Annotated in this window: 57 protein-coding genes, 1 pseudogene and 1 riboswitch (2 of these 59 only partly in view); of the genes and pseudogenes, 30 read left to right on the plus strand and 28 right to left on the minus strand. The window is 63.7% G+C overall.

The annotated features are described in order from the left end of the window. The 3 genes from NKI18_RS19255 to NKI18_RS19265 all read right to left on the minus strand — a co-directional run. A protein-coding gene (locus tag NKI18_RS19255; protein ID WP_023677882.1) for an acetyl-CoA carboxylase carboxyltransferase subunit alpha crosses the window boundary here: on the minus strand, nucleotides 1–295 show its 5' end (the start). 656 nt of this gene lie to the left of the window's left edge; only the first 295 of its 951 coding nucleotides appear in the window; the start codon lies at nucleotides 293–295; its stop codon lies off the left edge, out of view. Nucleotides 296–394: 99 nt separating this feature from the next. Next, nucleotides 395–1,312, minus strand: coding sequence for a site-specific tyrosine recombinase XerD (locus NKI18_RS19260; protein WP_352618858.1), 918 nt, complete (start codon nucleotides 1,310–1,312; stop codon nucleotides 395–397). After that, nucleotides 1,309–1,458: a hypothetical protein gene (locus NKI18_RS19265; protein WP_023677884.1), complete on the minus strand. Its 150-nt coding sequence runs from the start codon at nucleotides 1,456–1,458 to the stop codon at nucleotides 1,309–1,311. The genes NKI18_RS19260 and NKI18_RS19265 overlap by 4 nt, the downstream gene beginning before the upstream one ends. A 162-nt stretch (nucleotides 1,459–1,620) precedes the next feature. Here NKI18_RS19265 and NKI18_RS19270 point away from each other — a divergent pair, with 162 nt between their 5' ends. From NKI18_RS19270 to NKI18_RS19285, 4 genes are all read left to right on the plus strand, one after another. Next, a complete protein-coding gene (locus tag NKI18_RS19270) occupies nucleotides 1,621–2,223 on the plus strand; it encodes a shikimate kinase (protein ID WP_352618860.1) in 603 nt (200 codons plus the stop codon). Continuing rightward, nucleotides 2,220–3,362 (plus strand): 3-dehydroquinate synthase, encoded by a 1,143-nt coding sequence (aroB, locus tag NKI18_RS19275; RefSeq protein ID WP_352618862.1) that lies wholly within the window; start codon nucleotides 2,220–2,222, stop codon nucleotides 3,360–3,362. Before NKI18_RS19270 ends, aroB begins: the two co-directional genes overlap by 4 nt. Then, nucleotides 3,359–4,255 carry an HlyC/CorC family transporter gene (locus NKI18_RS19280; RefSeq protein ID WP_352618864.1) on the plus strand — a complete coding sequence of 299 codons (897 nt, stop codon included), beginning with the start codon at nucleotides 3,359–3,361 and terminating at the stop codon, nucleotides 4,253–4,255. The genes aroB and NKI18_RS19280 overlap by 4 nt, the downstream gene beginning before the upstream one ends. Nucleotides 4,256–4,331: 76 nt before the next feature. Further along, nucleotides 4,332–5,102 (plus strand): alpha/beta hydrolase, encoded by a 771-nt coding sequence (locus NKI18_RS19285; protein WP_352618956.1) that lies wholly within the window; start codon nucleotides 4,332–4,334, stop codon nucleotides 5,100–5,102. A gap of 3 nt (nucleotides 5,103–5,105) precedes the next feature. Here NKI18_RS19285 and NKI18_RS19290 read toward each other — a convergent pair whose 3' ends face one another. Beyond that, nucleotides 5,106–5,408, minus strand: a complete 303-nt coding sequence (locus tag NKI18_RS19290) for a BolA family protein (RefSeq protein ID WP_352618866.1) — start codon at nucleotides 5,406–5,408, stop codon at nucleotides 5,106–5,108. A gap of 133 nt (nucleotides 5,409–5,541) precedes the next feature. On the opposite strand from NKI18_RS19290, the gene NKI18_RS19295 reads away from it, so the two are divergent. The 6 genes from NKI18_RS19295 to NKI18_RS19320 all read left to right on the plus strand — a co-directional run bounded on the left by NKI18_RS19295 (nucleotide 5,542) and on the right by NKI18_RS19320 (nucleotide 11,252). Beyond that, a complete protein-coding gene (locus NKI18_RS19295; RefSeq protein ID WP_254816626.1) occupies nucleotides 5,542–6,171 on the plus strand; it encodes a J domain-containing protein in 630 nt (209 codons plus the stop codon). Nucleotides 6,172–6,294: 123 nt separating this feature from the next. Then, nucleotides 6,295–7,281, plus strand: a complete 987-nt coding sequence (gene cobS, locus NKI18_RS19300) for a cobaltochelatase subunit CobS (RefSeq protein WP_352451201.1) — start codon at nucleotides 6,295–6,297, stop codon at nucleotides 7,279–7,281. A gap of 11 nt (nucleotides 7,282–7,292) precedes the next feature. Then, nucleotides 7,293–9,191: a cobaltochelatase subunit CobT gene (cobT, locus tag NKI18_RS19305; RefSeq protein ID WP_352451202.1), complete on the plus strand. Its 1,899-nt coding sequence runs from the start codon at nucleotides 7,293–7,295 to the stop codon at nucleotides 9,189–9,191. Then, complete coding sequence (locus tag NKI18_RS19310; protein ID WP_352618869.1) at nucleotides 9,188–10,213, plus strand: esterase-like activity of phytase family protein; 1,026 nt, start codon at nucleotides 9,188–9,190, stop codon at nucleotides 10,211–10,213. Before cobT ends, NKI18_RS19310 begins: the two co-directional genes overlap by 4 nt. A 188-nt stretch (nucleotides 10,214–10,401) precedes the next feature. Further along, nucleotides 10,402–10,770, plus strand: a complete 369-nt coding sequence (locus NKI18_RS19315; protein ID WP_352618958.1) for an ArsR/SmtB family transcription factor — start codon at nucleotides 10,402–10,404, stop codon at nucleotides 10,768–10,770. After that, nucleotides 10,767–11,252, plus strand: coding sequence for an SRPBCC family protein (locus NKI18_RS19320; protein WP_352618871.1), 486 nt, complete (start codon nucleotides 10,767–10,769; stop codon nucleotides 11,250–11,252). The genes NKI18_RS19315 and NKI18_RS19320 overlap by 4 nt, the downstream gene beginning before the upstream one ends. 38 nt (nucleotides 11,253–11,290) lie before the next feature. Here the strand turns inward: NKI18_RS19320 and NKI18_RS19325 are convergent, their stop codons facing one another. The 3 genes from NKI18_RS19325 to rpmB form a co-directional block, all read right to left on the minus strand. Then, on the minus strand, nucleotides 11,291–11,965 hold the full coding sequence (locus tag NKI18_RS19325) for a spermidine synthase family protein (protein ID WP_353020268.1): 675 nt from the start codon (nucleotides 11,963–11,965) through the stop codon (nucleotides 11,291–11,293). Nucleotides 11,966–12,020: 55 nt separating this feature from the next. Further along, nucleotides 12,021–12,701, minus strand: a complete 681-nt coding sequence (locus NKI18_RS19330) for a queuosine precursor transporter (RefSeq protein ID WP_352618875.1) — start codon at nucleotides 12,699–12,701, stop codon at nucleotides 12,021–12,023. Nucleotides 12,702–12,782: 81 nt separating this feature from the next. Next, nucleotides 12,783–13,079: a 50S ribosomal protein L28 gene (gene rpmB, locus NKI18_RS19335; protein ID WP_006328411.1), complete on the minus strand. Its 297-nt coding sequence runs from the start codon at nucleotides 13,077–13,079 to the stop codon at nucleotides 12,783–12,785. Nucleotides 13,080–13,682: 603 nt separating this feature from the next. Here rpmB and NKI18_RS19340 point away from each other — a divergent pair. Genes NKI18_RS19340 through NKI18_RS19350 form a run of 3 tightly spaced genes read left to right on the plus strand, consistent with a single transcriptional unit; the run spans nucleotide 13,683 to nucleotide 16,068 of the window. Beyond that, on the plus strand, nucleotides 13,683–14,474 hold the full coding sequence (locus NKI18_RS19340) for a DUF3108 domain-containing protein (protein ID WP_352618877.1): 792 nt from the start codon (nucleotides 13,683–13,685) through the stop codon (nucleotides 14,472–14,474). Nucleotides 14,475–14,512: 38 nt separating this feature from the next. Next, nucleotides 14,513–15,400 carry an aromatic amino acid exporter YddG gene (yddG, locus tag NKI18_RS19345; protein WP_352618879.1) on the plus strand — a complete coding sequence of 296 codons (888 nt, stop codon included), beginning with the start codon at nucleotides 14,513–14,515 and terminating at the stop codon, nucleotides 15,398–15,400. After that, a complete protein-coding gene (locus NKI18_RS19350) occupies nucleotides 15,397–16,068 on the plus strand; it encodes a lysoplasmalogenase family protein (protein ID WP_352618881.1) in 672 nt (223 codons plus the stop codon). Before yddG ends, NKI18_RS19350 begins: the two co-directional genes overlap by 4 nt. Nucleotides 16,069–16,164: 96 nt before the next feature. Here NKI18_RS19350 and NKI18_RS19355 read toward each other — a convergent pair. After that, nucleotides 16,165–17,687 (minus strand): annotated as a pseudogene (locus NKI18_RS19355) (FAD-dependent oxidoreductase). 53 nt (nucleotides 17,688–17,740) lie between these two features. Between NKI18_RS19355 and NKI18_RS19360 the strand changes: the two are divergent. After that, complete coding sequence (locus NKI18_RS19360) at nucleotides 17,741–18,229, plus strand: MarR family winged helix-turn-helix transcriptional regulator (protein ID WP_352618882.1); 489 nt, start codon at nucleotides 17,741–17,743, stop codon at nucleotides 18,227–18,229. A 215-nt stretch (nucleotides 18,230–18,444) separates the two neighbouring features. Here the strand turns inward: NKI18_RS19360 and NKI18_RS19365 are convergent, their stop codons facing one another. After that, nucleotides 18,445–18,873, minus strand: coding sequence for a cupin domain-containing protein (locus tag NKI18_RS19365; RefSeq protein WP_352618883.1), 429 nt, complete (start codon nucleotides 18,871–18,873; stop codon nucleotides 18,445–18,447). A gap of 11 nt (nucleotides 18,874–18,884) precedes the next feature. Beyond that, nucleotides 18,885–19,652 (minus strand): hydroxyacylglutathione hydrolase, encoded by a 768-nt coding sequence (gene gloB / locus NKI18_RS19370; RefSeq protein WP_353020272.1) that lies wholly within the window; start codon nucleotides 19,650–19,652, stop codon nucleotides 18,885–18,887. A 98-nt stretch (nucleotides 19,653–19,750) separates the two neighbouring features. Here gloB and NKI18_RS19375 point away from each other — a divergent pair, with 98 nt between their 5' ends. From NKI18_RS19375 to NKI18_RS19385, 3 genes are all read left to right on the plus strand, one after another. Further along, nucleotides 19,751–20,521, plus strand: coding sequence for a class I SAM-dependent methyltransferase (locus tag NKI18_RS19375; protein WP_352451212.1), 771 nt, complete (start codon nucleotides 19,751–19,753; stop codon nucleotides 20,519–20,521). 128 nt (nucleotides 20,522–20,649) lie between these two features. Beyond that, nucleotides 20,650–22,482: an ABC transporter ATP-binding protein/permease gene (locus NKI18_RS19380; protein ID WP_352618887.1), complete on the plus strand. Its 1,833-nt coding sequence runs from the start codon at nucleotides 20,650–20,652 to the stop codon at nucleotides 22,480–22,482. 76 nt (nucleotides 22,483–22,558) lie between these two features. Then, nucleotides 22,559–23,365, plus strand: coding sequence for a DUF1194 domain-containing protein (locus tag NKI18_RS19385; RefSeq protein WP_023677905.1), 807 nt, complete (start codon nucleotides 22,559–22,561; stop codon nucleotides 23,363–23,365). A gap of 18 nt (nucleotides 23,366–23,383) precedes the next feature. On the opposite strand, the gene NKI18_RS19390 is transcribed toward NKI18_RS19385, so the two are convergent. Together NKI18_RS19390 and NKI18_RS19395 are read right to left on the minus strand one after the other, a co-directional pair. After that, complete coding sequence (locus tag NKI18_RS19390; protein WP_352618889.1) at nucleotides 23,384–24,409, minus strand: RNA polymerase subunit sigma-70; 1,026 nt, start codon at nucleotides 24,407–24,409, stop codon at nucleotides 23,384–23,386. Between the two features lie 42 nt (nucleotides 24,410–24,451). Continuing rightward, nucleotides 24,452–25,198, minus strand: coding sequence for an SDR family NAD(P)-dependent oxidoreductase (locus tag NKI18_RS19395; RefSeq protein ID WP_352618891.1), 747 nt, complete (start codon nucleotides 25,196–25,198; stop codon nucleotides 24,452–24,454). Nucleotides 25,199–25,433: 235 nt separating this feature from the next. Here NKI18_RS19395 and NKI18_RS19400 point away from each other — a divergent pair, with 235 nt between their 5' ends. Continuing rightward, nucleotides 25,434–25,754: a DUF1330 domain-containing protein gene (locus NKI18_RS19400; protein WP_353020274.1), complete on the plus strand. Its 321-nt coding sequence runs from the start codon at nucleotides 25,434–25,436 to the stop codon at nucleotides 25,752–25,754. A gap of 25 nt (nucleotides 25,755–25,779) precedes the next feature. On the opposite strand, the gene metW is transcribed toward NKI18_RS19400, so the two are convergent. Continuing rightward, complete coding sequence (gene metW, locus NKI18_RS19405; RefSeq protein ID WP_023677909.1) at nucleotides 25,780–26,394, minus strand: methionine biosynthesis protein MetW; 615 nt, start codon at nucleotides 26,392–26,394, stop codon at nucleotides 25,780–25,782. A 115-nt stretch (nucleotides 26,395–26,509) separates the two neighbouring features. After that, nucleotides 26,510–27,679, minus strand: a complete 1,170-nt coding sequence (gene metX, locus NKI18_RS19410; RefSeq protein ID WP_352618893.1) for a homoserine O-acetyltransferase MetX — start codon at nucleotides 27,677–27,679, stop codon at nucleotides 26,510–26,512. 92 nt (nucleotides 27,680–27,771) lie between these two features. Then, nucleotides 27,772–27,849, minus strand: a riboswitch (SAM riboswitch). A 138-nt stretch (nucleotides 27,850–27,987) separates the two neighbouring features. On the opposite strand from metX, the gene hisC reads away from it, so the two are divergent. Both hisC and NKI18_RS19420 read left to right on the plus strand, forming a co-directional pair. Then, a complete protein-coding gene (gene hisC, locus NKI18_RS19415; protein WP_352618895.1) occupies nucleotides 27,988–29,097 on the plus strand; it encodes a histidinol-phosphate transaminase in 1,110 nt (369 codons plus the stop codon). Between the two features lie 6 nt (nucleotides 29,098–29,103). Next, nucleotides 29,104–30,039, plus strand: coding sequence for a prephenate/arogenate dehydrogenase family protein (locus NKI18_RS19420; protein ID WP_352618897.1), 936 nt, complete (start codon nucleotides 29,104–29,106; stop codon nucleotides 30,037–30,039). Between the two features lie 128 nt (nucleotides 30,040–30,167). On the opposite strand, the gene NKI18_RS19425 is transcribed toward NKI18_RS19420, so the two are convergent. Then, on the minus strand, nucleotides 30,168–31,169 hold the full coding sequence (locus NKI18_RS19425) for a DUF2125 domain-containing protein (RefSeq protein WP_352618899.1): 1,002 nt from the start codon (nucleotides 31,167–31,169) through the stop codon (nucleotides 30,168–30,170). Between the two features lie 114 nt (nucleotides 31,170–31,283). Here NKI18_RS19425 and NKI18_RS19430 point away from each other — a divergent pair, with 114 nt between their 5' ends. Next, a complete protein-coding gene (locus tag NKI18_RS19430) occupies nucleotides 31,284–31,817 on the plus strand; it encodes a gamma-glutamylcyclotransferase (protein ID WP_352618901.1) in 534 nt (177 codons plus the stop codon). Between the two features lie 44 nt (nucleotides 31,818–31,861). Here the strand turns inward: NKI18_RS19430 and NKI18_RS19435 are convergent, their stop codons facing one another. Beyond that, entirely contained in the window at nucleotides 31,862–32,842 is a 981-nt protein-coding gene (locus NKI18_RS19435) for a quinone oxidoreductase family protein (RefSeq protein WP_352618903.1), read from the minus strand. A gap of 344 nt (nucleotides 32,843–33,186) precedes the next feature. Between NKI18_RS19435 and NKI18_RS19440 the strand changes: the two genes are divergently transcribed. After that, nucleotides 33,187–34,134, plus strand: coding sequence for an aldo/keto reductase (locus NKI18_RS19440; RefSeq protein ID WP_352618905.1), 948 nt, complete (start codon nucleotides 33,187–33,189; stop codon nucleotides 34,132–34,134). Nucleotides 34,135–34,212: 78 nt separating this feature from the next. Beyond that, nucleotides 34,213–34,833: a LysE family transporter gene (locus tag NKI18_RS19445; protein WP_352618907.1), complete on the plus strand. Its 621-nt coding sequence runs from the start codon at nucleotides 34,213–34,215 to the stop codon at nucleotides 34,831–34,833. Nucleotides 34,834–34,860: 27 nt separating this feature from the next. Here the strand turns inward: NKI18_RS19445 and NKI18_RS19450 are convergent, their stop codons facing one another. Continuing rightward, a complete protein-coding gene (locus NKI18_RS19450; protein WP_352618909.1) occupies nucleotides 34,861–35,661 on the minus strand; it encodes a lysophospholipid acyltransferase family protein in 801 nt (266 codons plus the stop codon). Nucleotides 35,662–35,769: 108 nt separating this feature from the next. Then, the gene (locus NKI18_RS19455) at nucleotides 35,770–36,678 is read right to left on the minus strand and encodes a LysR family transcriptional regulator (RefSeq protein ID WP_352618911.1); all 909 of its coding nucleotides are present in this window, start codon (nucleotides 36,676–36,678) and stop codon (nucleotides 35,770–35,772) included. A gap of 132 nt (nucleotides 36,679–36,810) precedes the next feature. Between NKI18_RS19455 and NKI18_RS19460 the strand changes: the two genes are divergently transcribed. Next, a complete protein-coding gene (locus NKI18_RS19460) occupies nucleotides 36,811–37,431 on the plus strand; it encodes a pyridoxamine 5'-phosphate oxidase family protein (protein ID WP_352618913.1) in 621 nt (206 codons plus the stop codon). A gap of 29 nt (nucleotides 37,432–37,460) precedes the next feature. Here NKI18_RS19460 and NKI18_RS19465 read toward each other — a convergent pair whose 3' ends face one another. From NKI18_RS19465 to ftsE, 3 genes are all read right to left on the minus strand, one after another. Next, the gene (locus NKI18_RS19465) at nucleotides 37,461–38,051 is read right to left on the minus strand and encodes a YdcF family protein (RefSeq protein WP_502900723.1); all 591 of its coding nucleotides are present in this window, start codon (nucleotides 38,049–38,051) and stop codon (nucleotides 37,461–37,463) included. A gap of 262 nt (nucleotides 38,052–38,313) precedes the next feature. Beyond that, nucleotides 38,314–39,303 carry a cell division protein FtsX gene (locus NKI18_RS19470; protein ID WP_353020279.1) on the minus strand — a complete coding sequence of 330 codons (990 nt, stop codon included), beginning with the start codon at nucleotides 39,301–39,303 and terminating at the stop codon, nucleotides 38,314–38,316. After that, complete coding sequence (ftsE, locus tag NKI18_RS19475) at nucleotides 39,296–39,955, minus strand: cell division ATP-binding protein FtsE (RefSeq protein ID WP_023677923.1); 660 nt, start codon at nucleotides 39,953–39,955, stop codon at nucleotides 39,296–39,298. Before ftsE ends, NKI18_RS19470 begins: the two co-directional genes overlap by 8 nt. 236 nt (nucleotides 39,956–40,191) lie before the next feature. Between ftsE and NKI18_RS19480 the strand changes: the two genes are divergently transcribed. From NKI18_RS19480 to NKI18_RS19490, 3 genes are all read left to right on the plus strand, one after another. Continuing rightward, a complete protein-coding gene (locus tag NKI18_RS19480) occupies nucleotides 40,192–40,482 on the plus strand; it encodes a hypothetical protein (protein WP_352618918.1) in 291 nt (96 codons plus the stop codon). A 186-nt stretch (nucleotides 40,483–40,668) separates the two neighbouring features. Then, nucleotides 40,669–41,211: a hypoxanthine phosphoribosyltransferase gene (gene hpt, locus NKI18_RS19485; protein ID WP_254816654.1), complete on the plus strand. Its 543-nt coding sequence runs from the start codon at nucleotides 40,669–40,671 to the stop codon at nucleotides 41,209–41,211. Between the two features lie 179 nt (nucleotides 41,212–41,390). Then, nucleotides 41,391–41,762 carry a response regulator gene (locus tag NKI18_RS19490; protein ID WP_352570563.1) on the plus strand — a complete coding sequence of 124 codons (372 nt, stop codon included), beginning with the start codon at nucleotides 41,391–41,393 and terminating at the stop codon, nucleotides 41,760–41,762. 18 nt (nucleotides 41,763–41,780) lie between these two features. On the opposite strand, the gene NKI18_RS19495 is transcribed toward NKI18_RS19490, so the two are convergent. Then, on the minus strand, nucleotides 41,781–42,731 hold the full coding sequence (locus tag NKI18_RS19495; protein ID WP_352618920.1) for a DMT family transporter: 951 nt from the start codon (nucleotides 42,729–42,731) through the stop codon (nucleotides 41,781–41,783). A gap of 223 nt (nucleotides 42,732–42,954) precedes the next feature. Between NKI18_RS19495 and NKI18_RS19500 the strand changes: the two genes are divergently transcribed. Further along, nucleotides 42,955–43,812 (plus strand): LysR family transcriptional regulator, encoded by an 858-nt coding sequence (locus NKI18_RS19500; protein WP_352618922.1) that lies wholly within the window; start codon nucleotides 42,955–42,957, stop codon nucleotides 43,810–43,812. Between the two features lie 73 nt (nucleotides 43,813–43,885). Here the strand turns inward: NKI18_RS19500 and NKI18_RS19505 are convergent, their stop codons facing one another. Both NKI18_RS19505 and NKI18_RS19510 read right to left on the minus strand, forming a co-directional pair. Continuing rightward, nucleotides 43,886–46,501 carry a TIGR02302 family protein gene (locus tag NKI18_RS19505; protein WP_352618924.1) on the minus strand — a complete coding sequence of 872 codons (2,616 nt, stop codon included), beginning with the start codon at nucleotides 46,499–46,501 and terminating at the stop codon, nucleotides 43,886–43,888. A gap of 212 nt (nucleotides 46,502–46,713) precedes the next feature. Continuing rightward, entirely contained in the window at nucleotides 46,714–47,655 is a 942-nt protein-coding gene (locus NKI18_RS19510; protein ID WP_352618926.1) for a threonine/serine dehydratase, read from the minus strand. Between the two features lie 63 nt (nucleotides 47,656–47,718). Here NKI18_RS19510 and NKI18_RS19515 point away from each other — a divergent pair, with 63 nt between their 5' ends. Further along, a complete protein-coding gene (locus tag NKI18_RS19515; RefSeq protein ID WP_353020283.1) occupies nucleotides 47,719–48,021 on the plus strand; it encodes an ArsR/SmtB family transcription factor in 303 nt (100 codons plus the stop codon). A 10-nt stretch (nucleotides 48,022–48,031) separates the two neighbouring features. Here the strand turns inward: NKI18_RS19515 and lysA are convergent, their stop codons facing one another. The 3 genes from lysA to argH form a co-directional block, all read right to left on the minus strand. Beyond that, a complete protein-coding gene (gene lysA, locus NKI18_RS19520) occupies nucleotides 48,032–49,300 on the minus strand; it encodes a diaminopimelate decarboxylase (RefSeq protein WP_352618928.1) in 1,269 nt (422 codons plus the stop codon). A gap of 15 nt (nucleotides 49,301–49,315) precedes the next feature. Next, nucleotides 49,316–49,522 (minus strand): hypothetical protein, encoded by a 207-nt coding sequence (locus NKI18_RS19525; RefSeq protein WP_023677931.1) that lies wholly within the window; start codon nucleotides 49,520–49,522, stop codon nucleotides 49,316–49,318. A gap of 71 nt (nucleotides 49,523–49,593) precedes the next feature. Further along, nucleotides 49,594–50,994 (minus strand): argininosuccinate lyase, encoded by a 1,401-nt coding sequence (gene argH / locus NKI18_RS19530; protein ID WP_352618930.1) that lies wholly within the window; start codon nucleotides 50,992–50,994, stop codon nucleotides 49,594–49,596. A 35-nt stretch (nucleotides 50,995–51,029) separates the two neighbouring features. Between argH and tlpA the strand changes: the two genes are divergently transcribed. Beyond that, the gene (tlpA, locus tag NKI18_RS19535) at nucleotides 51,030–51,713 is read left to right on the plus strand and encodes a thiol:disulfide interchange protein TlpA (protein ID WP_352618932.1); all 684 of its coding nucleotides are present in this window, start codon (nucleotides 51,030–51,032) and stop codon (nucleotides 51,711–51,713) included. Between the two features lie 2 nt (nucleotides 51,714–51,715). On the opposite strand, the gene NKI18_RS19540 is transcribed toward tlpA, so the two are convergent. Beyond that, a protein-coding gene (locus NKI18_RS19540; RefSeq protein WP_352618934.1) for a bifunctional diguanylate cyclase/phosphodiesterase crosses the window boundary here: on the minus strand, nucleotides 51,716–53,870 show its 3' portion. Its footprint extends 278 nt past the window's final position; 2,155 of the gene's 2,433 nt are visible here — the last part of the coding sequence; its start codon lies beyond the right edge, outside the window; its stop codon occupies nucleotides 51,716–51,718.

Below are 53,870 nucleotides of genomic sequence, written 5' to 3' on the forward strand. Positions count from 1 at the left end.
CGATCGCCTGGTCCTCGCCGAAATTGCGGTCGCCGGCGAGCGGCGTGAAATCGGTAAGCAGGCCCTTGATGTAGTCGATGCAATGCGGCCTGTCCGGATGGCGCGCCACCTGCACCTTCTGCCACGGCGTCAGCGCCTTGTAGGCGTCGCGCAGCGCATCGCGCGAGCGCTTCTCGAGACGGGCGATCTCATCGCCGACATCGACCGCCTCGCCGTTCTCGGCAAGCTTCTTCAGCTCAAGGATCTTGCCTTCGAGATCCTGCACAGGCTTTTCGAAATCGAGGTAATTGTACATTCTTGGGCGGACCGGCAAGTCGGAAGGCAATGACTGACGCAAGCCTGAAAATGCAGGCTGGGCGCGGTGGAACGTCGTTCTCACATAGCGACATGACGCCTAGTCGGCAAGCGGATGATGATCGTTGACCAGACGCACCAGCCGCTCCTCCAGCACATGCGTGTATATCTGCGTCGTTGAAATATCGGCATGGCCGAGCAGCTGCTGCACGGCCCTGAGATCGGCGCCGTTCTGCAGGAGATGGCTGGCGAAAGCATGGCGCAGCACATGCGGCGATATCTTCGCCGTGGCAATGTCGGCCCGCGCGGCAAGCCCCTTCAGCTCGCGGGCAAAGACCTGTCTCGAGAGATAGCCGCTGTCGGCGGCGGCCGGAAACAGGAACGGGCTGTCGGCAAGAGCCGGCACCGCCGCCCGGGCGGCAAGCCATGTCCGCATCGCGGTGCGCGCCTTGGCCGACAGTGGCACCATGCGCTCCTTGTTGCCCTTGCCGCGCACCATGAAGAAGCGGTCGTCGCGCTGTGCCACCGTCACGGGAAGGCCGACCAGCTCCGAAACGCGCAAGCCGGTGGCGTAGAGCACCTCGACCAGCGCGTGCAGGCGCAGCGCCGCCAGGCTGTCGCCGTCATGCAGGGAGGGCTCCATCGCCTCCTGCGCGGCACGGTCGAGCAGCCGGCCGGTATCGGCCTCGCTCATCGTCTTAGGCAGCGGCCGGCCCTTCTTCGGACTGTCCAACGTGCCGGTCGGATCGTCACCGCGCAGGCCTTCGGCGTAGAGGAACTTGAAGAACTGCCGGATCGCCGACAATTTGCGCGCCTGCGAGGTGGCGGCAAAGCCGCGCGCGGCGATGTCGTCGAGATAGGCGCGGATGTCGGCGCTGGTGGCAGCGGCAAGCCCACCGCCGATCCCGGCGGAAGCGTCCTGGAGGTCGCGGCGATAGGAGGAAAGCGTGTTTTCGGCCGCGCCGCGCTCGGCGCTCATCATCTCCAGGAAAGCTTCGATGCGGGCGGCGCTGTTCATTTTTTGGGATTGAGCTTTTCCGGAGGGATACGCACGCTCATTTCCGCCTTCCTCGGCTCGACGAACATGACCAGGGCGAACATCGCGCCATAGACAATGCCGGCCAGAATCGCGAGCGTCACGACAAAGCGAAACAGTGTTGGCATTAATTTTCGCCCGTCGTCTTATTCTGCATTTCCAACCCTGTGCCCTTATGAGGCGCCAATCCGGCCAATTCAAGGACCAAGCCGATAACAGGTCCCGGTTGCGCCGCGCTTGACGCAAACAGGCTTTTGATGTCGATACGCCGCCAAAGAGGCCCTAGAAGCATGAACGCGCTACCAGCAAATCCTCCGGGCGAGAGCCATGCCGCGCTGCTCGGCCGGCTGGGCGGCCGTTCCATCGTCTTTGTCGGGCTGATGGGCGCCGGCAAGACGGCGATCGGCCGCAAGGTGGCGGCGATGCTGGCACTGCCCTTCATCGACAGCGACCAGGAGATCGAAACTGTTTCGCGTATGAGCATCCCGGACCTGTTCGAGCGCTATGGCGAGGCGGAGTTCCGAGCACTGGAGCAGCGCGTCATCCTGCGTGTGCTGGAGCACGGGCCGCAGGTGCTGTCGACCGGCGGCGGCGCCTTCATGAACGCGCAGACGCGCGAGGCGATCGCCAGCCATGGCGTGTCGGTTTGGCTGAAAGCCGAGATCGACCTGTTGATGGAGCGCGTTTCCAAGAAACAGAACCGGCCGCTGCTGAAAAGCGCCGATCCACGCGCCGTGCTGGAACGGCTGATGGCGGAACGCTACCCGGTTTATGCCGCGGCCGACGTCGTCGTGCCGACCCGCGACGACCGCAAGGAGATCATTGCCGCCGAAGTGGTGGACGCGCTGCGCGGCCATCTCCGCGTTGCCGATATTGACGAGGTGCGGTCGTGAGCGCTGATGCAACGGTCTCTGTCGAAGTCGGGCTTGGCGAGCGTGCCTACGATATTTTGATCGGTCCCGGCCTGCTGTCACGCGCCGGCGCCGAGATTTCGCGCCGTCTGCCGGGGACGCGGGCGGCGGTCGTCACCGACGAAAACGTCGCGGCCGCGCATCTCGCGACGCTTGCGGCCGGCCTGGCAAGCGGTGGCATCCAACATGCCGTCATCACGTTGCCGCCAGGCGAAAAGACCAAGAGCTTTGCGCATCTCGAAGAGGTGGTCGACGGCGTGCTGGCCGCCAAGCTGGAGCGCGGCGACGTCGTCATCGCGCTCGGCGGCGGCGTCGTCGGCGACCTCGCCGGCTTTGCCGCCGGCATCGCGCGGCGCGGCATGAACTTCGTGCAGGTTCCGACCTCGCTGCTGGCGCAGGTCGATTCCTCCGTCGGCGGCAAGACCGGCATCAACAGCAAGCGCGGCAAGAACCTGGTCGGGGTATTCCACCAGCCTAGGCTGGTGCTGGCCGACACCGAAGTGCTCGACACGCTGCCGATCCGCGAGTTTCGCGCCGGCTATGCCGAACTGGCCAAATACGGGCTGATCGACCGGCCCGAGTTTTTCGCCTGGCTGGAAGAAAACTGGCGTCAAGTGTTTGCCGGCGCGCCGGAGCGGGCTGCGGCCATCGCCGAGGCCTGTCGTGCCAAGGCCGACGTCGTTGCCCGCGACGAGTTCGAGACCGGCGACCGCGCGTTGCTCAATCTCGGCCACACCTTCGGTCATGCGCTGGAGGCGGCGACCGGCTATGACGGCGCAAGGCTCGTGCATGGCGAGGGCGTCGCCATCGGCATGGCGCTGGCGCACCGCTTTTCGTCAAGGCTCAATTTGGCGAGCCCCGACGACGCGGCGCGTGTCGAGGCGCATCTTCGCGCCGTCGGTCTGCCCTGGCGCATGGCCGACATTCCAGGCGAACTGCCCGACGCCGAGACGCTGTTCTCCTTCATCACCCAAGACAAGAAGGTGTCGCGCGGCGCGCTGACCTTCATCCTGACGCGCGGCATCGGCCAGGCCTTCATCGCCCGGGATGTGCCGGCCTCGGAAGTGCTGGCGTTCCTCCGGGAGAACCATCCGGGTCGGCAGGAAAGCCGCCCGGGATGAGCCAGGCCGGCTGGATCGCGGCTGCCGTGCTCGCCGGCCTCGGCCTGCTGGGCTTCGTCTTGCGCCGGCGCCTGCTCGCCGCCTTCGGCTACGAGCTGCAACGCATCGAGCCGCAGCGCTCTGCGCGCGAGGAACTGCGCGGCGCCGTCGACGATTTCCGCCGCGACGGCCAGGTGGTGCGCGAGGACCGCGCCCGCATCGGCGGCCTGTTCGACCTCGAGGAGCTCGAAGTGTCGGACGTCATGGTCCACCGCACGACTATGCGCTCCGTCAACGCCGACGACCCGCCCGAAGCGGTGGTTCGCGAGATCCTGCAGAGCCCGCACACCCGCATGCCGTTGTGGAAGGGTTCGCTCGACAACATTGTCGGCGTGCTGCACGCGAAGGATCTGCTGCGCGCGCTGAACGAGGTCGGCAACGATTTTTCCAGGATCGACGTGATGAAGATCGCGTCGAAACCGTGGTTCGTGCCCGACACCACGACGCTTCAGGAGCAGCTCAATGCCTTCCTGCGCCGCAAGGCGCATTTCGCCATCGTCGTCGACGAATATGGCGAGGTCGAAGGGCTGGTGACGCTGGAAGACATCATCGAGGAGATCGTCGGCGAGATCGCCGACGAGCACGACATCGACATCCAGGGCGTCAAGCAGGAGGCCGACGGCTCCGTCGTCGTCGACGGCACGGTGCCGATCCGCGACCTTAATCGGGCGCTCGACTGGAACCTGCCGGACGAGGAAGCCACCACCATCGCCGGCCTTGTCATCCACGAGGCGCAGTCGATCCCGGACGAAAAGCAGGCCTTTACGTTTCACGGCAAGCGCTTCGTCGTCATGAAGCGCGACAAGAACCGTATCGCGCGGCTGAGAATCAAGCCGGCGATGCTTGGAGAATGACAGTGCGCACCTTGTGGCAGCCGTGGGCAGTCAGGAGTTGGTGACGATCGATCGGCGAAGCCTGCTTCTGGCGTCGATGGCGGCGCTGCTGCCGGGACAGGCGGCGGCATTGCGGCTGCGTTCGCCGTCGCCCGAAACCTTCGACTATGGGCCGGCCAAGCTCGACATCTATTCCCGCGATGGCGCAAGCGGCCTGCCGGTCGTCTTCTTCGTCCATGGCGGCGCCTGGCGGGTCGGCAACCGCAACAATGTCAATTCCAAGCCTGGTTTCCTGCTCGACAATGGCTTCGGCTTCGTCTCGATCGACTACCGGATGCTGCCTGAAGCCGACGTCGCCACCCAGGCGGCAGATGTCGAACTGGCCTATCGTTACGTCCGCGCCAACATCGCCAGGCATGGCGGCGATCCGGACCGGATCGTCGCCATGGGCCATTCGGCCGGCTGCCATCTCGTCGCATTGACCGGGCTGCGCGGCGGCCTGCCCGGCGTCGCGGCGCTGGTTCTCGACGACACCAGGGCCTACGATCTGGAGGCGCTGGCCAGAAGCGGCGGCATGGCAGGGGTCTATGCCCGCGCCTTTCCCGATCCGGCGCAGTGGCGCGCGCTGTCGCCTGTCACCTATGTGGAAGGCCGCAAGCACCCGCCGACCTTCATCGCCCATTCGCGGGCGAAAGCCCGCGCGGCGGACGCGCAGGCCTTCGCCGGGCGTCTGCGCGCCACCGGAACCAGGGTCACACTGTTCGACGGCAGCGCCTATTCGCACATGTCGATCAATCGCGACTTCGGCACCGAAGGCGATGCATTGACCGCAGCGGTGATGGCCTTCCTGAGGGCGAGCCTCGGCTGAAATTTACCAGCGGGTCTTTTCACCGGGCGCCACCGGCTCGATTGCCAGGGCGTGGACGCCGGATTTCAACTCCTCGGCCAGCAGATCGTTGACTGCGCGGTGACGCTCGACGCGGCTCATGCCGGCAAAGGCTGGCGCGACGATGCGGACGCGGAAATGCGTCTCGCCGGTGCCGTCGAAGGTGGCGTGATGGCCGGAATCCAGATGATGATGGCCGGCATGGAGATGGCTTTCGTTGATGACGGCCAGCCGTTCCGGCGAAAACGCCTTTTTCAGCTTGTCTTCCATCGTTGCCTGTATGGACATCGCCGCTTCCCTTCACCACATCTATGTCATCGCACAAAATTCGCAATTCGCCGGTTTTATGCCGCGATTCAGCGGTTAGGGCGATCATCGCGAAAATGTCAATTCTTGTTTCGCATCCGCGAACAGCCCATAAATGGGTGAGATGAAGCCGTACCCAAAATATTTCGAGAAGATTCGCATCCGCCCGGAGAAGGACGCGGAGCTGAAGTCGCGTTCGCCGATCTGCCAGTGGGATGGCTGCAAGGAGGCCGGTACCCACCGTGCCCCGGTCGGACGGATGAAGGAAGGCGAGTATTTCCAGTTCTGCTTCGATCACGTGCGCGAGTACAACAAGGGCTTCAATTATTTCTCGGGCGTTCCCGACACCGAGATCGCCCGCTTCCAGAAGGAAGCCATGACCGGCCACCGGCCGACCTGGAAAATGGGCGTCAACGGTGCCTCGACACGCTCCTCGCCCGACTTCGCCCAGGCGCGCTCCGGCCGCGCCGGCTACTACAATCGCATGCGCGATCCGTTCGACCTGTTCAAAGGCCCGAAGGACCCGCGTGAAGCACGCGAGCGCAAGGCCAAGCCGCTTGAGGCCAAGGCACTGGAAACGCTTGGCCTTGATACAAAGGCAAGTGGCAAGGATATCAAGGCGCGCTATAAGGAACTTGTGAAACGCCACCACCCGGATGCGAATGGCGGCGACAGAGGTTCGGAAGACCGGTTCCGCGATGTGCTCCAGGCATATCGCGTGCTCAAGCAGGCAGGTTTGTGCTGAGCGACCATACGGTTCGTGTCGCTTTCCAACTTTCATAAGGTTGGAAAAGGCTCTAAGACCGCCCCCGAACAAAATCGATTGCCGGCGAAACGCGGCGTTTCGCTTGTGGAGACGTTGATAGAGATGAACAAGGTCGATCGCGACATCGCCAACCTGCCCGACACCACGGTGTCGGTGAAGGAGACATTCGGCTTCGACTCCAAGATGGTGGTGCCGGCCTATGCGGTGACGAGCGAGCATGTCCCCGACATCGATCCGGACTACCTGTTCGACAAGAACACGACCATGGCGATCCTCGCCGGCTTTGCCTACAATCGCCGCGTCATGGTGTCCGGTTACCACGGCACCGGCAAGTCGACGCATATCGAACAGGTCGCCGCCCGGCTCAACTGGCCTTGCGTGCGCGTCAATCTCGATAGCCATGTCAGCCGCATCGATCTCGTCGGCAAGGACGCCATCGTCGTCAAGGACGGGCTGCAGATCACCGAATTCCGCGACGGCATCCTGCCCTGGGCCTATCAGCACAATGTCGCGCTGTGCTTCGACGAGTACGATGCCGGCCGCCCGGACGTGATGTTCGTCATCCAGCGCGTGCTGGAATCGTCGGGCCGGCTGACGCTGCTCGACCAGAGCCGGGTCATCCGCCCGCACCCGGCCTTCCGGCTGTTTTCGACCGCCAACACGGTTGGGCTGGGCGACACCACCGGCCTCTACCACGGCACCCAGCAGATCAACCAGGCGCAGATGGACCGCTGGTCGATCGTCACCACGCTGAACTATCTGCCGCACGACAATGAGGTGAACATCGTGCTGGCCAAGGCCAAGCACTATCGCGACGGCAAGGGCAAGGAGATCGTCAACAAGATGGTGCGCGTCGCCGACATGACGCGCTCGGCCTTCATCAACGGCGACTTGTCGACCGTTATGAGCCCGCGCACGGTCATCACCTGGGCCGAGAATGCCGAAATCTTCGGCAATATCGGCATGGCGTTCCGGCTGACCTTCCTCAACAAATGCGACGAGCTGGAACGCTCGCTGGTCGCCGAGTTCTACCAGCGCGCCTTTGGCGAGGATCTGCCGGAATCGGCTGCCAATGTGGTGCTGGGCTAAGCAGAGTCTCGATGGCGGGTCCGGGCGACAACACGCGAAACAAATCCAAGACCGGCGCTGAGAACGACAGCTTCAAGCGCGCCGTCACCGTCTGCATGCGCGCCATTGCCGGCGACAAGGATCTCGAGGTCGGCTTCGCCAAGGATCGGCCGGCGCTGGCCGGCAGCCGCGCCCGGCTGCCCGAATTGCCGAAGAAGGCATCGAAGGCGGACATCGCCATCACCCGCGGGCTCGGCGATTCCATGGCGCTGAAGCGCGCCTGCCACGATGCGCGCATCCACACCAGGCTGGCGCCGGAAGGCAAGCAGGCCCGCGCCATCTATGACGCGGTCGAGCAGGCCCGGGTGGAGGCGATCGGCAGCCGCGCCATGCAGGGCGTCGCCGACAATATCGGCTCGATGCTCGAGGACAAATACGCCAGGGCCAACCTCGTCGACGTCAAGGACAAGGCCGACGCGCCGATCGAGGAAGCGCTGGCACTGATGGTGCGCGAAAAACTGACCGGCCGCACTGTGCCGAAGAGCGGCGAACGGCTGGTCGATCTCTGGCGCCCCTGGGTCGAGGAAAAGGCCAGCGCCGACCTCGACGGGCTGTCGGCAAAGCTCGACGACCAGCAGGCGTTCGCCCGCGTGGTGCGCGAGATGCTCGCCTCCATGGAAATGGCCGAGGAGCTCGGCGACGACCAGGAGACGGAAGACTCCGAGGACAACGACGAAAACCAGCCGCAAGGCGAGGAGCAGAGCGAGGAGGGCGGCGAAGACGATTCGGGCTCCGAGCAGTCGCAGTCCGAGGATACAGAGGCATCGTCGGACGACGAGCAATCGGCCGAGACAGAGGCCTCCGACGCCACCGCCGAGGATCTCTCCGACGATGACGACGCCGATGCGGAGACGCCCGGCGAGGCGCGCCGCAACGACAATCCCTTCACCAATCTGCCGAAAGAGATCGACTACAAGGTCTTCACCACGGCCTTCGACGAGACCGTAGGTGCGGAGGAACTGTGCGAGGAGGAGGAGCTCGACCGGCTGCGCGCCTTCCTCGACAAGCAGCTCGCCAACCTTTCCGGCGTCGTCGGGCGGCTGGCCAACCGGCTGCAGCGCCGCCTGATGGCGCAGCAGAACCGCTCCTGGGATTTCGACCTCGAAGAAGGCTATCTCGATCCGGCACGGCTGGTGCGCGTCGTCATCGACCCGATGCAGCCGCTGTCCTTCAAGCAGGAGCGCGATACCAAATTCCGCGACACGGTGGTGTCGCTGGTGCTCGACAATTCCGGCTCGATGCGCGGCCGGCCGATCACCGTCGCCGCCACCTGCGCCGACATCCTGGCGCGCACGCTGGAACGCTGCGGCGTCTCGGTCGAAATCCTCGGCTTCACCACCCGCGCCTGGAAGGGCGGACAGGCGCGCGAGAAATGGCTGAAGGAAGGCAAGCCGCCGAACCCCGGCCGGCTCAACGATCTGCGCCACATCATATACAAATCCGCCGACCATCCGTGGCGGCGGGCGCGCCGCAACCTCGGCCTGATGATGCGCGAGGGCTTGCTCAAGGAAAACATCGACGGCGAGGCGCTGCTGTGGGCGCATAACCGGCTGATCGCGCGGCCGGAGCAGCGCAAGATCCTGATGATGATCTCGGACGGCGCGCCGGTCGACGATTCGACGCTGTCGGTCAATCCGGGCAATTATCTTGAGCGGCATCTGCGCGCCATCATCGAGCTCATCGAGACGCGCTCGCCGGTCGAGCTTTTGGCCATCGGCATCGGCCACGACGTCACCCGCTACTATCGCCGCGCCGTCACCATCGTCGATGCCGAAGAACTGGCCGGCGCCATGACCGAGCAGCTGGCCTCGCTGTTCGCCGAGGAAACCGTGCGCGACACGCGGCGCGGCGGCATGCGGCGCGCCGGATGATTTGTTCCCGCGGCGGCTTTTGGCAGAAGCTTTTGGCCGCCATCGCGTTGTTCGGCATCACTTTGGCCCCGGCTGTCGCTGCCGGGCCGGCCTCGGTCGAGCCGGCCGAAATCTCGGCCCGGCCCATAACCCAGTTTCGCATCGGCAATGACGAAAAACAGTTCGGGCCGCTCGAATTCGTCGGCGGGCTCGAAATGACCTCGCCGACGCGCGATTTCGGTGCGCTGTCGGCGCTTCGGTTCCTCAAGCCAGGCAGCGATTTCATCGGCGTTGCCGACACCGGCTTCTGGTTCTTCGGCACCCTCGTCCACGATGCCGACAAGCGGCCTTCCGGCATCCAGAATTTTCGCATGCAGCAGATGGTCGATGCGGCCGGCCAGCCGATCGACGAGAAATGGGCAGTCGATGCCGAAGGCCTCGCGGTCAAGGACGGTATTGCCACGGTCGGTTTCGAGCGCGATCACCGCATCGCCGAGTTCAAGATCGATCCGGACGACATGAAGGCGCCGTTCAAGCAGTTGGACTTCCTGATTCCGGCCTGGGAACTCCGCCGCAATCGCGGCTTTGAGACCGTCACCCGCGCCCATCCGTACGGGCAGCACGCGGGCGGCCTGGTCGTGGTGTCGGAAAAGAGCCTCGACAAGGCCGGCAACATCTTTGCCGCGATCATCGAAGGGCCGCGCAAGGGCGTCTTCACCGTCAAGCGCAATGGCGATTTCGACATCACCGACGGCGCCTTCCTGCCGGACGGCGACCTGTTGCTTCTGGAGCGCAGTTTTTCGATGGCTGGCGGCGTCAAGATGCGGCTGCGGCGCATCTATGGCGAAAGCGTCGAGAAGGGCGCCGTCGCCGACGGGCCGGTGCTGCTCGAAGCCGACATGGGCTACCAGATCGACAACATGGAAGCGCTCGATGTCTGGACCCGCGACGATGGCGCGCTGATCGTGTCGCTGATGTCCGACGACAACCACTCGATCCTGCAGCGCAATCTTTACCTGGAATTTGTGCTGCACGAGGATTGACGCGCGACCGGCCTGCTGGCCGACAGCATCGCTGGCGTTTCCGCGCCGTTTTGCAGCGCAGGCAATTTCCCTTGCAATTTCCCCTGGCAATGACCCGCGTCGCGAGTTTTCCAGCCAGCTTCGCCACCTACAAAAAATACTTTAGTCGTGACTTGACAATTTGTGTCATCGGCGAAATACTCAAGTCCATGCTTAAGTATTCCGAGATCGACAGCATCCTGCGGGCTCTTGCCGAGCCGACGCGCCGGGCAATCCTGGAAAGGCTGAGCCGCGGGCCGGCCACCGTCAGCCAGTTGGCGGAGCCGTTCGGCATGACCTTCGCCGCTGTGCTCCAGCATCTTCAGGCGCTGGAAGCGTGCGGGCTGATCCGCAGCGAGAAGGTCGGACGCGTGCGCACCTGCCGGATCGAGCCCGGCGGGCTTGCCCCGCTTGCCGACTGGATCGCCGCGCGCCGTACGCCGGCCGAACGCCAGCTCGACCGTCTCGGCCAGATCCTGGCGGAGACTGACCAACCGAAAGCAACACTCCACGACCAGGAAAAGGACGACAAGAAATGAACCAGATTGCCCCGGTTAACGACGAGCACTCCGTCATCCATTCGACCTTCACGATCGAGCGGACCTATCCGCAATCGCCCGAGAGCGTCTTCTTCGCCTTTGCCGACAAAGCGATGGTGCGGCGCTGGCGTGTCGAAGGCGACGGCTTCACCATCGCCGAGTTCACCTTCGATTTCCATGTCGGCGGCGGCGAGGTTTCGCGGTTCAGCTATCAGGGCGGCCCGGAGATCAGGCTCGATGCGCAGTTCCAGGACATCGTCCCTGACCGGCGCATCGTATTTTCATACCGGATGGCGGTCGGGGCGCAGCCGCTGTCGGCGTCGCTCACCACGGTCGAGCTTGCACCTTCCGGCGAGGGCACCCGCCTGACCTATACCGAACAGGGTGCGTTCTTCGATGGCGTCGATTCAGCGCAAGGGCGCGAGGAGGGCACACGCGGGCTGCTGCAGGCGCTCGCCGCCGAGCTTCAGAAGGCGAAGTAGAGATTCGCCGGCGTACCGGGCGGCGTCCAACAAGGGGCCTATTGCCCCTTGCTCGCGAGCCAGACGATGTGACGGGCGCCGCGCTTGCCGTGAGCCCGCACCTTGACCTCGTCGACCGTGAAGCCGGCCTGCCTGAGCCGCCGGGTGAAAGCTGCGTCAGGGCCTTGCGACCAGACCGCCAGCACACCGCCGGGTTTGAGCGCAGCGCGTGCGGCGCTGAGGCCGGCAGCGCTGTAGAGCGCATCGTTGGCCTTGTAGACGATGTCCTCGGGGCCGTTGTCGACATCGAGCAGGATCGCATCCCAGGCCGATGCTTGCGATCGAATGAGCTGCCCGACATCGGCCTCGCGAATGCCGACACGCCGGTCGTCAAGGCAACCGTCGAAAACTTCGGCCATCGGGCCGCGCGCCCACGCCACGACCGCCGGCACCAATTCGGCAACGGTGACCTGCGCATCGTCGCCGAGCTCGGCCAGCGCCGCGCGCAAGGTAAAGCCCATGCCGAGGCCGCCGATCAGGATGTTTGGGGTCCGGCGGCCGGCAATCCTTTGGCAGGACAGTTTCGCAAGCGCCTCTTCGGAACCGCTGAGCCGGCTGTTCATCAGCTCGTTCGCGCCAAGCATGATCGAGAATTCGCCGCCGCGCCGCTTCAGGCGGAGTTCCTGTCCGCCGTCAGGCGTTTTTGCCGAGTCCAGTTGAAGCCAGGGGATCATGCTCGATAGTCTTTGAGCATGATCTTGTCCGAAAACCGGTTCCCACTTTTCGGGATCATGCTGCCAGTGCCGGCTGGCTCCAGCGGGCGGCAAGCAGCCGGTAAGGGATCAGCGCCACCACCGCGATGATCAGCTTGACGCCGAGATCGCCGAGCGCCCAGGAGACCCAGCGCATCGTTTCGACCGGCAGCACGCCCATCAGCGGTGCGGTTTCCAGCGCAAAGCCGTCATTCGGCCCGGCGAAGGCGAAAGCCGCCGCGAAGGCGACGGTGAAAAACACCACCGTATCGAAAACGGAGCCGACCAGCGTGCCGACGATCGGCGCGCGCCACCAGCTCTGCCGGCGCAGGCGGTTGAACACGGTGACGTCGAGCAACTGCGCGGTGAGGAAGGCAGCGCCCGACGCTGCGGCAATACGCACCAGCCGGTCGGCGGCGGTCTCGAATTCGATCAGGCCGTGGCGAAACAGCAGCGGTGGGATGACGATCGAGCAGACCACCGCTGTCATGAAGCCGACAAAGACAATCCTGCGCGCCACCGCCGGCCCATAGCGGCGGTTGGCGAGATCGGTGACCAGGAAGGAGAACGGATAGGTGAAGGCGCCCCAGGTCAGGATGTCGGCCAGCGACAGCCCGCCGATTACGCCTTGCATCGGGAACTGCACGAGGATGTTCGAGGCCACGACGACGAGCGCCATGGCCGCCACGAAGGGCAGGTACCGCGAGAGGAAAGTCATTTTTTTATCCTGGGTAATGGAACCAGCGGAACGCGATCCGGAACCGGATCACGCCCTGGAAGGCGGCTGCCGCCGAAAAACTCAGGCGGCCGGCTGTTCGGCGAGCTTCTTGGCGATCTGCTTCTTCAGCAGCCGGGCGCGCTGCGACAATTCCTTGGCGTCGGCCTTGGCCAGGAAGGCGTCGAGGCCGCCGCGATGCTCGACCGAACGCAGCGCGTTGGCCGAAATGCGCAGGCGCACGTTCTGGTTCAGCGCTTCCGAGATCAGCGTCACATTGACGAGATTGGGCAGGAAGCGACGCTTGGTCTTGTTGTTGGCGTGGCTCACATTGTTGCCGGACATGACTGCCTTGGCAGTGAGTTCGCAGGTGCGGGACATGGTTCTAACCTTCGGTTCTCGGTCCTGGCCAAACATTCGACCCGCGCCGGGTGGCGCGCGGTTTCGGTCAGGCGGCCTTATGGAAAAAGTTGGCGTTCCATAGTTGCATTTCGCCGATGCGTCAAGCTTGGGGTTGCTTCGGGGATGGGGAATCGCACTTTCGGAGTAGGTGTCGTCGGTGAAGCTGCTGATCGCCCCCTCAGGAGGAGATGTTGCTGTCCCGCGGATCTCTCAAGACCTAGGTTCCTCGCCCACCGCATGATGGTTGCGCTCCCCCACTTTCGTGGGGGGCGAGGAACGCAAGCTGGAGTGAAGCCGCAACCTTTCCCTCTGCCGGGCCGAGGCAGATCGGCAAATTCGTCGAGGGCGCCACATTTTGTTCTTGCTTTGTGCCGGCAGCTATGCTACTAATTTCGGTATGGTGCTAATTGGCTCCAACGACCCGCCCGCCGAGGCGGGTTTTTTATTTTGGCTGTCGACCAGCCCCAACGTTGCCTGCCGACGGCGCCTTTCACATTAAGGCCGGAATTCAGCCTATAAGCGGTCGCACAGGGACATGCCAGACCGGAGCCGCCCCGTCCGGTCGACAATCAAGGACCCGCCATGCCTCGTTCTTTCCTCCATGCCCTGGTCGTGCTGATGGCCGTCGCGCTGTCGACGACGGTTTCGGCCGCTGAGCCGCAATCCTTCACGGGCGAATATTCGGTGTCGTTCCTCGGCCTCTCCGTGGCCAAGGCGAAATTCTCCAGCCAGTACGAGGGTGACAGCTATTCGATCGAGGGTAGCGTTTCCGCCGCCGGGCTCGCCACTTTGTTCGACGATACGCGAGGCACGATCTCGTCAAAGGGCAAGATTTCGGGCAAGCAGTTGCAGCCGCAAGCGTTCCACGCCGACTACACGTCCGGCAAGAAGGCATCGATGATCGACATCCAGTTTGCCAACGGCGTCGTCACCTCAACCAAGGTCGTGCCTGAGCCGAAGAAGCGCAATCCCGAGAATTGGATACCGCTGGTCGGCAGCCATCTCGTATCGGTCCTCGATCCGATGGCCGCGACCGTGATCCATGCCGACAGCCTCGACCAGGTCTGCGGGCGCACGGTGAAGCTCTATGACGGCGAAATGCGTGCCGATCTCAAACTGACCTACGAGTCCAAAGGGTCGATCTCGGTGACCGGCTACAAGGGCGATACGGTCACCTGCAGGCTGGGCTTCGAGCCGGTGGCCGGCTACCGCAAGAACCGCAAGGCGCTGAATTACCTGAAGAAACGCAGCCGCATCATGGTGACGTTTGCACCGGTCGGCCAAAGCGGCGTATATGCGCCGATCCGCGCCACGGTCAGCACGCAAATCGGCCCGTTGACGATCAGCGCGGAGCGGTTCGAAGCAAACGAATAGGCGTGATGGTGCGCCGCCAACGGGCAGGGGCGACGGATATGGCGCGCGCAACACTGATCGGCTTCTCCGCGGTCGCCATGTGGGCGCTGCTGGCGCTGCTTACGGATGCCTCGGGCGCCGTGCCGCCGTTCCTGCTTTCGGCAATCACCTTTACGATCGGCACCTGTGTCGGGCTGGTTGCCCGGCTGTTCATGCCGGCAGCCGACGGGGCCGCGAAGATACCGCGCCAGGTCTGGGTGATCGGCATTGCCGGCCTGTTCGGCTACCACTTCTTCTATTTCACCGCGCTGCGCAATGCGCCGGCCGTCGAGGCCAGCCTGATCGCCTATCTGTGGCCGCTGCTGATCGTGCTGGGGTCGGCGCTGATGCCGGGCGAGCGGCTGGCCTGGAACCACGTCGCCGGCGCGCTGCTCGGCCTTGCCGGCACGGTCCTGATCGTCACCAAGGGCGGCGGGCTTGCCTTCGATGCGCGTTATGCCTTCGGCTACGCCATGGCCGGCGTCTGCGCGGTGCTGTGGTCGTCCTATTCGCTGTTGTCGCGGCGCTTCCCGTCGGTGCCGACTAGTATCGTCACCTGGTTCTGCGCCGCCACCGCGGCCCTTTCGCTGGTCTGCCATCTGTTGCTTGAACAGACGGTGCTGCCCGCCGGCGCCGGCCAGTGGCTGGCCGTGCTCGGCCTCGGTCTGATGCCGGTGGGGGCGGCGTTCTATGCTTGGGACATCGGCGTCAAGCGCGGTAACATCCAGGTGCTGGGGGCGGCGAGCTATGCCGCGCCGCTGCTGTCCACCCTGGTGCTGATATCAGCCGGCTTCGCCGAGCCGTCATGGCGCATCCTCGCCGCCTGCGTGCTGATCACCGGCGGCGCGGCACTGGCGGCGAAATCGCTGTTCCTGCGCAAGAGGGCCGCGAGCGAGGCAAACGCATGATGCCGTTTCCCGGCGGCATCGATGCCAATGCCAATGCGACGCTGCTGTTTTCGCTGGCGGCGGCGGTGATTTACGCGTTCAGCCTCGGCATGCCGCCGCGTCTTTCGCGGTCGGCGGCAAGGACATTGGCGGTGGCGATGTTGGCGGTGCTGGTCGTGCAGCAGGGCGGCCCATGGCTGCTCGTCGCCGCGCTCGGCGCCAGTGCCATCGGCGACGCCTTCCTGTCGCGCGACGGCGAGAAGGCATTTCTTGGCGGCACGGCCAGTTTTCTTGCCGCGCACGTGCTTTACGTCGTGCTGTTCCTGCGTGCCGGCGGCGGCCTCAGGCTGCTTTCGGCCGAGCCGTGGCGGGCAGCGATCGTGCTGGCGATGATCGTGTCGGTGCTGGCCATGGTTTTCGCGCTCCAGCGCCGCATCGGCCCGGCCTTGCGTTTGCCGATTGGCATCCATGCCGCGGCGCTGCTTGCCATGGGCATTGCGGCGCTCACCCTGAACAGCGTCGGGGTCGTCGGCGGCGTCGTCCTGCTCATCCTATCCGACGGGCTGCTCGCCGCGGAAAAGTTCCTGCTGCCCGCCATCTCGCCACACCGCGCCTGGATGCGCCACGCAGTCTGGACGCTGTATTATGCCGGCCAACTGGCGATCACGCTGGGTTTGCTGCTGGGCTAGGTATGTCGATATTCAGGTGATGCCGGCCTGCAAGCGGCGGAAGATCCGACGCGCCATCCGACGCGCCAGCCTCATTCTTCGAACACCTCTCGACGCTCATTTCGGTTCTTCTTCGGGTTGGACTACACCCATGCAGCCCAAATAGATTTCGAGCTTCGCGGTTCGGTCTGCATCAAGAATCGTGATCGCACCGACATACCCGTCCGGCCGGATCAGCACACACTCGCCCGGTGCCAGTGCATAAGCATCGCGAAGGTGTCCCCAGGCATCGATGATATCGCCTTGCGGGCCGATGTAGTGGACATGCAGCCCCTGGCGTGGCCCAACCGTCTCTCTCCCGGCTTCACGGACGAGCAGCGTCCAATGCGGCCCTTGGAGCAGTTGGAACAGTCGCGATGGTTGGCCCGCCGCGCCCCTGATTGGGGCATCCGGCGCGCGGTCCCCCGCACGCAGGCCGCTGCTGCGTTCGGCCAGCTCCCTGGAGAGCGGCGAGTCCGGATAGTCGATATCGAGCTGGCGCACCTCGCGGCCGCGGCGCATTCCACCCTGTTTCTGGGCGTCGAGCAGCCGGGTCGAAAGGCCGAGAACCGATTCCGCAACAGGACGCCGTTCCTCCTCATAGGTGTCGAGCAGGCTATCATCCGCACCGCCGAGTACGGCGGCGAGTTTCCAGCCCAGGTTATAGGCATCCTGCACGCTGGTATTCAGGCCTTGGCCGCCCGTTGGCGGATGGATATGCGCCGCATCGCCAACGAGGAAGACGCGATCAGCCCGGTAGCGATCGGCAAGCCGGGCGTTCATCATGTAGGCCGACGCCCAGGTGACCGAATCCACCTGCACATCGGCGCGGCCTGTCCGCTCATTAATCAAGCGGCCCAGTCCTTCTACCGAGAGGTCCCCTTCGCCGTCTAACGGAATGGGTGCCTGAATTTGGAAGAGATCGGTTCCGGCGAGCGGGCAAATCGCGACCATTCGCTCCATGTCACCGTCGTTGAACTGGTGCCACGCATCGCGGTCTAGCCCGGTCAACAGCACATCCGCCACGATCGCACGCACGCCCAGCGTCTTGCCGGGGAAATCCAAGCCGAGCGTGCCCCGCACGAAGCTGCGCCCGCCGTCCGCCCCGACAAGGTAGCGTGCGCGAACGGTTTGCTCGCCATTCGGCCCCGCAAGACGTGCCATGACACCGTTCTCGCCTTGGTCGAACCCAACCAACTCACATCCGTACTCGACCCTATGGCCTAGTTCGGCTAGCCGCTCTCGCATGATCCGTTCGGTGAGGAATTGCGGGATCATCAGCGCGATATGGTAAGGCTCTCCGCCGGCGTCGGATCGGGACGCTCGCTGGTGTCCTTTTCGGTATAGCTGCCGTCATCGCTATACACGCGCAACGGCGGATAGACGCCGCCTGCGGCAACGACCTTGTCGAGAATGCCGAGGTCTTCGAAAATCTCCTGTGTCCTAGGCTGGATACCCTTGCCGCGCGAGCCACGGAAAGGTCCCCTCATCTTCTCGATCAGCCGGAAAGACATCCCCCGCCGTGCAAGCTCGATCCCCAGCGTCAGGCCAGCCGCTCCTGCGCCGCAGATGAGCACATCTGCCGCAAAACCATTTGTCATATCGATCTCCTTGCGTGTAAAATGCACATAATAGGAGAGTTGGAGCGCCGTCAATGAAAAATGTGAAAAATACACATATTGGAAGTCGTCAGATTCGCGAACTCCACGGAGCGCTGATCGAGATTGCCAGCCTTATGAACCGGCCTCAGCGCGATGAGCAGATGGTAAAGGAGGCCGGAATTGCGCTCGACCGCGCACTGTTTCCCCTGCTGGTCGGGATAGAGCGGCTTGGGCCGATCGGGATAGTGGACCTCGCTGACCGGGCTGGCCGCGATTACACCACCGTCAGCCGTCAAGTGGCGAAACTCGAAAGCCTTGGCTTGGCCGTGCGCCGGCAGAGCGAGACAGACCGCCGCGTGAATGAGGCTGTTGTCACGCCCAAGGGCAAGGCGATGACCGACAAGATTGACGCTGCACGAGAGAGAAACGCTCGCGCCATCTTCGAAAACTGGGACGCACACGACATCGACGAACTTGTGCGGTTAATGCACAAGTTTGCCGACGCTGTGAAAGAAAAACCAGAGGACTCTGGCGCGTCCTGAGATGTCGCATTATTCCTAAAGTTTTGACCAGATCGCCGACACTGAAACGTCAGGGAAAATTCCGTCGCAAAATTCGGACGTAAAACTCGGCATTCCGCCAATGACTTTCGCGACAGCCAAGATCATCGTCCTGTGTCAGCTTGAACAAACCGGACCGTCTCTTTCCCGCCCTGGGCGTCGGTTGTCGTTGGGTACCAAGCGTCAAAACTTCATCACTAGGGCGTGCCCGGCAGCCAGCCTGGTTCGGCCAGTTCGAAGGCGGCGAAATCGAAGCCCGGCGCCACGGTGCAGCCGACCAGCGTCCATTCGCCGAGGCTGCGCGCCGACTGCCACCAGCCTGCCGGCACGACGATCTGCGGTCGCTCGCCCGCGGCAAGTGCCGTACCGAGGACCTGCTCGATGACGGGACCGCCTTCTCGGTGTATCGATAGCGCAAGCGGCGCGCCGTCATAGAAGTGCCAGACCTCCGCCGCGTCCCTGACCCGGTGCCAGGCCGACAATTGGTCCTTCTCGAGGAGGAAATAGATCGCCGTCGAATGGCCGCGGGCGCCTTCCGCGCCGTCGCGAAAGGTCTCGGCATACCAGCCGCCTTCCGGATGCGGCTTCAGGCCGAGCAGGGCGATGATTTCGGCGGAACTGGTCATCGCTGTTGCGCTCAGAAATTGTCCTTGCGCTTGCGGATCTCGGCGAACACTTCGGCGTCGGAGGCGTTCTCCAGGCCGAGATGCCTGCGGATCGCCGGATCGTGCCAGCGCAGGAACGGATTGGTCGACAGTTCCTCGCCGATGGTCGTCGGCAGCGTCGGCTTGCCGTCGGCGCGCAGCGCCTCGACCTTGGCGGCGCGCTCTTTCAGCGCCGAATTGGTCGGGTCGACGGTGAGCGCGAAACGGGCATTGGCCAGCGTATACTCATGGCCGCAATAGATAACCGTCTCGGCCGGCAGCGCCGCGAGCTTCTTCAGGGATTCGTACATCACCGGCGGCTTGCATTCGAGCAGCCGCCCACAGCCGAGCGCAAACAGCGTGTCGCCGGCGAAAGCCACTTTCGACGCCGGCAGATGATAGGTGACATGGCCGGCGGTGTGGCCGGGTGTGGCGATGACCTCGATCCGCTCGTCGCCGAGATGGACGACCGAGCCTTGCTCGACAGTTTCGTCGATGCCGGGAATCTTTGCCTTTTCGGCTTCCGGCCCGACAATGCGCAGCTTGAAACGCTCCTTCAGCGCCAGATTGGCCTCGACATGGTCGAGATGGTGGTGGGTGGTCAGGATCATCGTCGGCGTCCAGCCGGTGCGCTTGATCGCCGCCAGGATCGGCGCCTCGTCGGGCGCATCGATGAGCGCCGTCTGGCCGCTTTTCGGGTCATGCACCAGCACGCCGAAATTGTCGCTGCGGCACATGAATTGTTCGATCTCGACCGGCATCGCATCTCTCCCTTTATTGCCGCAGACATAGGGCGCCTGCCAGCCGATGTCATCTGCCTTTGTTGAACTTGGACCGCTTCGAAGCTACCGTTCCGCGCATGCATTCAGACATTGTCGATCTCCGTTCGTTTTATTCGACCACGCTCGGCCGCCTGGCCGAACGCTCGATCACCATGGCGCTGTCCTCGATATGGGCCGTCGTGCCCAACGAGCGGCTGGTCGGCCTCGGCTACACCTTGCCGTGGCTGGAGCGCTTCGGCAGCGATGCCGAGCGCGTCTTTGCCTTCATGCCGGCGACACAGGGCGCAGTGGTCTGGCCGGCGACGGGGCCGACGGCGACCGCCCTGGTCTTCGATGAGGAACTGCCGCTGGTCGATTCCTGCATCGACCGCATGCTGCTCGTCCATTCGCTCGAACATGTCGAGAACCCGCGCGAGACGCTGAACGAGATCTGGCGGGTGCTGTCGCCGGCGGGCCGTGTCGTCATCGTCGTGCCCAACCGACGCGGTGTCTGGGCACGCTTCGAGCATACGCCTTTCGGCAATGGCCGACCGTTCTCGCGCGGCCAGCTGACCGAATTGCTGCGCGAAGCGAATTTCACGCCGGCGGCGTGGTCCGATGCGCTGTTCTTCCCGCCGTCGCCGCGACGTTTCATGATGCAGTTCCATAATGTGCTGGAACGCGCCGGCCGGCGCTTCTGGCCGATCTTTTCGGGCGTTATTGTCGTCGAGGCGCAGAAGCGGCTCTATCAAGGCGTGCCGGTTGCCCAGCGCGCGTCCCGCCGCGTCTTCGTGCCGGTTCTCTCGCCGCATGGCGCGCCGACGCTTGGCCGGCTGTCGCGGGCCGAACACCCGGCACCGCCAGGATGACGCGTTCGTGATCCGAGACGTGCTTTTTCACGCCTATCTGACGATATCAGGTTTGCTGTCCGATTGAAGGCCGTGCGGCCGATCCCTATGACCGGTTTGGCATTGCTCCGAATGCAAGGATTTAACCGATGGATGATCGTCCGGATGTCGAGGCCAGCGCCCAGAAGCTTGCCACGTCGATCGAAGCCAGCAGCCTGCGTGAGCAGCTGGCAACAATCAAGATAGCGCTGACCACCTCGCCGGTGCGAAAACAATTGCTTTGGGCAGCGATCGGCATCGTCGCCGTCATCGTGGCGAGCTCGATCGGGCAGGTTCTGCTCAATCGCTGGAACCAGCCTTTCTACGACGCGCTTGCGCGGCGCGACATGCCGGCCTTCCTGCATCAGCTTCTGGTCTTTGCCGGCATCGCCGGCGGGCTTGTGGTGCTCAATGTCGGCCAGACCCGGCTCGACCAGATGCTCCGCCTGAAGCTGCGCGAGGCGCTGACGCTCGACCTGATCGACGAATGGATGCGGCCGGCGCGTGCCTTCCGGCTGACCCATGCCGGCGCCATCGGCGTCAATCCCGACCAGCGCCTGCAGCAGGATGCCGGGCATCTCTCCGATCTTTCCACCGGTCTTGGCATCGGCCTGCTGCAGTCCTGCATCCTGCTTGCCTCGTTCGTTGGGGTCCTGTGGTCGCTGTCTTCCGGCTTCGTCTTCCACATAGGCGGCCATTCGCTGGCCATACCCGGCTACATGGTCTGGGCGGCGATCCTTTATGCTGGCACCGCCTCCTGGTTGAGCTGGCTGGTCGGGCGACCGTTGATCCGCTTCAACAACGATCGCTATACGCGTGAGGCGGAGCTGCGCTCCTCGGTGGTTCGCGTCAACGAGAATGTCGATGCCATTGCGCTGGCGCATGGCGAGGCCGATGCCAGGCGCCGGCTCGAATTCGATCTCGGCACGGTGCTGGGCGCCATGCGGCGCATCTACAGCGCCCAGATCAATCTTTCCTGGGTTACCGACACCTATGGCTGGATCACTGTCGTCGCGCCGATCCTGGTCGCGTCACCGGTCTATTTCGCCGGCGATATCAGCTTTGGCGGCTTGATGATGGCAGTCGGCGCTTTCAACCAGGTCCATTCGTCGCTGCGCTGGTTCATCAACAATATCGGCGGCATCGCCGATTGGCGCGCGACGCTGATGCGGGTCGCCGACTTCCGCATCGCGCTTGGCGACACCGACGCGCTGCACGATACGGAAAGGCGCATTTCGTTCGGCGAAAACCCGGACGGCAGCCTGACATTCGAGAAACTCGAGATCGCCTCGCCGGAGGGATGCACCAAGCTTGCCGAGCCGCATGTCGAAATCCGCGCCGGCGACCGGGTCATGATCACCGGAGATCCGGGCGCCGGCAAGACGCTGTTCTTCCGGGCCGTTGCCGGTCTGTGGCCATGGGGCAGCGGACGGATCGGCATGCCGGCCGGAGAAGCGCCGATCTTTGTTCCGCGTACCCCCTATTTCCCGCTCGGCAAGCTGCGCGAGGTGCTCAACCATTCAGACGGCGCGGCGGAGGCGAGCGATGCCGAGATCTCGGAGGTGCTGGCCGATGTCGGGCTGCAACGCCTGTCGTCCTCGCTCGATCGCTCGGCGCGCTGGGAGCGTGAGCTCAGCGACGACGAGCAGCGTCTGCTGGCCTTTGCCAGGCTGGCCTTGCGACGGCCGAAATGGGTGATCATCGACGAGGCGCTGGACGCGTTCGACGGCCCAACGCTGAGGCAAGTGCTGTCGATGCTGGAGAAGCGCCTTCCCGACGCCGCGATCCTCAATATCGGCCGCGGCCAGCACAATGCCCGCTTCTTCCGGCGGGCGTTGACCATCGTCAAGGATGCCGGCCAGCCGCCACTCAAGCCGGCCCGTATCAGGGCAGGTGCCATCGAACCGCCCCCGGTTATCGTTTCGGCTGGCCGAAAGAAATAGAAGGCAAGCTTTATTTCGCCGCGATCGCGGCGAAAAACTGTCGCGATCGTTTCAGATGGGAACGTTCCGATCGGCCATGCTTGACGCTCTCGCCCTGCTCGCCTGCCTTGCCTGCACCCCGGCGGCACCTGCGGCCGCACCGGCCAATGCAATTGCCGTCGATGTCGAGCTGGTGCTGGCCGTCGACATCTCGCAGTCAATGGATGAAAGGGAGTTTGCCCTGCAGCGCGCCGGCTATGTCGCGGCGCTGCGCCACCCCGACTTCATCAACGCCGTGCGTGCCGGCACCTTCGGCCGCATCGCCATCGCCTACTTCGAATGGGCCGGCACCATCCGCGACGATGCGGTCATTGCCTGGCAGGTCGTCGACAGCAAGGAGAGCGCCAACGCTTTCGCCGACAAGATCGCGGCCCGCCCGTTCAGGAGCTTTCGCGGCACCTCGATTTCCGGTGCTGTGGCTTTCGGCGCCGAGCTTTTCAACGGCACGGCCTTCACCGGCAAACGCCGCGTCATCGACGTCTCGGGGGACGGCCCAAACAACACCGGCTTGCCGGTCACAACGGCACGCGATGCAGCGCTGGCGAAGGGCATCGTCATCAACGGGCTGCCGATCCTGATCAGCCCGTCACCCACCTTCAGCCATCTCGACCGGTATTATGCCGAATGCGTTACCGGCGGGCCGGGCTCGTTCGTGCTGCCGATCTATGCTGCTTCCGAATTCGCCACCGCCACTCGCCGCAAACTGATCCTCGAGGTCAGCGGCATCGAGTATCCCAAGGTGGATCCGAGGACGATCCGCATCGACGCACCGATCGACTGCCTGCAAGGCGAGCGCGACCGAAGGTTTTTCTCGGACCCATATTTCCCGGAACTTGACCGATAAGGCTGGCCCAGGGGTAAGCTAGGCTGGTGGCAGGCCGAAGGCCGGAAACAGAGATGGCCCGAGCGGCCCTATGAAGATCGTCAAGGAAGCAATCCCGCCCTCGGCTGCGTCGAACACATGCAGGGAATGGGCCCGCCATTCAGGGCCATCGTGGCTGCGGGAATAAACCCCGACCGCCGGCTGGGCATTGGCGCGGGTGGCCAGCGTGCGGAAGCCGCCAAACCTCGGCCAGACGGTCTCGAAGAAACCGCGGATCGCTTCGCGGCCTTGATACCATTCACGCCAAGGCGGCATGGTATAGATGGCGTCCTCACGCAGCAGCTCGATCAAGCCGTCGAGATTGGCGGCCTGCCAGGCCTGCATGTAGCGTTCGAGCAGCAGGCCTTCTTCGCGGCTGGGCCGTGATCGGCTGGCCGGCCGTCCCTGAGGATAGCGCGCCGCCAGCGTTACGCGGGCCCGCTGCAACGCGCTGTTGATCGAAGCCGTCGATCCGCCCAGCAAACGCGCCGTCTCGACAGCCGACCATCCGAGGACGTCGGCAAGCAGCAGCGCGGCGCGCTGCCTGGGCGGGAGATCCTGGATCGCCGCCACGAAGGCGAGCTGGACGGCCTCGCGGCTCTCGTAGCGGGCTTCCGGACCTGGCTCGCTGCCGGCAACGTCTGGAAGCTCGGCGTCGGGGTAGGGCTCCAGCCAGGCGATGTCGGCTACCGGCCCGCCTATGGCCGCCCCGTGCGAGGGCGGCCGTCCGGGTTCCCGGAGAATGCGACGCGCCCTCGACCTCGCCTTGATGGCGTTGAGGCAAGCGTTGGTCGCGATCATGTAGAGCCAACCGCGAACCGAACCTCGCCCGTCGAACTCCGATCTTGCGCGCCACGCGCGAAGCAACGTGTCCTGGACGAGGTCGTCGGCCTCGTGCAGCGAACCCATCATGCGATAACAATGCAGCTTGAGCTCGCGGCGATGCGCGGCCGTGACCTTCTCGAAGGCCAGCCGATCGAGGATCGGCTGGCGTGCTGGCTGCAGAGGTGGTTGAGCGTCTGTCATGTGGCTTGTGCGGTTACGAGCGAGCGTTGCATTACGCGCCCCTCAGGCGGCCGGGGCAAGCCCGCTACCGCTCACCATGAAGGAACTGCCTTGCGGCTGGCCGGTGGCGAGTGCGACCACCGCCCGTCCGACATCGGCCGGCGTTTGCATGTCGGTCATGGCGGCGATGAAGTCCGCCGGCTGGATGCCCATATAGGCCGCTATGCTGTCGACGCCGGCCTTGCCCACGCCGGTTTCCGGCATGATGCGCATCGGCGCGAGCGCCATGAAACGCAGGCCGAGGCCAAGCCGGTCGGCCTCCTTCTGGCTATGACCGGCCAGGAACATCTGCATGCGTTTTGCGCCGGCATAGCCGCCGGCGTTCGGTGGTCCGCCGGTCAAGGCCGCGCCGCTGGAGATCAGAACGATCCGGGTCCCCGGTTTGAGCGGACGCCGCAGAGCGGCCCGGCAAAACAGGAACGACGCCTTGACGTCCGTGTCCCAATTTGCCGAGAACGCCTTCCAGTTCTGTTCATGCACTGGCGCAGAAGGGGCCAGCGCACCTGCGCAGATCACCAGTACGTCCGGCTCAAGCGCGGCGAAGACCTTATCCGGGGCGGAGTCCACCGTAGCATCGACCGCGAGCGTCTTCACGCCCGAGACCTCCCAGGCAAATTGCGCCAGGGCCTGTTTTCCGCGGGCGACGGACAGCACCGTCGCTTTCTCCTTGAGAGCGGCCTCCGCGATCGAGCGGCCGACACCACGGCTGCCTCCGACGACGACGACATTCTGATTTTGCAACGATCCCATGGATCACCTCTCGTTCCCGGCCGCCGGACCATCCAGGCGCGCTCATCGATAAGGACAGCGCAGGTGGGTGGAAATCATCGGTGCCAGGCGGAAATATCTTTCAGGTGACGGCAGCCGCGCGTCGGTTTTTGTATTCAGTGTCATTACCTCTGGGGTAATCGACCAGCGCATTACGTCTCGGCAAACTGCTCCCATCAAGCCGGTTGTCCGGCCTTCGACCACAAGGAGATACGCCATGACCGCCTACGCCGTCGCCCATATGCGCCAGGTCACGCCGGGGCCGCAGATCGTCGAGTACCTGCACAAGATCGATGAAACGCTGGAACCGTTTGGCGGCCGCTTCGTGGTGCACGGAGGCGAGGTGGAAGTCGTTGAAAACACCTGGCCGGGCCACCTCGTCATGATCGAATTTCCAGACATGCAGCAGGCGCGCGCATGGTACCGCTCGCGGCCCTATCAGGAGATCTTGCCGCTGCGCACCGAGAATTCTCAGTCCGACGTGGTCCTGGTCGATGGCGTTGCGCATCCGCACAAGGCCACCGACGTTCTCGAATAAGGGGACGATCTGCGACGATTGGCTCTTATCGTTTCAGCAGAAACACCGCCTGCTGGCCGAAAAAATTCCAGAACCACCACGGCATCGAGAAGCCGATCCGCTGGCCATTGGCGTCGAGCGCGGTCGCCTTTTCCACCGTCGCGCCAAGCTCGTCGCACAGATTGACGAAATCGCGAATGGTGCAGAAATGGATGTTGGGGGTGTCATACCAGGAATAGGGCAGGTCCCTGGTCACCGGCATGCGGCCGTTGAAGAGCAACGAAAAGCGCACCCGCCAGTGGCCGAAATTCGGGAATGAGACGATGGCGCGGTTGCCGATCCGGAGCAGTTCGTCGAGCACCAGCTTCGGATTGCGTGTCGCCTGCAAGGTCTGCGACAAGACGACGAAGTCGAAGCCCTTGTCGGGATAGAATTGGAGATCCTTGTCGGCATCGCCCTGGATGACCGACAGGCCACGCGCCACGCATTCGTTGACGCCGCGCTGCGACAGTTCCAGCCCGCGGCCATCGACCTTCTTGGTCGCCTGCAGCAATTCGAGCAGCAGGCCATCGCCGGAACCGACATCCAGCACCCGCGACTGCGGCGGGATGAGATCGGCGACGACTTCGAGGTCGACGCGCTGGGCGCGGTTGACGCTCATGCGTTCGGCTCTTGCCTGGCGCATGATCCTGATCCGAAAAGTCTGCAACTTTTCGGGGTCATGCGCTGATGCCTGGCGCATGGTCCTGATCCGAAAAGCCTGCAACTTTTTGGGGTCATGCGCCGAGCCCTCTTGCCCGGGCGGCCGAGGCGATGAAGCCTTTGATGGCGGCGAACAGTTCGGGCTCGTCGAGCAGAAAGGCGTCGTGGCCGCGGTCGGTCTCGATTTCGACGAACGATACCGAGGCGCCGGCCGCGTTCAGCGCGTGGACGACCGAGCGGCTCTCTTCGGTCGGGAACAGCCAGTCGCTGGTGAACGAAACCAGGCAGAAGCGCGTCTTGGTGCCGGCGAAGGCATCGGCCAGCCGGCCGCCATGGTCGGCGGCGAGATCGAAATAGTCCATCGCCCGGGTCATGTAGAGATAGGAGTTGGCATCGAAGCGATCGACGAAGGTCATGCCCTGATGGCGCAGATAGCTCTCGATCTGGAAGTCGGCATCGAAACCGAAGGTCAGCGCTTCGCGGTCCTGCAGGTTGCGGCCGAACTTGCGGTGCAGCGCTGCTTCCGACAGATAGGTGATGTGGGCGGCCATGCGCGCCACCGCCAGCCCTTTTTCCGGCCGCTTGCCATGCTCGAAATATTTGCCACCGTGCCAGTCCGGGTCGGCCATCACTGCCTGCCTGCCGACCTCGTGGAAGGCGATGTTCTGCGAGGAATGGCGGGCGCCGGTGGCGATCGGCAGCGCCGAGAAGACGCGCTCGGGATAGCTGGAAGCCCATTGCAGCACCTGCATGCCGCCCATCGAGCCGCCCAGCACGCTGAACAGCTGTTCGATGCCGAAATGCTCGATCAGCATCAACTGCGCCCGCACCATGTCGCGGATGGTGATGATCGGCAGGTCGAGCCCGTAGGGCTTGGCGGTGGCGGGGTTTGTCGAGGCGGGGCCGGTGGAGCCGAGACAGCCGCCGATGACGTTTGACGAGATGACGAAGAAACGGTCGGTATCGATGATCTTGCCGGGGCCGATCAGCACTTCCCACCAGCCCGGCTTGCCGGTCACGGGATTGGTGTTGGCGACGTGCTGGTCGCCGGTCAGCGCATGGCAGACGAGGATGGCGTTGGAGCGGGCGTCGTTGAGCGTGCCATAGGTTTGGTAGGCGATCTGGAACGGCGACAGCAGCGTGCCGGCGTCGAGCTTGAGCGGCTTGTCGGCGCCGAAACGCAACACCGGGCTCGACGGCTGGTCGGCCTCGTTGTTGGTTTTTCGCGCGCGCAAAGCGACCATTACATCTCCTTGCCCGGCCTTCAGTTGTCCACCGGTCCGAGCAACAGCCAGTCAGGGCAACAAAAAACCGGCCATGCCTTCGCAAAGCCGGTTACAAGATGCAAACGGCCCTTTAGCAAGTTGTTTAACGTGGCTGCAAGCCGACCGGCCAAATCACCACGGAACTGTTGCTGCTCTTCTAGGACCGACGCATGGCTTCGTCAACGGCAAGTTCTTGATCCCGAATTGCCGCCCCTCGACATTCCGGGCCACGGCTTGTATTTCCGCTGCGGCCTCCGGATGGAGGCACTCTCGACGGATTTCATGAAATGAGCCAGACACCGGATCAGACACGTCCAAGGCCCCGCGCCGGCATCATGGACATCGAAGCCTATGTGCCCGGCAAGAGCGCGGCGCCTGAAGGTGTCGCCAAGGTCCATAAATTGTCGGCGAACGAGAACCCGCTCGGTCCTTCGCCAAAGGCGATAGAGGCCGCGCGCGCGGTCGCCGACAAGCTCGCGGTCTATCCCGACGGCAGCGCCAGGCGCCTGAGGGAAGCGATCGCCGAGGTGCACGGGCTCAACCCGGCGAACATCGTCTGCTCCAACGGCTCCGACGAGATTCTGGGCCTGCTGGCGCAGACCTATCTCGCACCCGGCGACGAAGCCATCATCACCGAACACGGCTTCATGGTCTACAAGATCTACATACAGTCGGCCGGTGCCGTCCCGGTAACGGTCAAGGAGACCGATGAACGCGCCGACATCGATGCGATCCTCGCCGCGGTGACGCCGGCTACCCGGATCATCTTCCTTGCCAATCCAAACAATCCAACCGGCACCTACGTGCCGTTCCAGGAGGTGCGCCGCCTGCATGCCGGCCTGCCGCGAAACGTGCTTCTGGTGCTGGATGCAGCTTACGCCGAATATGTCCGGCGAAACGATTATGAAGCCGGCGTCGAGTTGGTGGGCAGCGCGGAAAACGTGGTCATGACCCGCACTTTCTCCAAATTGGGCCTGGGCGGGGCGCGGATCGGCTGGATGTATGCGCCAATGCACGTCATCGACGCCATCAACCGCGTGCGCGGGCCTTTCAACGTCAATGCGACGGCGATCGAGGCCGGCATCGCGGCGATCCACGACCGCGCCCATATCGAACGCAGCGTCGTGCACAACGAGACCTGGCTAGCCTGGCTGAGCGAGCAACTGAGCGGGCTCGGGCTGCGGGTGACGCCGAGCGTCGGCAATTTCATCCTCATCCACTTTCCCGAGGGCAAAAAGCATTCGGCGGCGGCCGCCGACGACTACCTCGGTGCGCGCGGCTACATATTGCGGCGCGTTTCCGGCTACGGCTTTCCGAACGCGCTGCGCATGAGCATCGGCACCGAAGAGGCCAATCGCGGCGTTGTCGCAGCACTCGCGACATTCCTGAAAAGCTAGAACACCATGACCTCACCGATGTTCGAAAAGATCGCGCTGGTCGGCATCGGCCTGATCGGCTCGTCGCTGGCCCGCGTCATCCGCCGCGAGGGACTCGCCGGCCAAGTCGCGATTTCGACGCGCAGCGACGCGACGCTGGCACGCGCGAGCCAACTCGGCCTTGGCGACACCTATACGAACGATGCGAAAGAGGCGGTTCGCGATGCTGATCTGGTTATCGTTTCGGTGCCGGTCGGCTCTTCAGGCACGGTCGCCGCAGAGATCGCGCCGGCGCTGAAGAAGGGCGCCATCCTCACCGATGTCGGCTCGACCAAGGCGTCGGTGATCGCGCAGATGCAGCCGCACGTGCCTGATGGCGTGCACTTCATCCCCGGCCATCCTTTGGCCGGCACCGAAAAATCGGGACCGGACGCCGGTTTTGCCGAACTGTTCGAGAACCGCTGGTGCATTTTCACGCCGCTGCCCGGCACCGATCCCGCAGCACTGGAAAAGCTCTCGGAATTCTGGCGCCGCTGCGGCTCCAACATCGACACCATGGACCCGCAGCATCACGACATGACGCTGGCCATCGTTTCGCACCTGCCGCATATCATCGCTTACAACATCGTCGGTACCGCCGACGATCTGGAGTCGGTGACCAAGTCCGAGGTCATCAAATACTCGGCTTCCGGCTTTCGCGACTTCACCCGTCTCGCGGCGTCCGACCCGACCATGTGGCGCGACGTCTGCCTGCACAACAAGGACGCCATTCTCGAAATGCTGGCGCGGTTTTCCGAGGATCTGTCCTCGCTGCAGCGGGCGATCCGCTGGGGCGACGGCGAAAAGCTGTTCGACCTGTTCACCCGCACCCGCGCCGTCCGCCGCTCGATTATCGAGGCCGGCCAGGACATCGACGTACCGGATTTCGGCCGCCAGGCGATCGAACATCCGCCGAAGGGATAGGCCGCGGCAGGCCGATCGCAGGCCGGCCCGGCTTAGAGCGGTTCATCGTTTCACAGAAACGCCGAACCGCTCTATCTCTTTGCGCAATTCCGGACGGAAAACCGTTTCACACTTTTCCTGGAATTGCTCTAGTCGAGCGGCTTGATCTTGCCGAGCGGGATGAAGCCAAGCGAGGCCTTGCCTCTGACGATCTTCAGCGGCATCGACGGCTGGTTGCCGAGCAGCGCCAGTCCGGCAAAGCCGGTTTGGATCTGTTTCTTCTGCTCGGGGATGGCGGTGGCGAGGATTGCCGCCACGGCCTTCGGATCATTGAGCCTGATCGTCAGGTCGGCATTTATGAGACCGTCGTCATCGACCGACAGCGGTCCGGAAACGGTGATGCGCGCAGTTCCGGACGACAGATCGAGCTCGTGGATTTCGGCGGCCTGGCCGCGCAGGCTCTTCGGATTTGCCTTGATCAGCGTGACGCCGTTCTTCAGCGTCACGTCGCCGCTGCCGTCGAGCGGCGGCAAGACGCGCCCGTCGATGGCCGCCGCGTCGATTTCGAGATCGGTGAAATTGCCGGCATAGTCGATGTCCGGGCCGTTTGGGCGCAATTGCCCGATGGCAGTTCCGGCGCTGAACAGCGAGACGGGATCGGTGTCGTCTGCCGGATCGGTCTGGCCGGACAGGCCTTCTGCCTGCAGCGAGAGGCGCCTCGGCAGCGGCCAGGACAGCTTTATGCCGGCTTGCAAATCATCCCAGTCGATCCAGAGCGGGGTCATGCCGGGAACCGAGGTCCTGAGCGGCCCCCTGAGCTCGGCGGCAGGCGACAGAAGCCGAGTGATCTGCGTGGCGGCGTTGATCTTGCCTGTTGATGCCGCGACGTTGCGGCTGTCGTCCTCGTAAGCCAGGCTGTCGCAGGAAACGGTGAAGCTGAAGGGATAGCCGCTGACCGCGAGATTGGCGCAGTCGGCCTTGATGCCTTTGTCGTCGAGATCGGCGACCGCCTTTTTGGTTGCGCTCTCGACCAGGTCCGCCAGGTAGAACCAGCCCGCGCTGTAGATGCCGAACAGCACGAGAATGAAAGCGGCAAGCCACAACAGGCGGCGACGTTGGCTGGGCGGCGGGCGCTCGTCACTTGACGTCATGCTGCGGCTTTCGTTAACGCGGGGTGGCACGGGTGGGCTGTCGCTTGCGGCAACAACAGGTAGACGGACTGAAACACCACCGGTGGGTGGTTCGTCACAATCAGGCTTGGCGATATGGGCGATTTTTGGGTTTTTGGCTACGGCTCACTGATCTGGCGACCGGGATTCGCGCATGTCGAGATGCGGCGCGCCCGCCTGCATGGCTACCGCCGTTCGCTCTGCGTCTATTCTTTCGTGCATCGCGGCACGCGCGAACGGCCCGGCCTTGTGCTCGGCCTCGACCGCGGAGGCTCCTGCATCGGGCTGGCGTTCCGGGTTCCAGGCGAGCTGCGCAACGAGGTCATCACCTATCTGCGCGAGCGCGAACTGGTCACCAACGTCTATCTCGAACGTGTGCTCAGCGTTCGCCTCGACAAGGCTGAAACGGATGGGGGCAAGACGGTCGACGCCGTCGCCTATGTCGTGGACCGCAGCCATGAGCAATATGCCGGTGCGCTCGACGCGGCCGAGGCGGCGGCCGTCGTTGGCGGCGCCGTCGGCCAGTCGGGGAGGAATGAGGACTACGTGCTCAGCACGCTGGAGCACCTCGAAGCACTGGGTATCAGCGACCACTGGCTGGAAGAGGTGACAAGACGGATCGCGACGTAGCGTCTTTATCGTTGACCATGATGTTTTCGGCGTCGTGGTCTGGGCTACATCCTGAAAATCTGTTTTCCAAGATCGGCGCGATCCAGGCTGTTTGCCACGGCAAGCTTGAACTCGGTCAGCGGGTGGAGACCGCCGACAGGAACGTGGAAGCCGGGCTGGCCGAAGATGTCGATGATCTCGCGTAGCACAGGCCGGTCGGCTTCGACCGGCGGCGAAAAGAAATAGCGATAGATATTCGCCCTGATCTCGACGCCGCTCAGCAACACATCGAAATTGTGCAGTTCGAAGCGCTCGGCACTCATGCCGCCATTGATCACCATCTGCCCGCCGAGCGCCAGGGTGCGGATCAATTCGCCGCTGACAGGTCCGCCGACATTGTCGATAATCCCGTTCAATCCGGCGCCACCGGTGATATCCATCACCGCTTCCCGGATACTTGCCTTCAAGTCAGAAAGGTCAAGAATGGCGGCGGCGCCAAGCGTCTTCAGATCGAAGCTTTGGTGCGAGCGCCGCACCAGCGCGATGACGTTGATACCGCGTCGTTGGGCGAACTGCATCACCATTGTCGAAATCGACGAATAGCCGGCCGTGACAGCCAGCCACTGGCCAGGCCGCACACGGGAATCCACCAGCAGATCCCACGCGGTAATGGGGTTCACCATCTGCCCGGCGCGTTCGACCGGATAGCCGGCAGGCAACGGGATCAGCCATTCGGCGGGGATGGCCGCGTACTCGGCCCAACTGCCATAATAGCTGAATGCGACAAGCGTGCCCGGTTCCAGCAAAACGTCCGCGCCAACGGCTTCGACGATGCCGGCGCCATGGTTTCCCGCGATCTGCCGGGGAAAATGCGGCTTCTTCGGTTCGGGATAGAGGTTCTGGATAAACAGGAAGTCGCCCGGATTGATCGAGGCCGAGACCATCCTGACCAGCACCTCGCCGTCGCCAATCCGCGGCATCGGCAGGTCGTCCACATAGAGCACGTCGCGCGGCGAGCCGATGGCGTCAAATACAATTGCTTTCATTCCGGTCTCCACAACAAACGATCCGGGGCAAACAGTCCGGGCTTGGCCAGACCGTGCCGAGATTTGCGTCGGCGCCGCGGAACCTATGGCCGGCCGGCAAAGGTCTGAATTGGCAGATTTGACAATCTATGTGCTAAACTTGCCAGATTGTTTCCTCAGAGGGTACTGGTTTGGAAATTCGGGACAGCGTCTTGAAGCCCGACACGGCGCGGCGGGTCGCGGTTTTGTGAAGCGCCGGCGGGCTGGAAAAGAGGCTATGCGTTTGACGTTGCCACGGTGCGACATAGGTTAGCTCGGTCGGCGGCTCCCACCCGCCCCAGCATGAATCACCATGGAGATCAGCCTTGCAGAAGCGTCGTCTCGGTCGCACCGACCTATCCATCGCGCCATTGGTCCTGGGCGGCAATGTGTTCGGCTGGACCGCCGATGAGAAAACCTCGTTCGACCTCCTCGACCGCTTTGTCGACGCTGGCCTCAACGCCATCGACACGGCCGATTCCTATTCGCGCTGGATTGCCGGCCACGAGGGCGGCGAATCCGAAACCATTATCGGCAAATGGATGAAAAGCCGCGGCAACCGCGACAAGGTTGTCGTTATCACCAAGGTCGGTTCGGATATGGGACAGGGCAAGAGGGACCTGTCCGCCGCCTATATCGAAAAGGCCATCGACGCCTCGCTGAAGCGGCTGCAGGTCGATACAATCGATCTCTATCTGTCGCACTGGCCTGATCCGGCCACTCCCTATGAAGAAACGCTCGGCGCCTACCAGAAACTGCTCGACAAGGGCAAAATCCGTTATGCCGGCGCTTCCAACCTCGACGCCGCCCAGTTGCGGGCCGCACTTGACGTAGCAAGCCTGCGCGGCCTGCCGCGCTACGAGGTGCTGCAGCCGGAATACAATCTCTACGACCGCTCGTCCTTCGATGGTCCGCTGCGCGATCTGTGCGCGGCCGAGGACATCGGCGTCATCACCTATTTCAGCCTCGCCAAGGGGTTTCTGAGCGGCAAGTACGGCAGCGAAGCCGATCTCGGCAAAAGCCCGCGCGGTGGCGGTGTGAAAGGCTATCTCAACACCCGTGGCATGCGCATTCTCTCAGCGCTCGATGCCGTTTCAGCCAGACATTCGGCCAAGCCAGCGGAAGTGGCGCTTGCCTGGGTCATGGCACGGCCCGGCGTCACCGCTCCGATCGCCAGCGCGACGACGCTCGACCAGCTCGACAGCCTGGTGCGTGCCGCGTCGTTGCAGCTCAGCCCGGACGATATCGCCGAGCTCGACAAGGCCAGCGCATAGCCGCGCACGATCGTTCAAGACCGGCGCCGCTGCCTTGCCCTACCGTCCCTGCCTCGTCACAGGATGCAGGGACGCCGCATGGCCGGACAGGGTCTTCTCGATCAGCAGCTATGGCAGCAATTGCTGGCGCTTGTGCTGGCATCGGCCATCGTTATGGGCAGCCCGGGGCCGGCGACGATAAGTGTCACCGCGATCGGCGCCGCGTTCGGCCTGCGCGATTCGCTCCGTTATGCCTCGGGAATCGTTGTCGGGACGGTCCTCGTGCTTTTGGTGGTGGCGACGGGCATCATGGCCGTTCTCACCGCGCTGCCGAAGCTCGCAGCGCTGTTGGCGGTCGCGTCAGCAGCCTACATCCTCTATCTGGCGTTCAAGATAGCGACGGCGCCGCCACTGGCGGCACGCATTGGTGGGGCGGCGCTTCCCACTTTCCTGGGCGGGTTCCTTCTGGCCGTTGCCAATCCGAAAGCCTATGTGGCGATTGCCGCCGTGTTTGCCGGCGCGTCTTCCGGCGCCGGCGGTCTTGCTATTTCAGCCAAGCTGGCGGTCCTCGCCTTGATGATTGTTGCCATTCATCTCTTGTGGCTTCTCGCCGGCGCGGCTTTTGCACGTTTGCTGCGCAAACCGCTGGCGTCGCGGATCATCAATGTGGTGTTTGCCGTGACGCTGGTTGCAACAGCCGCCCTGGCTGCCTTGCCGTGAGCCTTTCTGGCATCCGCGGCGGGTGTCTCAGCCTTTCAATTCAGGTTTCGCGTCCAGCTCACCAAGCCGTTTCACCGCCGTCGGCGGCATCGGCGGCGGGTTCGGCGTCTGCGACGCTTCGACGAGGAGCTGGTCGCAGGCGGCCTCCGTCTCGCCGATCAGCCGTTGCATAAATTCGTCCTTGCCGAGCCCGGGCGGGATCGGTGGCAGGAAGCGCGCCTTGATCGTGCCGGGATAGCGCAGGAATTTGCGGCGCGGCCAATAGAGGCCGGCGACGTGAGCGACCGGCACCACCGGAATGCCAAGTTGCGCGTAGAGTTCGACGATGCCGTATTTGTAGACCGGTTCGTCGCCCGGCGCCCGGCGGGTGCCCTCGGGATAGATGATCAGCTGGCGCGGATTGCGCGCCAATTCCTGTTTGGTCGCGGCGATCACCGTCTTCAATGCCTTCGAGCGGCTGCCGCGGTCGACAGGAATCATCCGCATCTTCAAAATGTACCAGCCGAAGAACGGGATCCAGGTCAGCTCCCGTTTCAATATGTAAACGGGATCGTCGAGATAAGGCAGGAAAGCGATCGTGTCCCAGAAGGACTGGTGCTTCGGCGCCAGGATGAAGGAGCCTTCAGGCAGGTTCTCCTGGCCGGTGATCTCGCTTCTGGTGCCGGCGATCTTGTCGTAGAGCCACATGCTGGTGCGCGACCAGAATTTCGGCACGAACCAGGCGCGATGGCGCGGCGACAGGAAATAATACGGGGTCCAGAGGATCATCTGGACGATCAGATTGAGGTAAAAGGCGAGATTGAATGCCAGCGAGCGGATATGGAGCATACAGCAAGTGCCCGGTGAGGAGGTGTGCGTTGGTTACACCAAGCGCCGGCAAAAAGGAAACGCTGCGAGGCCGATGATCGGTTCCGGTTTTGCGATGGGCCGTCTTCGTCACGTTTGCCACGCCGCCTGCAGCAAGCGCTGTCTCAGGCGCGGGGCGGCGAAGTCGAGGAATGCGCGCAGCTTCACCGGCAGCAGCCCCTGGCCGGCATGGACGAGGCTCACCGGCCATGGGTCTGGCTCAAACTCTTGCAGCACCGGGCGCAGCGTACCCGACCGAACCGCGGCGGCGATCTGGTAGGAAAGCAGCCTCGTCACGCCGACGCCGGCAATCGCCGCATCGATCGCTGCCTCAGCGGTGTTGACCCGTAGCCTGGAGCGGACCGGCACGGCGAATTCGGCCTTGCCGGTGGCGAAGCTCCAGGCTGCGGCGGTGAGCCCTTCGAAGGTGATGGCACTGTGTGCTGCAAGCTCCTGCGGCGTTTTCGGTGTGCCGTGCTCGGCGAGATAGGCCGGGCTCGCGCAAACGACGCGGCGGATTGAACCCAGGCGGGTGGCGATCAGGCTCGAATCGGCAAGCTCGCCGATGCGGATGGCGAGGTCGATGTGCTCTTCGACCAACTGGGTTATCCGGTCGGCGAGTGTCAGCCGCACACCTACCTCAGGATAGACGGAGAGGAAGCTGGTGACGACCGGCAGCACATGCAGGCGGCCGAAGACGATCGGCGCAGTGACGATCAGCTCGCCGGTCGGGGCGCTGTATTCGCCGGCGGCTATTCGCTCGGCCTCGCCGACCTCATCGAGAATGCGACGACAGGCGGCGAGATAGGCGTGGCCTGCATCGGTCAGCGACAGCTGCCGCGCCGAGCGGTTCAACAGCCGTGTCTTCAGGTGCTTTTCCAGGTCCGAAACCTTGCGGCTGACCGTCGTCAGCGGAATGCCGAAGCGGCGCCCGGCAGCCGAGAGGCTGCCTGTCTCCGCCGCGGCAACGAAAAGCGACATGGACTGGAGGCGATCCATAGCTCTCCCGAAAATTTGCCCTCCCGAAAAACGGAAGGATAGATTGCAGATATTGGCATCTGCATCTCGAAGATGGAAGGACCTATTTCCTGACTAGCAATGCAGCGCAGCTTGGCGCTTGAGGAGGCTTCCATGAACGCTCACACCAGCGATGTTGCTTTCACCCCGACGGTGAAGGCGATTCAGGCGCGCAAGGGCTCGCGCCAGGCCTATGCCCGTGTCGAGGAGCGTGGCGGCTGGCAGGCGGCAATCACGCCCGATCTCGCCGCCTTCATCGAGGCGCAGACCAGCGTCTTTCTGTCGACCGCCAATGCGGACGGGCAGCCTTACATCCAGCATCGCGGCGGGCCTGCCGGTTTCCTCACGGTGCTCGACGAACGGACGATCGGCTTTGCCGATTTTTCCGGCAACAGGCAGTTCATCACCCAGGGCAACCTCAGCGACAACCCACCGGCTTTCCTATTCCTGATCGATTATGCGCACCGGCAGCGCATCAAGATCTGGGGCAGGGCGCGCGTCGTCGAGGGCGATGCCGAGCTGACGGCAAAGCTGATGCCGCAAGACTATAAGGCGCGACCCGAGCAGGTTATCCTGTTTACGGTTTCGGCTTGGGATTCAAATTGCTCGCAGCACATCCCGCAGCGTTTCGAAGCGGCCGACGTGGCGGCGGCGCTGGGCGAACGCGACAAGCGCATCGAACGGCTCGAACAGGAGATCGCACGCTTGCGATCAGATGCAGCAGCCAAGGAATAAGAGCTAGGGAATAAAAGTGCCGGTGCCGTTCAGCTTCCGCCCGCGGCGTCGGCCAGCGTGACGCCGTTGGGCGATTGCTTCGCCGGCATGATGCCGCGCGCCAGCGCCAGCAGGTATTTGTTGTATTCGGTGAACAGCACGCGCAGCGCTTCCGGCTTGGTCAGCCAGCCGCCATTCTCGAGGTTGGTGTTGACCACCGGATAGGGCTCGAGCCTGGCGCCGTGCAGCAGCCGGCCCATTTCCAGCAAGCTACGCGGCATATGATAATTATTGGTGACGAGAATGACGGTGCCGTAGGCATGGTCCTCGACCCATTTGGCACTTTCCTCGGCATTGCCGATCGTGTCGAGCGCGGCGCGGTCGATGTCGACGCAGCAGGAAAACAGCCTCTTGTCGCCGCCGGTCGCGGCCTGAAGCTGGCGGCGGCTGGCGGAGGGATGGACGCCGCTGATCAGCAGCCGCTCGCCCTTGCCTAACGCAAGCAGGCCCATCGCAGCGTCGAGGCGCGACTGGCCGCCGGTCAGCACGATGATAGCGTCGGCCCTTGCCGGATTGGCGGGCGTAGTCAGGCGGCTGACGGTATTGGCGAACCAGCCGAAGCCGGCGACAAACAGCGCCATAAAGGCGAGCAGAAGGAGAGCCGAGATGCGCAAGGAGCGGGCTGCCAGCAGCCGCCGATGTTTGGCGAACTGACCCGGCTTGGCAAATTCATCAGGCTCGGCGAATACAGGCGGGCGCGCAACCAGCACTGGCATGCATCCAGCGGTATCGGTCGAGTCCCGAACGTCCATCATGAAATGGTTAATCCCGAAATACGGCCTTTGGTAGGAAAAAAATGCAATTTTCGTGACGATGCGTTTTCATCCGTGATCGATCTTTCCTTTAGCCGGCGTCCGGCTGGCGAATGTCGATGTCGCTGAGATAGGTAACCACGGTGAAATGGGAGGTTGCCGCCGTCAGCGCGCCGATCACCAGCACCATGACAGCGACCCCGAGATAACCCGCCGAGCCGATGGCGAAATTGCCGAACAGGGCGGTCGCCTGGTCGGCCTGCGGCGTTGCCATGTTGCGTGACGACCACCAGGAGAAGACGATGAAGACCAGGATCGCCGCGGCGCCGCCTGCCGCGGCGCCCTTCATGCCAGTGACCAGAAAATGCCGGCGGAATTCGCGCGCGATGAAGCGCGCCTCGGCGCCGACAAAATGCAGCACCTCGATGATGTGACCATTGCCGGCCATGGCGCCGCGCGTTGCGAACACAACGGTCAGCACCGTCGCCGACAGCATCAGCGCCAGCACTGCGACACCGATCGTTACCGTGGTGCGGGCCATGGCAACCAGCCGGTCGACCCAGGTGCGATGATCGTCGAGCGAGGCACTCGGCAGCTTCGGCGTGATTGCCGCGCGCAGTGCGGCGAAATCGGGCGGGTTGTTCTCATCGATGGTGATGATGATCAAGCGCGGCACCGGCAGCTCATCGATGTTCAGGCCCGAGCCCAGCCAAGGCTCGAGCAGCCGGGCCGTCGCTTCGCGGTCGACGATCCGGGCGCTTTTCACGCCAGGGAATTCGCCGGCGATCTGCGAGGCCAGCGCAAGTGCGGCCTCCATGTCGAGGCCGTCGACCGGCTTGATCTGGATGGTCGCCTCGCGCGAGATCTGGTTCTCCCAGACGGAGGCGGTGTCACGCACCAGCGTGACGGCGCCAAACGTCAGGCAGGACAGAAACGTCATGATGGCGATGACCAGCACCAGCGCCCGGCCGGCGATGTTCTGCGCCGGCACGATCGGCGCCATCTTGCGCTGGGCGCGGGGTTTTATCCCGGCCTCCTCGATGCCCTGATCCTGGAGGTGTTCGGCGGGAAGGTCAGTCATAGATGTCCAGCCTTCCGCCGGCCAGGATCATTCGCCGTGCGTCGACCTGTTCCATCAGGCCGAGGTCGTGTGTGGCGATCACCACGGCGGTGCCCAGCCGGTTGAGCTCGATGAACAACCGCAGCAAGCGTCGTGCCAGCGGCGGGTCGACATTGCCGGTCGGCTCGTCGGCGAGCAGGATCTCGGGCTGCTCGATCAACGCCCGGGCGATGGCGGCGCGCTGCTTCTCGCCGCCAGACAGCACCGGCGGCAGCACATGCATGCGCTCGCCGAGGCCGACCCATTTCAGCAGCTCGGTGACGTCAGTGCGATAGGTCGCCTCCTCGCGGCCGCGCACGCGCAGCGGCAAGGCCACGTTCTCGTAGGTGGTCATATGGTCGAGCAGGCGAAAATCCTGGAACACCACGCCGATGCGACGTCTCAGATGCGGCAATTCGGTACGCGAGATGCGCGAGCGGTCCTTGCCGAAAATGGTGATCAGGCCGCGCGTCGGCTTCAGCGACATGAACAAAAGCCGCAGCAACGTCGTCTTGCCGGCGCCTGAAGGTCCGCTCAGGAACTGAAAGGAGCGCTCCGGAATGTGCAAGGAGATGTCGCGGAGAATCTCCGGACCCATGCCATAGCGGAGGCCGACATTTTCGAAGCGGATCACTTTCGACGACCTGAAATTCTCGGCGGCAAGATGCCAGCCCTTTCTGTGGAAAGACCATCGGCCGGCATGGTTAACCGACGGTTAATTTGGGGGCTTTTCGAGCGAGTCACAGGGGTTCCGGTGGGGAAGCGTTAACCATTTCCGTTTACCCAAAAGAAACGAACAGCGAACAGGTGCGGTAGTGTTGGGCCATGATGGCTGAGGATCGAACCGCGCGCCCGGTTTCCGGCGAAATCATGACCGATCCGGCCGCCGAGCCGGAACGCATCATGCGCGACGTGACCGCCGAGGTCATCGATGCCGATTATGAGGTGCTGCCCCGCCATTTTACACGTCCAGACTTTGCGCCGCCGCCTGCGCGCATGATGTCCATGCCTTCGATCGAAGGCATGGACATGTTGCGCAAGCCCGAAACCGCCGTCGAACGGCCGTTGTGGGTGCATGGTGGGCCGATCTTCTGGATTGTCGGCGTCGGTGCCGCCTTTGCCGCCTTCTGGATTTCGGGCGGCCACGCGCTGGTTCGTTAGAGCGGCACCAGAAAATCAACAGGTCACCAGATAAACGATTCGCGACGCGCTGCGGACACCCGACCGTTCGCGGGCGTCCTGCGAAAGATTTGGCCTTGCCAGCCGGCTCGACATGCCTAGAAACAGGTTGAAGACCGTTTTCGGTCGGCTTCGCCTACAAAGGCGATCATTCTGGAAGGGCAGCCAATGCCAGTTGTGCGCGGCAAGGACATCGAAGTCCTGTTTTCGGCGTCCGCCATCGCGCGGCGGAACCTGGAACTTGCCAAGGAGATCGCCGGGCACGACTACCACGACCTTCTGGTAATTTCGGTGCTGAAGGGATCGTTCATCTTCGCCGCCGATCTTATCCGTGCCATGCACGATGTCGGCCTGTCGCCGGAGGTCGAGTTCATCTTCATCTCGAGCTATGGCGCCGGCACGACCAGCGGTGAGGTGAGGGTGCTGCGCGACATCGACAACGAGGTCGCCGGCCGCGATGTGCTTTTGATCGACGACATTCTGGAATCCGGCAAGACACTGAGTTTCACCCGCGACCTCATGCTGTCGCGCGGCGCGAGGAGCTGTGCCATCGCCGTGCTGCTCGACAAGCGCATGCGCCGCCAGACCACGCTCAACGCCGACTATGTCGGCTTTGACTGCCCCGATTATTTCGTCGTCGGTTATGGCATGGACGTCGCCCACGCGTTTCGGGAATTGCCCTTCGTCGGCATCGTCAAGGGCGACGCTTGAGGCCTTTTGATAATTCTACTCCGGCGGCCACCTGCCGGTGCTCTCCGACTCGAACGTCCGCTCCGCTCCGGTTCTCGAAAACCACGCCATCTGACTCGCCGGAGCGAATTCTGAAAAGGCCTCATCGACCCTTGGCGCCTTCAGGAAACATCAACTTTTCCCCGCCAAATATCCTGCCCATGGCAAAGCTCCTGATCGTCGAGGACGATGAATCCGTCCGCACTCTCGCCGCTCGTGCGCTCGAGCGCGCCGGGCATAATGTCACAGTTGCCGCCGACGGCGCACATGGCCTTTCTCTGATCCGGACGGCGCAAGGGAGCTACGACCTTGTGCTGTCCGACATCCGCATGCCGGAGATGGACGGCATCGAGATGGCCAAGGCGGCAGCGGCGCTGTTCCCGGCGATGAAGATCATGCTAATGACCGGCTATGCCGACCAGCGCGAGCGCGCCGAGGAATTGGATGGCATTATTCTCGACGTCGTGCAAAAGCCGTTCACGCTGGCTGAAATCCGCGCCCGCGTCGAACAGGCGCTCGCCTGCTTCGCCTAAGCCCAAGGCCGACCGCCTTCAGGCGGGGTCGCAGGTCGCCGCAATGGCTGGCGCGCCGCTCCGGCGCCGGCTGGCATTGAGGGCAAACAGGCCCGCGCCGATGATGAGGGCTGCGCCTGCCGCCGTCGCTGGTCGCGGCACTTCGGCAAAGAACAGAAAACCCCATAGCGGCGACCAGATGATACCGGTGTATTCGAAGGTGGCGACGCTGTTGGCGGGCGCCAGCCGGTAGGCCTGCGACAACAGGATCATGCCGGCCGAGGCAACGAAGCCGCATGCCCCCATCTTGAGGAGATCCGGCGTCGCCGGCCAGACCCATGGCCGGACGAGGAATTCGAGACTCGGATGCACGGCGTGGTCAATGTCTGCCAGCCAAAACAATGCCGCCGCCAAGGCGGCGCCGACCAGATAGGCGCCGTTCTGATAGAAAGCCATGACGGTCGAGGATTCGGTGTCGCCGATCTTGCGTGCCATCAGCTGCGAGAAACCGTAGAGCAGAGCCGAACCTAGCGACAGCAGCGCTGCCCAGTCGAACAAGCCGGCGCCCGGGCGCACCATCACCAGCACGCCGAGCATGCCGACCAGGACGGTGGCGAGCGCCTGCCAGGTCGCGCGTTCGCCGAGATAGGGGCCGGCCAACGCCATGATGAACAGCGGCGCCATGAAATAGAGCGCCACCGCGTCAGCCAGCGGCAGGGCGGCGATTGCCAGGTAGTAGGCCGTATAGGAGGTGAACTGGATGAAGGCGCGCATCGTCAGCATGCCGAACCGCTTCGACAGGATCGCCTGCAATCCGACATCGGCGTGGACAAGGAAAACCAGGATCGGCAGGGCGACGATCGAGCGGATCGCCATCACCTCGGTGACCGGATAGTGGCTCGACACCGCCTTGACCAGCGGGTCCTGCAGCGAAAAGACCAGCACGCCGAGACAGAGGCTGAGGATGCCGAGCACAAGCCGATTCTGCATAGGCGCTCCTGTCTCCCGCGTGCGCGGCCGAAAGCAGGCCTGCATCCGGGTAAAAAGAACCCGCCACCGTTTCGGGCAGCGGGTACGAGTGAGGACTTTTGATTGGTCCGCAGCCGATTTCGCGGCCGCATATCCAATGGGTAAGGCGACTATCGTCCGCCGTTTGACATGTTGCAAACGAATTGGAATGATGCCAGCAATCAGATTTTCTTATGGCGGGCACATGCGACCCAATCTCGACAGCGACCTGTTGCGCACCTTCGTGGCGGTCGCCGACACCGGCAATTTCACCAAAGCGGCGGAGCGGGCCGGCCGCACCCAGTCGGCGGTCTCGATGCAGATGAAGAGGCTCGAAGGCATGATCGGCGACAGCCTGTTCGAGCGCGGGTCGCGCGGTGTAGCGTTGACGCAGCGCGGCGGCGAACTCATCGCCAACGCCAGGCGCATCGTTTCACTGCTCGACGAGACGGCGGCATCGATGGTCGCGGCGCCGCTTGGCGGGCCGGTGCGCATCGGTATCCCGGAGGAATATGGCCACGCGATCCTGTCGCGGGCACTCGGCGCCTTTGCCAAGCGCCATCCTCAGGTCGACATCACCGTCCGCTACGCGCATTCCGGTGCGCAGATCGCGGCGCTCGCCGCCGGCGAGCTCGATCTGGCGGTGGTGTTCGAATGGCAGGATCTGTCAGGCGGTGAGGTGCTGATGCATGACCCGACCGTATGGGTGACGTCGGAGTTGCATCACATGCATGAGGAGCGGCCGGTGCCGATCGCGCTCTACAACCGTGCCGGTTGGTGCAAGGATTTCGCCATAAAGTCGCTGGAACAGCGCGGTCTCGCCTATCGTGTCGCCTACACCAGCGATACCAATGGCGGCCTGCGGCTCGCCGTCACCTCCGGGTTGGCGATCGCGCCGATCTCGCGCAGCAACATCCCGGCCGGCTGCCGCGAGCTTACGGTCGCCGACGGGTTCGGCGACATCGATTCCTCGAACGTGGTGCTGCGGCGCAATCCGAACGCTTCCGGCGAGGCCATCGACGGCATGGAAGAGGCGATCCGCGAGGCGTTCGCCAACCGTTAAAACGTGCCGCTCAGTCCGGCGGCGGCGGCCTCCACGGACCGCACGGCGATCTTCCGAATATTGGGGGGCAGCCTTACTTCAGCTCCAGCAACCGCTCCAGATAGCTGCGCTCGATATCGGGGCTGAGTGCGTTGCCGAGCCGCTTGCGGATCGCTTCGAGGATCTGGCGGGCACGCTGCACATCGATCTCGTCGGGCACTCTCACCGAACTTCCGTCATCGGGACCCTCGCTGGTGCGGGGCCGCCCGAGCGGGTCACGGTCGGCATTCTGCTGGCGTCCGCCCTGCCCGTTGCCGCCCTGGTCGCCTTGCATCGCCTGCAGTTGCTTCATCATGTCCTTGGCGCCCCTGCGCAAGGCTTCCAATGCGCGGCCCTGGTGACCGACGGCCTGATCGCCTTCGCCCTCGCCGAGCGCCTGTTCGGCATTGCCCATGGATTTGCCGGCCTCGCCAAACCCCTCGTTGGGGTCGAGGCCCATGCCTTCGAGGCTCTTCCTCAATTGATCGAGCTCGCCCTGCAGCTTGCCCTGGCCTTCCTGCAATTGCTTCAGCGCATCAGCAAATTCCTGCGGCGTCATCGGCTTCGGCCGGCCGAGCGGATCGCGGTCGTCACCCGGGCCGGGTTTGCCCTCTTCGCCCATCGGGTCTGGCTCACCGTTCTCGCCGAGCTGCTCGTCGCGGTTCTGCCCGCGCTGTTGCTGGCCGCGCTGCATCTGGTCCATACGGAAAGTGTCGTTCATCATCTCCTGCTGGCGCCGCATGATCTCGCCCAGCTTGTCCATCTGCTGGCGCATCTCGCTGTCTTGCTGGCCGCCTTGTTGCTGGCGGCCTGCCTGCAGATTGTTCATCATGTCCTGCAACTCGGACAGCAATTGCTGCGCCTGGTCGCGATTGCCGGATTTCGCCAGGTTCTCGATCTGGTCCATCATGCGGTCGATGTCGCTCTGGCGCAGTTCCTGACCGTTCTGCTGCATCTGTGGCGCATTCGGATTCTGCTGCGCCCGCGCCGCGAATTCCTGCAGGAACTGGTTCATCGCCTCGCGCAGTTCCTTCATCGCCTTCTCGATCTCTTGGTCGCTGGCGCCGTTCTTGATCGCATCCTGCAGCGCCTGCTGCGCCTGGCGCAGCCGCTTCTCGGCCGCCGACAGATTGCCTTCCTCAATGCCGAGCGCGATCTCCCAGAGGTAAGCGACCTCGTCGCGCAACTGGTCGTCGCTGTCTGCCATCTTCAGCCGGGTGCGGGCGCTCATGATGGCGAGGTAGTGCGCCATGTTGTCGAACGTGTCTTCCGGCCTGAGCGTGATTGCATCCATCAGGTCGAGCACGCGGTCCTTGGCATAGGCGTCGAGCGCCAGTATGCGGCGCTGCTCGACCACAGCCCGCGCCAACGGGTTGGAGAATGGCCGCTCCGGCATCACCAGCGTCTTGGTTTCGCTGGTCGCCGTGTGTCCGGCACCGTCGGTGGCGACAAGCGACAGCTTGACGTTGCCACCTGCCCAGACATGGTCGGTCAGGTCCTTCGTCGTCTTAGCGGCATTGGCCTTGCCGCCGCGGCGCGGCAACGTCAGCGGCATTTCCGGCGGGCCATAGAGCGGATGCGCGTTGGGCACTTGCGGATCGGCCAATGCGAAAACCGCCTTGGCGGAGGCCGCGCCATAGTCGTCGTCGATCTGGTAGTTGAGTTCGAAGGCGCCGTTGACGGCGCGCTTCGGCTCGCCGACAAAGCGGATCTGCGGCGGCTTGTCGGGAATTATGGCGAAGGCCCAGCGGCCGAGCTCGCCGTCGCTGGACTGCAGCGTCAGCGTGCCGTCGGCCGTTAACTTGCCGCTGAACTGGCGCACGGTGGAAGGCGTTGCCGGACTTGCCTCAGTCTTGGCGGCTTGCGGCCCGGTCGGATCGATGGCGCGGGTGTTGCCGCCGGTGTCGGCGTAGCTCAGCGTTTCCTCGCCCGAACCGCCGGTGACGCGCAGCGACACATCGCTGCCCTCCGGAACCGTGAAGGTCGGCGGCGCTTGAGTGGCGTTGTTGGCCAGGACCGGGGCGTTCAGGAATACCGGCGGCCTGCCGGTATAGGCCGGCGGCGTCACCCAGGCATCAATGCGCGGCGGCACGACGTCGCGGGCGGTACGGGCAACAAAACCGTCGCTCAGCCTGCCGCCCGATGGCCCGAAGGAGAAGGCAAAGGCAGTGACCAACAAAAGCGCGGCAACGGCGCGCAGTGCCCACGGGTCGCGTTCCGGCACGCGTGTGCGCGGCACGTCGCCGCCAAGCTCGCCCAGCCGGTCCGCCATGCGCCGCTGATGCTCGCGCCACAGGGCTTGCGAAAAAATGCTTTCCTTGCCGCTCGGGCGATCGGTCTGGACCTGCACCGGGCTGTGCAGCAATCGGTTGGCCGCCTCGATGCGGCGGTCGACCTCGGCACTGGATGGCGTGCGGAAGAAACGCAGTGGATAGAGTGCGGCAAGCGCTACGACGCCGAATGCCGTGATAAGACCGATCCGCGCCAGATCGGGCAAAAATGGGAACAGGCCGAGCCACGAAATGCTGAGGAACAGGCTGGCGACGATGATCAGTGGCAGCAGCAATGGCCAGCCGCGTTCGATGATTATCGAGACCTGCGTGCCCAGCCGGCTCAAGGCAAGGCGCCTGGCCAGACTGCGATCGCTGGTGAAAATGGGTCGTTGTGTCATCGGCCCTTCCTGGCCGGGCGGGATAGCCCAGGCCTCACGAGTCTATCGCATGGGCCCGAAAAGTCGATTTTCGGGAAGCACGATGCGAAGACCTAAAATCTTAGCGCGTACTTCGTGCGTCCAAGCGGATGCACATCGCCCTCAGGATACCAACAAACACGGCGAAGGCGAGGCGGTTCCCCAAAACGTGAACAATAATGCCCCGGATATTATCAGAATTTTGCCGGATTGGCGTTTGCGCCGCAGACCAGTACGGCAACGCGCTCGCCTGCAGCCGGTGCGTAGCGGCCGGACAGGAGCGCCGCGAAGGCGGCCGCACCGCCCGGCTCGGAGATGATTCGCACGCGGTCCCACAGCGCCGCCTGGGCGGCGATAATGTCGTCGTCGCCGACCAGGATCGAGCGCTCGACGAATGCCTCGGCGATAGGAAACATCATTTCGCCGACACGCTTTGGCGCGAGCGAATCGGCGGCGATGCCCTCAGCCGGCGCGTCGACGGGTCGGCCCGCCTCGAAGGCGCGATGAAGCGTCGGCGCACCCTCCGGCTCGACCGCGATTATCCTGATGCGGCCGGAAAACCAGGCAGCGATGCCGCCGATCAGCCCGCCGCCGCCGACGGCGACCAGCAGGGTGTCGAGCTTCGGCAGGTCGGCCTCGATCTCGAGGCCGAGCGTGCCTTGCCCGACCAACGTCTCCTCCTGGTTGAAGGCGTGGATCTGCAGCGCGCCGGATTTTTCGGCGAAGCTCTCGCTGGCGGCCAGCGCCTCGGCATAACGGGCGCCGCCGACGATCAGCTCGGCGCCGTAGCCGCGGATGCGGTCCAGCTTGGCCTGCGGGCTCACTTCGGGAACAAAGATAGTCGCCTTGTGGCCGAGCCGCATGGCGGCATAGGCGACGGCGGCACCGTGGTTGCCGCCCGATGCGGCGACGACGCCGGCGGCAGGAACCGGCCGTTCGAGGAGATTGGTGAACGCACCACGTGCCTTGAACGAGCCGGAATGCTGCAAGCACTCAAGCTTCAGGTCGACAGGCAGAGGCGGGCGGCCGAAATCGGCCATGTCGACGCGCAGCACCGGCGTGTGGCGCACGAAGGGCCGGATGCGGGGTTCTATCGCCGCAATGCGCTCGCGTGTGATCGTGTGGCCGTGCAGCATGGTTTCACTCCCAGAGTTGACATTCAGAGTTGACATTACCTGGTAACTTGGCAAAGTGCCTAAATGCAAGAAGTTGATGTCTTCAAAGCGATTGCCAACGAGCGCAGGCTCCAGATCCTCGATTGGCTCAAGGACCCGCGCGCGCATTTTCCGCTGCAGGCGGACGGCGATCTGGTCGAGGACGGCGTCTGCGCGCTGCTGATCGCGGAAAAGCTGGGGATCACCCAGGCAACGCTCAGCGAGCATATGCGCGTGCTCACCCAGGCAGGGCTTTTGCGCAGCAAGCGCATCAAGCAGTGGATATTCTATCGCCGGAATGAGGACAGAATCGCCGAGACCAGGGCGCTCATTCAGCACCGGCTGTAGCTGCAGAGTTCTACTCCAACCAGTCCGGCACCGAGTCCAGTCCGATCAGCTCGTCATAGGTCTGGCGCGGGCGCACAACGTGGAAGCGGTCGCCGTCGACCAGCACTTCCGGTACCAGCAGCCTGGTATTGTAGGTGCCGGCCTGAACGGCGCCATAGGCGCCGGCGGTGGAGACAGCGATCAGGTCGCCGGATTTCAGCCGGGGCAGGTCACGGTCGAGCCCGAGATAGTCGCCGGTCTCACAAACCGGGCCAACGACGTCGACCTTCATGCGTGGTGCAGCGGCCGGCTGCTGCGCCACCGGCCTGATGTCGTGGAAAGCGTCGTAAAGCGTCGGCCGGATCAGGTCGTTCATCGCGGCGTCTACGACGAGGAAGTTCTTGGCGTCGCCCTCCTTCACGAAGATCACCTGCGAGACCAGGATGCCGGCATTGCCTGATATCAGCCGGCCTGGCTCGAACATCACTTTCAGCCCAAGTTTGGCAACATGCTTCCTGACGATCTGGGCATAGGCATCGGGCAAAGGCGGCGGGTTGTTGTCGACACGGTAGGGAATGCCAAGGCCGCCGCCGACATCGATGTGCTCGATGGCATGACCGTCGGAGCGCAAGGCGCCGACCAGCTCCACCAGCAGCGCAAAGGCGTCGTCGAAGGGCTGCAATTCGGTGATCTGGCTGCCGATATGGGTGTCTATGCCGGTGACCTTGATGCCCGGCAGCTCAGCCGCGCGCGCATAGACCTTCCGGGCATGCTGCCACGGAATGCCGAACTTGTTCTCGGCCTTCCCAGTCGAAATCTTCTTGTGCGTCCTGGCGTCGACATCCGGATTGATGCGCAGCGAGATCGGCGCGATCTTGCCCAGCGCGGTGGCGCGGGCCGACAGCAGCTCCAGCTCCGGTTCGGATTCGACGTTGAAACAGAGAATGCCGGCCGAGAGCGCAAAATCCATTTCGCGCGCGGTCTTGCCGACGCCCGAAAACAGGATCTTGCTTGCCGGGATGCCGGCCGCCAAAGCGCGGCGCAATTCGCCCTCCGAGACCACGTCGGCGCCGGCGCCGAGCCTTGCCAGCACCCTCAGCACGGCCTGGTTGGAATTCGCCTTCATGGCATAGCAGACGAGGGCATCGAGCCCGGCAAAGGCCTCGGTGAAGACGCGAAAATGCCTGGTCAGCGTCGCCGTCGAATAACAGTAGAACGGCGTGCCGACGCTGGCGGCGATGTCTGATATCGCCACGTCCTCGGCATGCAGCGCGCCGTCGCGGTAGTCGAAATGGTTCACGAGATTGGTCCGAAATCAGAGCAGCGGGTCGAGGATGAATTTCTTGTCCTCGACAGGTTTTTCCGGCTCCGGCGGCAAAGGTTGCTTGGCCTTCTCGGCGTCCTTGCGGGCCTGCACGGCTGCCGCGTACGGCGTGTCGAGCGCAGCCTTCCTGCCGCAGGCCGCAACGGTGGCCATTGCCGCCAGCAGCGTCAGCGTCACCAAAATCCTGCTTCCGGTCATCGTGCCATCCGTCCGAAACTGTTGCCCGCAGCCGCTTCTAGCCGAGTTTTGCGGCCATTGCACCCCGCGTCTTACGCCTTGGCGAGCCGCTTTTTCCAGTAGCGGATCTGCTTGCGCACCTCGGACGGCGCGGTGCCGCCGAAGCTCGTGCGGCTCTTTACAGAATTCTGCACGGCAAGAACCGAAAACACGTCGGCGCTGATACCGGGGTGAATGGACTGCAGATCCTCCAGCGAAAGCCTGTCGAGCCCGATCTTCCTGTCCTCGGCCAGCGCCACCGCCCGGCCAGTGATATGGTGCGCCTCGCGGAACGGCAGCCCGAGCGTGCGCACCAGCCAGTCGGCGAGGTCGGTCGCAGTCGAATAGCCGGCGCCGGCAGCCTTTTTCATCGCGGCAGTGTTCACCGTCATATCGCGCACCATGCCGGTCATTGCCGCCAGCATCAGGTCGAGCGTCTCGGCCGCGTCGAAGACGGATTCCTTGTCTTCCTGCATGTCCTTGCCATAGGTCAGCGGCATGCCCTTCATTACCGTCAGCAGGCCGACGAGATGGCCGGTGACGCGGCCGGTCTTGCCGCGCACCAGTTCGGCAGCGTCCGGGTTCTTCTTCTGCGGCATGATCGACGAACCCGTCGAGAAACTATCCGATAGCCTGACGAAGCCGAATTGCGGCGTCGACCAGATGATGATCTCTTCGGCCAGCCGCGACAGATGCGTCGCGCAGATCGCCGCCAAGCCCAGGAACTCGAGCGCGAAATCGCGGTCCGAAACACTGTCGAGCGAATTGCGCATCGGCTCGCGAAAGCCAAGCGCCTTCGCCGTCTGGTGCCGGTCGATGGAAAAGCTGGTGCCGGCAAGGGCGGCGGCGCCGAGCGGGCTTTCATCCATTCGCTCAATCGCATCGCGGACGCGAGACAGGTCGCGTGCAAACATCTCGACATAAGCCATGCAGTGGTGGCCGAAGGTCACCGGCTGCGCTGCCTGCATGTGGGTGAAGCCCGGCATCACCGTTGCCGCATGCTCCTCGGCCCGATCCAGGAACGCCGTGATCAGGCCCTTCAGCGCCTCGGTGACACGAAAGCATTCGTCCTTGACCCACAGCCTGAGATCGACCGCCACCTGGTCGTTGCGCGAGCGGGCGGTATGCAGGCGGCCGGCGGCGGGGCCGATCAAATCGGCCAGACGGGCCTCGACATTCATGTGGATGTCTTCCAGCCTGGTCGAGAACTCGAATGTGCCGGCCTCGATCTCTGCGAGGATCGTGTTCAGCCCGTGAGCGATTTTTTCTTGATCGGCCGCCGAAATAATGCCCGTTTGCGCCAGCATCTGGCTATGGGCGATCGAGCCGCGAATATCCTGCGCATAGAGTTTGCGGTCGAACGAGATCGACGCGTTGATCGCTTCCATGATTGCGGCCGGACCCGAGGCAAAACGTCCGCCCCACATCTGGTTGCTGGCCTTCTTGTCGTTCATCGCTATAACCCGTGCTCCGGAGCAGTTTTTCAAAAATGGCAGACGGCAATAGATTTTTCTCGGCTTTGCGTCTCATCCTCGCCGCTTTGGTTGCGGGCGTGCTGGCCGGCGCGGTCGCGGTATATGTCAGGGAAAGCAGTTCTGGCAACAAGGCGCCCGCGCAAGTGGCCGCCGGCGGCGGCAAGGACGACGTCGCCTGCGCCGCCAAGACCGACCGTGCCAAGAAGATCGCCGCCGCTGCCACCGGCCAGGTTGCCGCGCTTTTGCCGGTGGATCCGCCGCAATCGCTGAAAAGCCTTGCCTTCAACGGCCCCGACGGCAAGCCGACGACGATCGCCGATCATGCCGGCAAGACGGTGCTGCTCAATCTGTGGGCGACATGGTGCGCACCTTGCCGCGCCGAAATGCCGGCGCTCGATGCGCTGCAGAAGGAGATGGGCAGCGATGCGTTTCAGGTTGTTGCCGTCAACGTCGATGCCGGCGACGATGCCAAACCGAAGAAGTTCCTGGAGGACACCGGCGTCAAGTCGCTCGGCTACTATCGCGATGCCACGATGGCGCTGTTCAACGACGTCAAGACGCGCGGCCTGGCGCTCGGTCTGCCGGTCACCATGCTGATCGATGGGCAAGGCTGCCTGATCGCCCATATGAATGGCCCGGCCGAATGGTCGGGGCCGGATGCCAAGCGACTGGTCGAGGCGGCGCTTCAGCCGGGATAGGCTCAGACCGTGCGCAGGCGCGGCTTGAGCACGGCAATGCTTGCGCCGCGTCGGCTGGCGGTGCGGATTGCCGGAGCGGCCACGCCCGTCAGTTCCCCGAATGTCTCGATCGGAGCCGGTTTGCCGAGGTAGTAGCCTTGCCCGATCTCGCAAGCCTCGGCGTCCAGGAACTGCAATTCACCCGGCGTCTCGATGCCTTCTGCCAGAACCGGGAGGCCGAGACCACGTCCAAGCCCCAGCACGGCGCGAACGATCGCCGCGAACTGGGCGTTCTTGTCGACCGATTTGATGAACGACCCGTCGATCTTGATCTTGTCGAAGGGAAAGGCGCTGAGGTTGGACAGCGAAGAATAGCCGGTGCCAAAATCGTCCATCGCCACATGCACGCCAAGCGCCTTGACCTGCCTCAAGGTTGCCAGCGCGCGCGGCATGTCCTTCACCAGGGCCGTTTCGGTGATCTCCAGTTCGAGCCTGCCGGGGGCCAGGCCGGATCTCGTCAATGCGTCGTGCACCTTGCGGCTGAAGTTCGGATTGTGAAGTTGCACGGCGGAGACGTTGACGGCGACCATCAGCGGGTTTGTCCAGCGAACAGCATCGTTACAAGCCGTCATCAGCACCCAGTCGCCGATCTGCGCGATAGCGCCACTGTCCTCGGCCACGGGAATGAAAACGGCCGGAGAAATGTCACCCCGCTCAGGGTGCTGCCAACGGACCAGGGCTTCGAAGCCGATCATCCTGCCGCCGCGGATCTCCTTCTGCGGCTGATAGACGAGGTGGAACTCCTTGCGGGCGATCGCCTGGCGCAATTCATGCTCCATCACGCGCTTGTCGCGGGCCGCGGTGCCCATGGCTATCTCGAAAAACCGATAAGTGTCCCTGCCTTCGGTTTTGGCGCGATGGAGTGCCGTGTCGGCATGGCTGATCAGGCCGGCCTGGTCTTCGGCATCCAGCGGAAAGAAGGCGATGCCGATGCTGGCCGAGACGAGGCCGGAGCCGACCGAAACCCTGTTTTCCTCCCGGATCGCCGCCAGCAAGTCCTCGGCTATCCGGCCTGCGGCCAGGGGGTCGGGGAGGTTCGGAGCTATGATGGCAAATTCATCGCCGCCGAGACGCGCGAGCATCTGTCCGTGGCGCGGGATGCCGGAAATGCAGTGCGCCAGCTTCTGCAGCATAGCATCGCCGGCCCCGTGGCCATAGAGGTCGTTGACTTGCTTGAACCGGTCAAGGTCAAGCAGCAGGAGCGCCAGATGTCCATCCTTGCCGCCACGATCCATCGAGGCGAATTCTGCTTCCAGCCGGGAAGAAAAGCTCCGCCGATTGGCAAGCCCGGTAAGCGGATCGAAATGCGCGAGGCGGAGGATCTCTTGTTCTGCCTTCTTGCGCTCACGGATGTCGCGAACGGCAAGCACTGTATGAGGCCTGCCGCAGTAGGTGATTTTCCTGGCGATCAGCTCGACAGGAATTCTCGCCCCGTCGCTGCCCCTTAACTTCGCTTCCTGCGCCTGTTCGCCGAAGCCGGACATATCGGCTGCGCTCTGTCCGTCGAAAAGCTCGCCGAATTGCATCGTGTTCAGGGTGGCTGTCGCTGTTCCGGTCAGCTTCGCCATACTGTCATTGGCGCTGACAATGCGGGTGCCATCGCAAACGATCAGACCTTCCACCGCCGCATTGGCGAGATCGTGCATGCGATCGGCCTCGAGCTTCTGGCGGCGAAAGCGCAGGTCGATCCACAGCGCGGCACCCGATAGCACAAGGATTATCAGGCTGGCGACCGCTGCGGCAAAGGCCTGGGAAATGGGCTCGATGGAATGTTCGGATATTTGAATCGAGGAATCCGGAATGATGGACACCGCGGCCATCGCGATGAAATGCAAGCTGCAAATCGCCAGCGTCAAAAGCGCGGCGCCGCCGAAAGTCGCGAGCGCTGACGGACGGCGCAAGACGACAAGGAGCGCCAGTGCCGCGAGGGTCACGCCGGCCAGAAGCGATATCGCGACAAGGAGCAGGTTCCATACGACCCGGCCTTCGACCTCGAAAGCTGCCATGCCGATGTAGTGCATCGTCGCGATGGCGCCGCCCAGAATGGCGCCACCGACGAGGAAATGGTCGATGCCGCGGCGCAAGGTGGCGACCCACATCCCAAGCGCGGTCATGATA

Origin of the sequence: Mesorhizobium sp. M0800, from assembly GCF_040320095.1 — a bacterium.
GTDB lineage: Bacteria > Pseudomonadota > Alphaproteobacteria > Rhizobiales > Rhizobiaceae > Mesorhizobium.

What these genes read in the sequence shown, in the direction of transcription:
- NKI18_RS19260 (WP_352618858.1), bottom strand. Translation starts at nt 1,312, where the DNA reads ATGAACAGCGCCGCCCGCATCGAAGCTTTCCTGGAGATGATGAGCGCC.
- NKI18_RS19265 (WP_023677884.1), bottom strand. Translation starts at nt 1,458, where the DNA reads ATGCCAACACTGTTTCGCTTTGTCGTGACGCTCGCGATTCTGGCCGGC.
- NKI18_RS19270 (WP_352618860.1), top strand. Translation starts at nt 1,621, where the DNA reads ATGAACGCGCTACCAGCAAATCCTCCGGGCGAGAGCCATGCCGCGCTG.
- NKI18_RS19280 (WP_352618864.1), top strand. Translation starts at nt 3,359, where the DNA reads ATGAGCCAGGCCGGCTGGATCGCGGCTGCCGTGCTCGCCGGCCTCGGC.
- NKI18_RS19285 (WP_352618956.1), top strand. Translation starts at nt 4,332, where the DNA reads ATGGCGGCGCTGCTGCCGGGACAGGCGGCGGCATTGCGGCTGCGTTCG.
- NKI18_RS19290 (WP_352618866.1), bottom strand. Translation starts at nt 5,408, where the DNA reads ATGTCCATACAGGCAACGATGGAAGACAAGCTGAAAAAGGCGTTTTCG.
- NKI18_RS19295 (WP_254816626.1), top strand. Translation starts at nt 5,542, where the DNA reads ATGGGTGAGATGAAGCCGTACCCAAAATATTTCGAGAAGATTCGCATC.
- cobS (WP_352451201.1), top strand. Translation starts at nt 6,295, where the DNA reads ATGAACAAGGTCGATCGCGACATCGCCAACCTGCCCGACACCACGGTG.
- cobT (WP_352451202.1), top strand. Translation starts at nt 7,293, where the DNA reads ATGGCGGGTCCGGGCGACAACACGCGAAACAAATCCAAGACCGGCGCT.
- NKI18_RS19310 (WP_352618869.1), top strand. Translation starts at nt 9,188, where the DNA reads ATGATTTGTTCCCGCGGCGGCTTTTGGCAGAAGCTTTTGGCCGCCATC.
- NKI18_RS19315 (WP_352618958.1), top strand. Translation starts at nt 10,402, where the DNA reads ATGCTTAAGTATTCCGAGATCGACAGCATCCTGCGGGCTCTTGCCGAG.
- NKI18_RS19320 (WP_352618871.1), top strand. Translation starts at nt 10,767, where the DNA reads ATGAACCAGATTGCCCCGGTTAACGACGAGCACTCCGTCATCCATTCG.
- NKI18_RS19325 (WP_353020268.1), bottom strand. Translation starts at nt 11,965, where the DNA reads ATGATCCCCTGGCTTCAACTGGACTCGGCAAAAACGCCTGACGGCGGA.
- NKI18_RS19330 (WP_352618875.1), bottom strand. Translation starts at nt 12,701, where the DNA reads ATGACTTTCCTCTCGCGGTACCTGCCCTTCGTGGCGGCCATGGCGCTC.
- rpmB (WP_006328411.1), bottom strand. Translation starts at nt 13,079, where the DNA reads ATGTCCCGCACCTGCGAACTCACTGCCAAGGCAGTCATGTCCGGCAAC.
- NKI18_RS19340 (WP_352618877.1), top strand. Translation starts at nt 13,683, where the DNA reads ATGCCTCGTTCTTTCCTCCATGCCCTGGTCGTGCTGATGGCCGTCGCG.
- yddG (WP_352618879.1), top strand. Translation starts at nt 14,513, where the DNA reads ATGGCGCGCGCAACACTGATCGGCTTCTCCGCGGTCGCCATGTGGGCG.
- NKI18_RS19350 (WP_352618881.1), top strand. Translation starts at nt 15,397, where the DNA reads ATGATGCCGTTTCCCGGCGGCATCGATGCCAATGCCAATGCGACGCTG.
- NKI18_RS19360 (WP_352618882.1), top strand. Translation starts at nt 17,741, where the DNA reads ATGAAAAATGTGAAAAATACACATATTGGAAGTCGTCAGATTCGCGAA.
- NKI18_RS19365 (WP_352618883.1), bottom strand. Translation starts at nt 18,873, where the DNA reads ATGACCAGTTCCGCCGAAATCATCGCCCTGCTCGGCCTGAAGCCGCAT.
- gloB (WP_353020272.1), bottom strand. Translation starts at nt 19,652, where the DNA reads ATGCCGGTCGAGATCGAACAATTCATGTGCCGCAGCGACAATTTCGGC.
- NKI18_RS19375 (WP_352451212.1), top strand. Translation starts at nt 19,751, where the DNA reads ATGCATTCAGACATTGTCGATCTCCGTTCGTTTTATTCGACCACGCTC.
- NKI18_RS19380 (WP_352618887.1), top strand. Translation starts at nt 20,650, where the DNA reads ATGGATGATCGTCCGGATGTCGAGGCCAGCGCCCAGAAGCTTGCCACG.
- NKI18_RS19385 (WP_023677905.1), top strand. Translation starts at nt 22,559, where the DNA reads ATGCTTGACGCTCTCGCCCTGCTCGCCTGCCTTGCCTGCACCCCGGCG.
- NKI18_RS19390 (WP_352618889.1), bottom strand. Translation starts at nt 24,409, where the DNA reads ATGACAGACGCTCAACCACCTCTGCAGCCAGCACGCCAGCCGATCCTC.
- NKI18_RS19395 (WP_352618891.1), bottom strand. Translation starts at nt 25,198, where the DNA reads ATGGGATCGTTGCAAAATCAGAATGTCGTCGTCGTCGGAGGCAGCCGT.
- NKI18_RS19400 (WP_353020274.1), top strand. Translation starts at nt 25,434, where the DNA reads ATGACCGCCTACGCCGTCGCCCATATGCGCCAGGTCACGCCGGGGCCG.
- metW (WP_023677909.1), bottom strand. Translation starts at nt 26,394, where the DNA reads ATGAGCGTCAACCGCGCCCAGCGCGTCGACCTCGAAGTCGTCGCCGAT.
- metX (WP_352618893.1), bottom strand. Translation starts at nt 27,679, where the DNA reads ATGGTCGCTTTGCGCGCGCGAAAAACCAACAACGAGGCCGACCAGCCG.
- hisC (WP_352618895.1), top strand. Translation starts at nt 27,988, where the DNA reads ATGAGCCAGACACCGGATCAGACACGTCCAAGGCCCCGCGCCGGCATC.
- NKI18_RS19420 (WP_352618897.1), top strand. Translation starts at nt 29,104, where the DNA reads ATGACCTCACCGATGTTCGAAAAGATCGCGCTGGTCGGCATCGGCCTG.
- NKI18_RS19425 (WP_352618899.1), bottom strand. Translation starts at nt 31,169, where the DNA reads ATGACGTCAAGTGACGAGCGCCCGCCGCCCAGCCAACGTCGCCGCCTG.
- NKI18_RS19430 (WP_352618901.1), top strand. Translation starts at nt 31,284, where the DNA reads ATGGGCGATTTTTGGGTTTTTGGCTACGGCTCACTGATCTGGCGACCG.
- NKI18_RS19435 (WP_352618903.1), bottom strand. Translation starts at nt 32,842, where the DNA reads ATGAAAGCAATTGTATTTGACGCCATCGGCTCGCCGCGCGACGTGCTC.
- NKI18_RS19445 (WP_352618907.1), top strand. Translation starts at nt 34,213, where the DNA reads ATGGCCGGACAGGGTCTTCTCGATCAGCAGCTATGGCAGCAATTGCTG.
- NKI18_RS19450 (WP_352618909.1), bottom strand. Translation starts at nt 35,661, where the DNA reads ATGCTCCATATCCGCTCGCTGGCATTCAATCTCGCCTTTTACCTCAAT.
- NKI18_RS19455 (WP_352618911.1), bottom strand. Translation starts at nt 36,678, where the DNA reads ATGGATCGCCTCCAGTCCATGTCGCTTTTCGTTGCCGCGGCGGAGACA.
- NKI18_RS19460 (WP_352618913.1), top strand. Translation starts at nt 36,811, where the DNA reads ATGAACGCTCACACCAGCGATGTTGCTTTCACCCCGACGGTGAAGGCG.
- NKI18_RS19465 (WP_502900723.1), bottom strand. Translation starts at nt 38,051, where the DNA reads ATGGCGCTGTTTGTCGCCGGCTTCGGCTGGTTCGCCAATACCGTCAGC.
- NKI18_RS19470 (WP_353020279.1), bottom strand. Translation starts at nt 39,303, where the DNA reads ATGACTGACCTTCCCGCCGAACACCTCCAGGATCAGGGCATCGAGGAG.
- NKI18_RS19480 (WP_352618918.1), top strand. Translation starts at nt 40,192, where the DNA reads ATGACCGATCCGGCCGCCGAGCCGGAACGCATCATGCGCGACGTGACC.
- hpt (WP_254816654.1), top strand. Translation starts at nt 40,669, where the DNA reads ATGCCAGTTGTGCGCGGCAAGGACATCGAAGTCCTGTTTTCGGCGTCC.
- NKI18_RS19490 (WP_352570563.1), top strand. Translation starts at nt 41,391, where the DNA reads ATGGCAAAGCTCCTGATCGTCGAGGACGATGAATCCGTCCGCACTCTC.
- NKI18_RS19495 (WP_352618920.1), bottom strand. Translation starts at nt 42,731, where the DNA reads ATGCAGAATCGGCTTGTGCTCGGCATCCTCAGCCTCTGTCTCGGCGTG.
- NKI18_RS19500 (WP_352618922.1), top strand. Translation starts at nt 42,955, where the DNA reads ATGCGACCCAATCTCGACAGCGACCTGTTGCGCACCTTCGTGGCGGTC.
- NKI18_RS19505 (WP_352618924.1), bottom strand. Translation starts at nt 46,501, where the DNA reads ATGACACAACGACCCATTTTCACCAGCGATCGCAGTCTGGCCAGGCGC.
- NKI18_RS19510 (WP_352618926.1), bottom strand. Translation starts at nt 47,655, where the DNA reads ATGCTGCACGGCCACACGATCACACGCGAGCGCATTGCGGCGATAGAA.
- NKI18_RS19515 (WP_353020283.1), top strand. Translation starts at nt 47,719, where the DNA reads ATGCAAGAAGTTGATGTCTTCAAAGCGATTGCCAACGAGCGCAGGCTC.
- NKI18_RS19525 (WP_023677931.1), bottom strand. Translation starts at nt 49,522, where the DNA reads ATGACCGGAAGCAGGATTTTGGTGACGCTGACGCTGCTGGCGGCAATG.
- argH (WP_352618930.1), bottom strand. Translation starts at nt 50,994, where the DNA reads ATGAACGACAAGAAGGCCAGCAACCAGATGTGGGGCGGACGTTTTGCC.
- tlpA (WP_352618932.1), top strand. Translation starts at nt 51,030, where the DNA reads ATGGCAGACGGCAATAGATTTTTCTCGGCTTTGCGTCTCATCCTCGCC.